Source organism: Micromonospora sp. NPDC050686 (assembly GCF_040654475.1).
Classification (GTDB): Bacteria; Actinomycetota; Actinomycetes; order Mycobacteriales; family Micromonosporaceae; genus Micromonospora.
Map to the genome: position 1 here is coordinate 223174 of NZ_JBFAID010000003.1, position 55727 is coordinate 278900.

Sequence of the window (55727 nt, forward strand, 5' to 3'; positions counted from 1 at the left end):
CCCCGCCGACGTCGGCGACCACCTCCAGGCCGTGGCCGAGGGGGATCGCCTCGTCACCCACTACTTCGAGTGCCGGCTGGCCGGCTACCGGGGGTGGCGCTGGGCGGTCACCGTGACCCGGGTGCCCCGCAGCCGCACCGTCACCATCTGCGAGACGGTGCTGCTGCCCGGCGCCGACGCGATGCTCGCCCCCGGCTGGGTGCCCTGGCAGGAGCGCCTCAAGCCGGGCGACCTGGGGCCGGGCGACCTGCTGGTCACCCCCGCCGACGACGACCGGCTCGCCCCCGGCTACCTGCTCTCCGACGACCCGGCGGTCGAGGAGACCGCCTGGGAGCTGGGCCTGGGCCGGCCCCGGGTGATGTCCCGGGAGGGGCGGGCGGAGGCGGCCCAGCGCTGGTACGACGGTGACCACGGCCCCGCCGCGCCGATCTCGACCGCGGCGCCCGCCGCCGCCCGCTGCGGCACCTGCGGCTTCTACCTGCCGCTGGCCGGTCAGCTGCGGCAGACCTTCGGGGCCTGCGGCAACTTCTACGCCCCGGACGACGGCCGGGTGGTCAGCGCCGACCACGGGTGCGGCGCCCACTCGGAGACGCTGACCGAGACCCCGGAGACGCCGGTCGACGAGCTGCCGACCATCTACGACGACAGCGCGGTCGAGGCGGTCACGGTGAGCCGCGCTCCCGGGTCGGTCGAGTCGGCCGAGCCGGCGGAGCCGTACGGTCACCCGTGAGGTCGGTGGCCCCGGCCGCGCGGACCGGGCGGAGCTGATTCAGCTCTGGCCGGCGGTGGCCCGGCGGCGACGCCGGTGGGCGTCGTGGCGCATCATCACCGCGAGACCGGGGAAGCCCCACAGAAACCCGGCCAGGCACGTCCAGAGCCAGTTCTGGTGGCCGTGTGCGGTGAGCCAGTCGCGGAAGAAGATCAGCAGGACCAGCCCGGCCACCGCCCAGGCGACCAGACCGGCGACGGCGAAGGGAACCATCGGCGGGTCCAGCGGCTCCGGCCGCGGCTGCTGCTGCTGAGGCACGGGCAAATCGTACGCGATCAACTTTCCCTGCCCACCACTGATCTGGGACGATGCGCCCGTCCAACCGAAGATCACCTGCGAGGGACCAGATGGCCATAGCGCCGCCGGACAACGGCACTGCACCCGATCCCGCTCGACCCCCCTCCGGTTTCGATCGCTTCTTCGAGATCACCTCCCGCGGCTCGACGATGAGCCGGGAGGTCCGGGGTGGCCTCGCGACCTTCTTCACGATGGCGTACATCGTGGTGCTCAATCCCCTGATCCTGGGCGGTGCCGTCGACGGTGACGGCAAGCAGCTCGCGATCCCCGCGCTGGCCGCCGCCACCGCCCTGGTGGCGGGCCTGATGACGATCCTGATGGGCGTCGTCGGCCGGTTCCCGATGGCGCTCGCCGCCGGCCTCGGCGTCAACGCGCTGGTGGCCTACGAGATCGCCCCCGAGATGACCTGGGCCGACGCCATGGGCCTGGTGGTGATCGAGGGTGTGCTCATCGCCATCCTGGTGCTGACCGGGCTGCGTACCGCGGTGTTCCGCTCGGTGCCGACGCAGCTGAAGACCGCGATCGGCGTCGGCATCGGCCTCTTCCTGACCATCATCGGCCTGGTGGACGCCGGCTTCGTCCGCCGGATGCCGGACGCGGCGAACACCACCGTGCCGGTCGGCCTGGGCATCAACGGCAAGATCATCAGCTGGCCGATGCTGGTCTTCGTGGTCGGCCTGCTGGTCACCATCGTGCTGGTGGTACGCCGGGTGCGGGGCGCGATCCTGATCGGCATCCTCGCCTCGACCGTGCTGGCGATCATCGTGGAGGCAATCACCAAGGTCGGCCCGTCCTTCGTCAACGGCCAGCCGAACCCGAAGGGCTGGTCGCTGAACGTGCCGGCGCTGCCGGAGAAGGTGGTCGACATCCCCGACCTCTCCCTGCTCGGCAACTTCAACGTGCTGGGCTCGTGGGGCCGGGTCGGCTGGCTGGTCCCGCTGATGTTCGTCTTCACCCTGCTGATCACGGACTTCTTCGACACCATGGGCACGATGGTCGCGATCGGCCAGGAGGGGAGCATGCTCGACGAGCAGGGCACTCCGCCGCGGGCGAAGGAGATCCTGCTGGTCGACTCGATCGCCGCCGCCGCGGGTGGCACGGCCTCCGTGTCGAGCAACACGTCGTACATCGAGAGTGCCGCGGGTGTCGCGGAGGGTGCCCGGACCGGCGTGGCCAACCTGGTCACCGGCGCCCTGTTCCTGCTGGCGATGTTCCTGGCGCCGCTGGCGGTGGTGGTGCCGTTCGAGGCGGCGTCCACCGCGCTGGTGGTGGTCGGCTTCCTGATGATGACCGCGGTCCGGACCATCGACTGGACCGACTACGAGATCGCCATCCCGGCGTTCCTCACCATCGTGCTGATGCCGTTCACCTACTCGATCTCCAACGGCATCGGCGCGGGCATCATCACGTTCGTGCTGGTGAAGATCGCCCGGGGCAAGGCCCGCGAGGTCCACCCGCTGCTGTACTTCGTGGCCCTGCTGTTCGTGCTGTACTTCCTGCGCGGGCCGATCGAGTCCGCGGTGCTCTGACGATCCTGTCCCGGGCCGGGGGGCCGCGCCGGCTACCCGGCCCGGAGCAGGACAAACTTCTCGTGAGCGTGGTCATATCGCATGTCGTTAGCCATGCTCATTAGGTAGGCTAACGACTGTGACGGAGCGGACGGTGACGGCGGAACGCGTGCCACCGGCGCAGCTGGCCCCCCAGTTGCGAGATGCGATCACCCGGCTCAACCGGCGGGTCCGGCAGGCCCGCCCGGTGGGCGACCTGACGGTCACCCAGCTCTCCGCGCTCACCAGCCTCCGGCTGGCGGGCGCGCTGACACCCAGGGAGCTGGCCGACGTCGAACGGGTGCAGCCGCCCACGATGACCAGGATCGTCGCGAAGTTGGAGGAGCGCGGCCTCGTGCGGCGCACCCCCCATCCGACCGACGGTCGCCAGGTCATCCTGGCGGCGACCGAGGGGGGACGGGCCGTGCTCGACCAGTTCGAGCGGGCCCGCAACGAGTGGCTGGCCAGCCGACTGGCCGCCCTCGGTGAGGAGGACCGGGACACGCTACGGCGAGCCGCCGAGATCCTCCAGCAGATCGCCCGCGACTGACCGCGCCACCGGGTCCGCGCCGTCCACTGTCGATGACGCGTACCTGAGGAGGCGCACCAAGAGTGCAGGCGACGCTGAGCACGATGTTCCAGTCCCTACGAGTCCGCAACTACCGGCTCTTCGCCACCGGACAGCTGATCAAACTGATCGGCGTCTGGATGATGTTCATCGCCCAGGACTGGCTCGTCCTCGACCTCTCCGGCAACTCGGCTACCGCGCTCGGCGTGGTCACCGCCCTCCAGTTCACCCCGGTGCTGCTGCTCACCCTGATCTCCGGCCGCCTCGCCGACCGGTACGACAAGCGCCTGCTGCTCTTCGTCGCCAACGCCTTCTGGACCGTGCTGTCGCTCGCCATGGCCGCCCTGGTGATCACCGGGCTGGTGCAGCTCTGGCACGTGTTCGCCTTCGCCGCCCTGCTCGGCACCGCCAACGCGGTGGAGACCCCGGTCCGGCAGGCGTTCGTCAGCGAACTGGTCGGCACGCCGCTGCTGCCCAACGCGCTCTCCCTCAACGCGGCCACCTTCAACTCCGCGCGGATCATCGGACCGGCGCTGGCCGGCCTGGCCATCGCCGCCTTCGACGTGGGCCCGGTCTTCCTGGTCACCGCGCTCAGCTCGCTGGCGCCGCTGGTCAACGTGATCCGGCTGCGCCCCGCAGAGCTGCACCGCAAGGAGCTGCCGCCGGTCGCCGAGCGCGACCAGGCCAAGGTGATCGACGGCCTGCGGTACGTCTGGCGCCGCCCCGACCTGCTGCTGCCGATGGTGATGATCTCCATCATCGCCACCTCGCTGTTCAACTTCCAGCTCACCCTGGCCGCGCTGGCCAAGACCGTCTTCCACACCGGCGCCGCCTCGTTCGGCCTGTTCAGCAGTGCGCTGGCGGTCGGCGCGCTGGCCGGCGCGCTGGCCGGCACCGGACGGCGCAGCCGGCCCACCGTCTGGGTGGTGCTCGGCGCCGCGGTCGCCTGCTCGGCGTTCGGCACCCTGGTCGGGCTGGCCTCGGCGTACTGGCTGGTGGTGGCGCTGCTGCTGCCCACCGGGTTCTTCATGGTCTTCTTCGCCCAGGCGGCCAACCAGCGGATCCAGCTCGGCGTCGACGCGGCCTTCCGGGGCCGGGTGATGGCGCTCTGGGTGCTGGTCTTCCTCGGCACCAACCCGATCGGCGCACCGGTCATCGGCTGGCTCGCCGAAACCTTCGGCGCCGGCGCCAGCATCTGGATCGGCGGCCTGATCTCGCTGGCCACCGCCCTGCTCGCGCTCACCTGGCAGCTGCGCCGCTCCGGCGCCCGGCTCCGGTTCCGGGTGCTCCCGATGCCCCGCTTCTACGTGGTCTCCGCCCCGGAGTGCTGATCGATCCCGGTCCGCCGCCGCCCGCCGGCGGCGGGCCGGTCCCCGGTGCGCCATCCGGATACCGGCAATCCGGTGGCGGGCCGCCGCCCGGGGCCTTAGCGTCGATACGTGGATGGCGCTAGCGCTCTGACGCTGACCCTGGCCTTCGTGGCCGTCGCGTGCGTGCCCGCGCTCATCGCCGCGCTGTTCTGCGCCGACGAGATCATCGATCGGGTCGTCTGCGGCTGGACGGACTGGCGGGACCGACGGCGGGAACAGCGCACCATCGCCCGCCTCGACCGGGCCATCGAGGCGGACGCGCTGACCCGGGACATCGACCTCACCGAGTTCGACCGGGACGGCCGCCGGCCGCTGCAACAGGTCGCCGCCGACCTGCGCCGCCTCGGCGGGCACCGGATGGCCGCCACCGGCCGCTCCGTGGTCTGGCACGGCGCGGTGATCGAGGCGTACGACGAGCGGCTGCGGGACGCCTGCCGCGCCCTCGGCCGCACCGAACACCTCGGCGAGCTGACCGGGGTCGACCGGGAGATCGAACGGCTCCGGGTCGAGGGCGAGCTGCACGCCGCCGGGCTGACCCTGCCCGCCGCCCGCCCCGAGCAGCGCCTGCGGCACCGCTGACCGGTGCGGCTCTTCGTCGCCGTCTATCCGCCGCCCGAGGCGGTCGACGAGGTCACCGACCGGGTGGCCCGGCTCCGGGTGGGTGCGGCCGCCGCCGCCGGGATCAACGTACGGCTGGCCGACCCGGCCCACGCCCACCTCACCCTGGCCTTCCTCGGCGAGGTCGAGGAGAGCCGGCTGATCGAGGTGGAGAGCGCCCTCGGGCTCGCGGTGCAGACCTTCCGGGCCGGCCGGGGTAGCTCGCCACGGCTGCGGCTCGGCGGCGGCGGCCGGTTCGGGCGGGGCCGGTTCACCATCCTCTGGGTCGACCTGCGCGGCGACGTGCCGGCACTGTCCACCCTGGCCCGGCTGATCCGGTCCGGGCTGCGCCGGGCCCGCCTGCCGCACGACGAGAAGCCGTTCCGGCCGCACCTGACCATCGCCCGCCCCGGCGACCGGCTCGACGCCGCCGACGTCGACGCCGACCGGGTGGCGCTCGACGAATACCTCGGCCCGGAATGGCCGGCCAGCGAGCTGGTGCTGGTCCGCAGCCACCCCGGCCCCCGCCCCACGTACGACCGGCTGGCCGCCTGGCCGCTCTGACTTGGTCCCGCGCCGGTCCCGACCTGCGGCAAGTCGCGGCATCCGGGGCGCCGGATACCGCGACATGCCGTGAAGCGCTAACGGCGGCGGGCTACCAGGCCCAGGCCTCCGGGCCGGGGCCACCGTTGCCGACCGGCGGGAACAGCTCGTCCAGCCGGCCCAGGGTCCCCTCGTCCAGCGAGACGTCGAGGGCGCCCAGGTTGCGGTCCAGCTGGTCGAGGGTGCGCGGGCCGACGATCGGGGCGGTCACCCCGGGCCGGGAGAGCAGCCAGGCCAGCGCCACGTCGGCCGGGTCGTGGCCGAGGTCGGCGCAGAGCTTCTCGTACGCCTCGATGGTCGGCCGGTGCTCGGCCAGCGCGTCGGCCGACCGCCCGGACGCCCCGCGCGCCGCGCCGCCCTCGGCCATCTTGCGGATCACCCCGGAGAGCAGCCCGCCGTGCAGCGGCGACCAGGGGATGATGCCCAACCCGTAGTGCTGCGCGGCGGGGATCACCTCCAGCTCGACGTGCCGGGTCATCAGGTTGTAGATGCTCTGCTCGGAGACCAGCCCGAGGAAGTTGCGCTTCGCCGCGGCGGCCTGCGCCTGGGCGAGGTGCCAGCCGGCGAAGTTGGACGAGCCGACGTAGAGCACCTTGCCCTGCGCGACCAGCGTCTCCATCGCCTGCCAGATCTCCTCCCACGGGGTGGTCCGGGAGACGTGGTGCATCTGGTAGAGGTCGATGCTGTCCGTGCGCAGCCGGCGCAGCGACTCCTCACAGGCCCGGATGATGTGCCGGGCGGAGAGCCCCTGGTCGTTGGGCCAGTCGCTCATCTTGCCGTACACCTTGGTGGCCAGCACGACCTTGTCGCGCCGGCCGCCGCCCTGGTCGAGCCAGCGGCCGATGATCTGCTCGGTGACGCCCTCGCCGAGCTGCCAGCCGTAGACGTTGGCGGTGTCGAAGAAGTTGATGCCGTGTTCCAGCGCCCGGTCCATGATGGCGAAGCTGTCCGCCTCGTTCGTCTGCGGCCCGAAGTTCATCGTGCCCAGGCAGAGCCGGCTGACCGACAGGCCGGTACGCCCCAGATTCGTGTACTCCATGCCACCACCCTGGCACGTGGGAACTTCGAGTGGCTAAGAACTCCGGCCGGCGTCGGAGACGCCGGCCGGAGATGTCGCGCTTACCTGGGTCAGGAGGACTCGCGGGCGGCCGGGCCGCTGCCGAAGAGCACATCGTCCCAGCTCGGCAGCCGCTTGCGCGGCTTTCCGGCGGCGTCGGTCGACTCGCCGCCGGCGCCACCGGCGGCGGCCGCCCCGGGGCCCGTCCGGCGAGGCCGGAGCACGGCCAGCGAGGGGACGGCGGGGATCTCCTTCGGCGCGTCCGAGTCGTCGTCGAACGCCGACCCGGGACCGCCGCCGAGCAGCGCCGCGGCGCCGCCGCCGACGGCCCGCTGCCGGGGCGCGTCCGGGTTGGCGAGCGCGGCCGGGTTACGGGTGTCGAGGCCCCGACCGGACGAGCCGCCGAGCGGCCTGTCCAGCGAGGCGAGCAGGGCGTCCCGCCCGGCCCGGATCGGATCCCGACCGGGGCGCGGCTCGCCGCTCGCCGCGGGCAGCCCGTGCCCACCCCGGCTCGGCTCGCCCCGGGACGGGCCGGGCAGCGCGTGACCGCCCCGCTCCGGCGCCGGCTCCTGGCCGAGGATCGGCGTGGGCCGCTCGGCGCAGAGGTATTGCGCCATGTCGTCGTGCGGGGTGACGTGCTGGCGGGTCTTGTCCAGGTCCCAGACCGCCTGCGCGGTGGCCTTGCCGGACGGCCAGGTGGCGATGATCCGCCAGGTGCCGTCGTCCCGCCGGTACGCGTCCCAGGAGATCTTCTCGGTGTCGATGCCGTGCTGGGCCAGCCGGCCGTTGACCACCTCGGACAGCGGCGTCGGCTTCTCCGCGCCCTTGAGCCGGGAGCGGCGGGCGTGCTGGGCGAGCATGGCCCGCTCCTGGAGCACCGGGCCGGCGTAGCGGAGCACCCGGTCGACCGGCACGCCGGCGATCCGGGCCACGTCCTCGGCGGACTCGCCGGAGCGGATCTTGGCCTGGATGTCCCGGGGTGACAGCGACGGCGCCGGGTCGCTCGCGGTCGGCACCACTGCCAGCGGCGGCGCGCCGGGCTCGGCGTGCATCGCCGAGGCGATCCGTTCGTCGATCGGGAGGGCCAGCAGGCGGCCGACCTCGTCGGCGAGCACCAGAGCCTGGCCGTCCTCGGAGAGGGCGACGAAGCGTACTGGGCGCATAACGTTGCCTCCGTCCCGCTTCGCTGGCCGTCACGCCACGAGCCGGCCACCCGGGCGTCTCGCACCACCGTACGCTCATCTTCCCGAAGGTGGGGGATGTGACACCCCGGCATGTCGGGACTGAGCTGCGGCGATGATCACGGTGGGTGGCCGCCGAGGCTCCGGTGACCACCCACCGTCACGAGGTGATCAGAGTCGCTCGACCACGTGATCGATGGCGGCGGTCAGCGCCTCCACGTCGGCCGGCTCGACCGCCGGGAAGAGCGCCACCCGCAGCTGGTTGCGGCCCAGCTTCCGGTACGGCTCGGTGTCGACGATGCCGTTGGCGCGCAGCACCTTGGCCACCGCCGCGGCGTCCACCCCCTCGGCGAAGTCGATCGTGGCGACCACGTTGGAGCGCAGCGTCGGATCGGTCACGTACGGGGTGGCGAACGACGAGCGCTCCGCCCAGCCGTACACGATGCCGGCGCTCTCCGCGGTGCGCTTGGCCGCCCAGGCCAGGCCACCCTGGGAGTTCATCCAGTCGGTCTGCTCGGCGGCCAGGAAGATGGTGGCCAGCGCCGGGGTGTTGTACGTCTGCTCCAGCCGCGAGTTGTCGATCGCGGTGACCAGGTCGAGGAAGGCCGGGATGTAGCGGCCCGAGCCCTTGATCTCGGTGGCCCGCCCCAGCGCGGCCGGCGACATCAGGGCCAGCCAGAGGCCGCCGTCGGAGCCGAAGCACTTCTGCGGGGCGAAGTAGTAGACGTCGGTCTCGCCGACGTTGACGTCCAGCCCGCCGGCGCCCGAGGTGGCATCGACCAGCAGCAACGCGCCCTCGTCGGCGCCCGCCACCCGGTTGATCGGCACGGCCACGCCGGTGGAGGTCTCGTTGTGCGGGGTGGCGTAGACGTCCACGCCCGCCTCGGCGACCAGGGTCGGCGCGCTGCCCGGCTCGGACTTGCGTACCGTCGGCTCGCCCAGGAACGGGGCGTCCTTCACCGACTTGGCGAACTTCGCGCCGAACTCGCCGAAGCTGGCGAACTGGGCCCGGTCGCGGACCAGCCCGAAGGTGGCCACCTCCCAGAAGGCGGTGGTGCCGCCGTTGCCGATGACCACCTCGTAGCCCTCGGGCAGGGCGAAGAACTCGGCGAGGCCCCGCCGGAGCCGGGCGACCTGGTCGCGGACCGTCTGCTGCCGGTGCGAGGTGCCCAGGTAGCTGGTGGCGACGTCGGCGAGCGCGGAGACCGCCGCCGGACGGACCTTGGACGGCCCGCAGCCGAAGCGCCCGTCGGCGGGCTTGATGTCGTCGGGAATCCGGATGGTCGGTGCGTCAGCCACGGTTGTCTCGATCCTCTCCGCAGGGGCGGGGACGGGCCCTGTTGCGGGCACGGATCGACGGCGGGACGTGCGCACCGGGCGCACGGAGGCCGGGATCCCTGCCCGGTCCGGCGGCACTGCCGAGCCCTCATCCTCGCACCCGCCGGGACCCCACCGCCCCCAGGTCCCACCTTCACCACTGAGGGATGCGCCACAGGTGTAAGGAGGGGCCCCGGTTAACGGAGGCGTTGACCGGGGGCCCCTCCTTGCACCTCAGACGCCGTGGGGGATGGCGCCCCAGCCTTCGACGTCATGGGGGCGGCGGGGGCCGGGGCCGACGTACCGGGCCGACGGGCGGACCAGCCTGTTCAGCTTCTTCTGCTCCAGGATGTGCGCCGACCAGCCGCCCATCCGGGCGCAGGTGAACATCGAGGTGAACATGTGCGCCGGCACCTCGGCGAAGTCCAGCACCACGGCCGACCAGAACTCGACGTTGGTGGCGAGCACCCGGTCGGGGCGGCGGGCCTGCAACTCGGCGAGGGCGGCCTTCTCCAGCGCCTCAGCGACCTCGAAGCGCGGCGCGCCCAGCTCCTTGGCGGTGCGCCGGAGCACCCGGGCGCGCGGATCCTCGGCCCGGTAGACCCGGTGGCCGAAGCCCATCAGCCGCTCGCCCCGGTCCAGCACGCTCCGGACGTACCCCTCGGCGTCGCCGCTGCGCTCGACGGCCTCCAGCATGGTCAGCACCCGGGAGGGGGCGCCGCCGTGCAGCGGGCCGGAGAGCGCGCCGATGCCGGAGGAGATGCAGGCCGCGGCGTCCGCGCCGGTGGAGGCGACGATCCGGGCGGTGAAGGTGGACGCGTTCAGGCCGTGCTCGGCGGCCGAGATGAAGTACGCGTCGACGGCCTTGACGTGCCGCGGGTCCGGCTCGCCCCGCCAGCGCTTCATGAACCGCTCGACGATGGTGGACGCCTTGTCGATCTCCTTCTGCGGTACGGCCGGCAGGCCGAGGCCGCGGGCCGACTGGGCGACGAAGGAGAGCGCGGTGACCGACACCCGGGCCAGGTCCTCGCGGGCCTGCTCGTCGGAGATGTCGAGCAGCTGGTTCAGCCCCCAGTACGGGGCGAGCATGGCGACCGCCGACTGCACGTCGACCCGGATGTCGCCGGAGTGCACCGGCACCGGGAACGGCTCGGCCGGCGGCAGGCCCGGGCCGAACCGGCCGTCGACCAGCAGCGCCCAGACGTTGCCGAAGGAGACCTGGCCGATCAGATCCTCGATGTTCACGCCCCGGTAGCGCAGCGAACCGCCCTCGCGATCCGGTTCGGCGATCTCGGTCTCGAAGGCGACCACGCCCTCAAGCCCCGGTTTGAAGTCGGCCATCTCGCTTCTCCTGGCTTCTGGCTCGGTGGGCCCGCCGTGCGCTCGTCCCCACCCGGCACCTTAAGCGACCCTCAGGGATGTGTTCGTGCCATCTTGCCTGCTGGGTAACTGAGTACGCGACCCAGCGCGACTGTGCCGCACGCGACATCCCTGGGACTGGACGGCCGGCCCTGGTGGGTGAGACTGGTCGGTGCGGCCTGGCCAGCGACGGAAACACGGCCGGTCGACGAGAGGGAGCGAGCTGTGACGGGCGACACACCAGGGCCGGCGGGTATGCGTAACGAGTACGCGGCGGACCAGGGCCTTTCCGAGGCGGACCTGGCCCCGGACTGGCCCACCCAGTTCGGCCGCTGGTTCACCGACGCGGTGGCCGCCGGGCTGCCCGAGCCGAACGCGATGGTGCTCGGCACCGCCGACGCCGCCGGCCGGCCGAGCGGCCGCACCGTGCTGCTCAAGGGGTACGACGCGGAGGGCTTCGTGCTCTACACCAACCACGGCTCGCGCAAGGGGGCCGAGGCGCTGGCCAACCCCTGGGCCAGCCTGGTCTTCCCGTGGTTCGCGATGCAGCGGCAGGTGGTGGTGGCCGGCCGGATCGAGCCGGTCGACCGGGCCGAGACCGAGGCGTACTTCGCCAGCCGGCCGCGCGGCTCCCAGCTCGGCGCGTGGGCCAGCGCCCAGTCCTCGGTCCTGGCGGACCGGGCCGCGCTGGACGAGGCGTACCGGGCGGTGGCGGAGCGGTTCGCCGGCGTCGAGCCGCTGCCGGCGCCGCCGCACTGGGGCGGGTTCCGGGTCCGGCCGGAGACGGTGGAGTTCTGGCAGGGGCGGGCCAGCCGGCTGCACGACCGGCTGCGGTTCCGGCGTACCGGGGGCGGCTGGGCCGTCGAGCGGCTGGCCCCGTGACGGCCGTCGAGAAGGCCCGGCCGCGCGGGGCGGGCCGCTGGGCGATCGACGTACGCCCGCTGCGGGTGCCCGCGTTCCGCCGGCTGTGGCTCGGCAACACGCTGGCCATGTTCGGTTTCCAGTTCACCACCGTGGCCGTGCCGGTGGAGATGTACGAGCTGACCCGCGACTCGCTCTGGGTCGGCATGCTGGGCGTCGCCGCCTTCGTACCGTTGCTGGTCTTCGGGCTCTGGGGCGGCGCGGTGGCCGACGCCCGGGACCGGCGCCGGGTGCTGCTGGGCGGCTCGGCGCTGCTCTGGGTCTCGGTGCTCGCCCTGCTCGGCCAGGCGCTGTTCAAGGTGGGCAGCCCGGTGCTGCTGCTGGCGCTGGTCGCGGTGCACTCGGTGGCGTTCGCGGTCAGTTCGCCGGCCCGGGTGGCGATCCTGCCCCGGCTGCTCCCGGCCGAGCTGGTGCCGGCCGCCACCACGCTGAACTACACCACCTTCACCGCCGCGGCCGTCTTCGGCCCGCTCGCCGCCGGCCTGGTCTTCGCCGTCGTCGGCACCGGGACGGGCCTGCCGCTGGCGTACGCGATGGACGCGGTGCTCTTCACCGGGCTGGTGGTGGCGACCGTGCGGCTGCCGGCGATGCCGCCCGCGCCGCCCGCCGAGGGCGAGCTGAGCCGGGGCGGGCTGGCCGGCATCGTGGACGGGTTCCGCTACCTGGTCACCACGCCGATCCTGATGCTCTCCTTCGTGCTCGACCTGATCGCGATGATCCTGGCCATGCCCCGCGCGCTCTTCCCGGAGATCGCCGAGGAGCGGTTCGGCGGCGGGGCGGCGGTCGGCTGGCTGTTCAGCGCGATCGCCATCGGCGCGATGCTCGGCGGGCTCACCAGCGGCTGGATCGGCCGGATGCGCCGGCAGGGACTGGCCCTGGTGGTGGCCGTACTCGCCTGGAGTGCGGCGATCGCGGTGGCCGGGCTGGCGCACCGGCTCTGGCTGATGGTGGTGCTGCTCGCGGTGGCCGGCGCCGCCGACCTGGTCAGCGCGGTGCTGCGGCAGTCGATCCTGCTGGTGCACAACCCGGACCGGATGCGCGGCCGGCTCCAGGGGGTGAACACCGTGGTGGTGGCGGGCGGGCCGCGCCTGGGCGACCTGCGGGCCGGCACGGCGGCGGCGTTCGGCGGGGCCGGGTTCGCCTGGGTCAGCGGCGGGCTGCTGGCCGGGGCGTTGGCGCTGCTGCTCGCGGCGGTCTTCCCGACCCTGCGCCGCTACCGCTCCGCCACGACCACCGACCGAGACTGAGGGGCCGGCCCCCTCCTTACACTGGCGGCATGGACAATTCGCCACGCCCGCCGTCCGGGACACAGTGGACCATCTCCGCAGCCGGGCACGAGGCGGTCATCGTCGAGGTGGGCGGCGGGGTACGCACGTACCGGTACGACGGCGTGGACCGCCTCGACGGGTACGACGTGGACGAGCTCTCCCCCGGCTCGGCCGGCCACGTGCTGGCGCCCTGGCCGAACCGGATCCGCGACGGGGCGTACAGCTTCGGCGAGCGCTCGTTGCAGCTGGACCTCACCGAGCCGCCCCGGCACAACGCCCTCCACGGGCTGGTCAGCTGGGTGCCCTGGCGGGCCGTCGAGGAGGCCGCCGACGCGGTGACCGTGGAGTACGACCTGCCGCCGAGCCCCGGCTACCCGTGGGCGCTGCGGCTGCGCAGCCGGTGGAGCGTGGGCGCGGACGGGCTGCGCGCCGAGCACGAGGCGACGAACCTGTCCGCCGAGCCGGCGCCGTTCGGCTTCTCGGTGCACCCGTACCTGCGGGTGCCCGAGGTGCCGGTGGAGGAGATCGCCATGCGGGTGCCGGGGCGTACCCGCCTGCTGCTGGACTCCCGCCTGCTGCCGATCGGGGCCACCGAGGTGGCCGGCACCGAGTACGACTTCACCGAGCCGCGCCGGATCGGCGACGCGGTGCTGGACATGGCCTTCGGCCAGGTGGAGCGGGACGACGACGGCGGCTCGGCGGTGCTGCTGGCCGGGCCGGACGGCGCCGGCGCGGTGCAGATCTGGGCCGACCGGGAGTTCGGCTGGTGGCAGGTCTTCACCGGGGACACGCTGACCGGCGCGCGGTACCGCCGGTCGGTGGCAGTGGAGCCGATGACCTGCCCGCCGGACGCGTTCCGCTCCGGCAAGGACCTGATCGTCCTGGCCCCCGAGCAGACCTGGCGGGGAAGCTGGGGCGTCCGGCCGGTGGCGGGCTGAGGCGTGGAGTTCGCCGAGGTGGTCCGGCGGCGCCGGATGGTGCGCAACTACGACCCGGACCGCCCGGTCCCGCCGGAGGTGGTGGACCGGTTGCTGGCGCACGCGGTCCGGGCGCCGTCGGCCGGCTTCGCGCAGGGCTGGGGCTTCCTGGTGCTGGAGGAGCCGGCGGACCGGGAACGGTTCTGGGCCGTCGCGACGCCGGACGGCGGGGGCCGGGAACGCTGGCTGGCCGGGATGCGCCGGGCCCCGCTGATCGTGGTGCCGCACGCCAACCGCTCCGCCTACCTGGAGCGGTACGCCGAGCCGGACAAGGGCTGGGCGGACCGCTCGACCGAGCACTGGCCGGTGCCCTACTGGTACGTGGACACCGGCTTCGCCGCCCTGCTGATGCTGCTCACCGCGGTGGACGAGGGGCTGGGGGCGTGCTTCTTCGGCATCCCCCCGCAGCGGATCGGGGCGTACCGGGAGGCGTTCGGCGTGCCGGCGGAATATCAGCCGATCGGCGCGGTCACCGTCGGCTACCGTGCACCGGACCACCGGTCACCGTCGCTGCGGCGGGGGCGCCGCCCGGCGGACGAGGTGGTCCGGCGGGGGCGGTGGAGCTGACCCGTCCCGCCCGGTGGGTTCGGGGGGCGCCGGGTGGGGTATCGGCGGTGGCGAAAGCGACATGAGGGAGCAAAACACGGTGTGGCGGGGGCGGTTACGCTGGCACGGTCATCGGTGCCGCGCCCTGCGGCACCACGGCGCGACCCGGCTCGGCGCCGTCGGTCGGTCCGTACGCGGGGAGGGGAGCGTGCCGTGATTTTCCGAGCGGTCCGGGACGGGCGTCCCTACCCGGACCACAACTACACGCTCAAGCAGTGGGCGGAGATCCCGCCGCGCCCGCTGCGGCTGGATCAGCTGATCACCACCAAGCGGGAGTTGGCGCTGGACAAGCTGCTCGCCGAGGACTCGACCTTCTACGGCGACCTCTTCCCGCACGTGGTGCAGTGGAACGGCGGCCTCTATCTGGAGGACGGTCTGCACCGGGCGCTGCGGGCGGCGTTGCAGCAGCGCAACCAGATCCACGCCCGAGTGCTGGTGCTTGGCGCGGCGGCGGAGTGACCCCGCGCTGAGGCTTCGTTAAGGTGAGCCGCATGAGTCCTCTCGACCTGCTGGACATCGACGCGTCGCTGGGCGAGGAGGAGCGGCAGATCCGGTCCGTCGTGCGCCGGCTGGTCGACGACCGGGTACGCCCGCACGTCGCCGGCTGGTACGAGGCCGGCCAGGTCCCGGCGCGCGAGCTGGCCGTGGAGTTCGGCAAGCTCGGCCTGCTCGGTATGCACCTGACCGGGTACGGCTGCGCCGGCGCGTCCGCCGTCGCGTACGGGCTGGCCTGCCTGGAGCTGGAGGCCGGCGACTCCGGCGTCCGCTCGCTGGTCTCGGTGCAGGGCTCGCTGGCCATGTACGCGATCTGGCGGTACGGCAGCGAGGAGCAGAAGCAGCGCTGGCTGCCCGCGATGGCGGCCGGCGAGGCGATCGGCTGCTTCGGGCTGACCGAGCCGGACCACGGCTCCGACCCGGCCTCGATGGCCACCCGGGCCCGCCGGGACGGCGACGACTGGATCCTCACCGGCGGCAAGATGTGGATCACCAACGCGCCGATCGCCGACGTCGCGGTGATCTGGGCGCGCACCGACGAGGGGGTACGCGGCTTCGCCGTACCGATGGACACGCCGGGGGTGACGGCGCGCGAGATCCGGCACAAGATGTCACTGCGCGCGTCGGTGACCGGCGAGATCGCCCTCGACGACGTGCGGCTGCCGGCGGACGCCCGGCTGCCCGGCGCGGTCGGCCTGAAGGCGCCGCTGGGCTGCCTCACCGAGGCCCGGCACGGCATCGTCTGGGGCGCGCTCGGCGCGGCCCGCGACTGCCTGGAGACCGCCCTGTCGTACGCGACCACCCGCACCCAGTTCGGCCGGCCGCTGGCCGGCTTCCAGCTCACCCAGGCCAAGCTCGCCGACATGGCGGTGGAGTGGAACAAGGGCCTGCTGCTGGCGCTGCACCTGGGCCGGCTCGCCGACGCCGGGAAGCTGCGCCCGGCGCAGGTCAGCGTGGGCAAGCTGAACAACGTCCGGGAGGCCCTGGAGATCGCCCGGCAGTGCCGGACCATCCTCGGCGCGAACGGCGTCTCCGCCGAGTACCCGATCATGCGGCACGCCAACAACCTGGAGAGCGTGCTCACCTACGAGGGCACCTCGGAGATCCACCAGCTGGTCATCGGGCAGACCCTCACCGGGCTTTCCGCCTTCGCCTAAACCGAGGCGGGACGCGCCTGCGGGGGCGCGACCTGCGGGTTCGCTCGTTCGGGTCGCTCGCCGCGCGGGTGTCGCACGATGGCCTTACCGTCATCTTCAGTCGATGTGTCGGACGAGGACGGTGAGGGCGATGGCCCGCGACGGTGAGATCAACGAGCCGACCAGGGAGTTCCCGGAATACCCGACGGGCAACGCCCTGACCGGCCGGCTGGACGGCCCGGGCGAGCCCCCGGCCGGTGGGTTCGCCGGCCCGGACGCGCCGCCGCCCGGCCCGCGCGGCCCGGGGGCGCCGACCCGGGGGCTGCTCTGGGTCCTCGGCGCGGCGGCGCTGGTGCTGGTGGCGCTGATCGCCACCCAGGCGACCGGCATCTTCCCGAACTTCCGCAACCCGTTCGCCGAGCAGCAGACCGACCGCAGCCAGCCGCCGCTGCTGAAGTCGATCCAGGACCTCAGCCGGTACGTCGCGGCGGAGGGCAACTTCCAAGTGGTGGTGGACACCCAGAAGGACCGGGCCAACGTGCCCGACTTCCTGCTCAACGAGCGCACCCTCTTCGTCGGGGCCGGCAGCGTCGAGGCGTACGTCGACTTCGCCCGGATCTCCGAGGGAGCGATCACCGAGTCCGCCGACAAGAAGTCGGTGGAGATCAAACTGCCCGCGCCGCAGCTCGGCGAGACCAACCTCGACCTGGAGAAGAGCTACGTCTTCGCCGAGCAGCGCGGCCTGCTCAACCGCCTCGGCGACCTGGTCGGCAACGACCCGAACCGGCAGCAGCAGGTGTACAAGCTCGCCGAGGACCGGATCTCCGCGGCGGCGCGGGACAGCGGGCTGGCCCAGCGCGCCGAGGTGAACACCCGCAAGATGCTCGAGGGCCTGCTGCGCTCCCTCGGCTACGAGAAGGTCACCGTCACCTACACCGCTCCCTGACGCCGGCCGGAACGACGCCGCCCGTCCCATGGCCCGAGGGGACCTCCGGGGCGGGCGGCGCGGCACGCGGGTCAGTAGCGGGCGGCGTAGCGCTCCTCGTTGGGCATCAGCACCCACAGCACCAGGTAGACGATGACCTGCGTGCCGGGGAGCAGCAGGGACAGCACGAACAGCAGCCGGATCAGGTTGGCCGACATGCCGAAGCGGAGGGCCAGGCCGGCGCAGACCCCGGCGAGCACGCGCCCCTGGCGGGGCCGGAACAGTTTGCGACTCATCGTCGTACTCCCACTCTGCGGCGATCCGCCGCGCTGAGATCAACGGTAGGCAGCGGGCGCCACCTCGCCCTCCGTCTCCAGGCGGATCCCGGTGGCCCCGTACCCGTAGGGAAGTACCCGGGCTGCCCCGGTCCGACGCCTGCGCGCCCGGCCGCCGGTCGCCGCCGGCGCGGGGCGTGGCGGGCGGCCCGGGCGGGTAAGGGGAGCGGGAGGGTAGGCTCGCCGGTCGGGCCGGCCACACCCCGGACGGCCCCGACAGCCGCTCCGACCAGGGCGGTCGTGACCCGGGGCCGGTACCCGCACGACGGGGACGGCGGCGAGGAAAGTGCACCCATGATCAGTGTTTTCGACCTCTTCAGCGTCGGCATCGGGCCGTCGAGCTCACACACCGTGGGCCCGATGCGGGCCGCCCGTACCTTCGTGGCCGGGCTCAAGGCCGACGGGCTGCTCAGCGGCACCGCGCGGATTCGCGCCGAGCTGTACGGCTCGCTGGGCGCCACCGGGCACGGCCACGGCAGCGACCGGGCGGTGCTGCTCGGGCTGGAGGGCGAGGCGCCGGAGACCGTCGACACCGACTCGGTCGGCCCGCGGGTGGCCCGGATCCGCGCCGAGCGGCGGTTGACCCTGCTCGGTGCGGAGGAGATCGACTTCGACCCGGACCGGGACCTGGTGCTGCACCGCCGTCGCTCGCTGCCGTACCACCCGAACGGGATGACGTTCGCGGCGTACGACGAAGCCGGCGTTGAGCTGCGCGCCCGGACCTACTACTCGGTGGGTGGCGGTTTCGTGGTCGACGAGGCGGCGGCCGGCGCGGACCGGATCAAGCCGGACACCACCGCGGTCCGGCACCCGTTCTACACGGGCGCTCAGCTGCTCGACGTGACCGCCGCGACCGGGCTGTCGATCAGCGAGGTGATGCTGGCCAACGAGCGGTCCTGGCGGACCGAGGGGGAGATCCGGGCCGACCTGCTGGAGATCTGGCGGGTGATGCGGGAGTGCGTCGACCGGGGCTGCGAGCGCGACGGGGTGCTCCCCGGCGGGCTGAAGGTCCGCCGGCGCGCCGCCGAGCTGCACCGGAGCCTGACGGCGGAGGTCGACTCGACCGACCCGCTGCGCGCGATGGACTGGGTGACGCTGTTCGCCCTGGCGGTCAACGAGGAGAACGCGGCCGGCGGGCGGGTGGTCACCGCGCCGACCAACGGCGCGGCCGGGATCATCCCGGCGGTGCTGCATTACTACACCCGGTTCGTCCCGGGCGCCTCCGACGACGGGGTGGTGCGCTTCCTGCTCGCCGCCGGCGCGATCGGCGTGCTGTTCAAGGAGAACGCCTCGATTTCCGGCGCCGAGGTCGGTTGCCAGGGCGAGGTCGGCTCGGCCTGCTCGATGGCCGCCGCCGGACTGGCCGAGGCGCTGGGCGGCACGCCGGCCCAGGTGGAGAACGCCGCCGAGATCGGCATGGAGCACAACCTCGGGCTGACCTGTGACCCGGTCGGTGGGCTGGTGCAGATCCCGTGCATCGAGCGCAACGCCGTGGCGAGCATCAAGGCGATCACCGCGGCCCGGCTGGCGCTGCGCGGCGACGGGGTGCACGCCGTCTCGCTGGACAAGGTCATCAAGACCATGCGGGAGACCGGCGCCGACATGAAGGTCAAGTACAAGGAGACGGCGCGGGGCGGCCTCGCGGTCAACGTGATCGAGTGCTGACCCTCGGTGGCCAGGACCTCCTCGGCGGTCCACTTGCCGTACGCTCACGCCGCGTGCTCGGGTAACAACTCCGTCACCAGTGGAACATGGCACGTTTACCCGATGTCCCTATCGAATGATCCTCGTCACAGTCAATCGCGGGTTCGGTCGACGAGGTGCGGGGAGGGGCAGCGGCGTGACCACCGTGGCGCTCAAGGATGTCACCAAGGTGTTCCAGGACGGGACGCTGGCGGTTGACACCGTCAATCTCGACGTCAACGACGGCGAGTTCATGGTCCTGCTCGGCCCGTCGGGCTGCGGCAAGTCGACGGTGCTGCGGATGGTCGCCGGGTTGGAGGATCCGACCACCGGCGCGGTCATGCTCAACGGCGAGGTCGCCAACGACCTGCCGCCGCGAGACCGCGGCATCGCCATGGTCTTCCAGGACTTCGCCCTCTATCCACACATGTCGGTCGGGGACAACATCGGCTTCCCGCTGCGGCTGGCCGGGATCGAGCCGAGCCCGCGCGGCGAGCGGATCCAGGACGTGGCCGCCGCGCTCGGCATCGGCGACGTGCTCGGCCGCAAGCCCAGCCAGCTCTCCGGCGGGCAGCGCCAGCGGGTCGCGATGGGCCGGGCGATCGTGCGCCGGCCCGGCCTGTTCCTGATGGACGAGCCGCTGTCCAACCTGGACAGCGGGCTCCGCGCCGAGCTGCGGGCGGAGATCTCCGGCCTGACCCGCGAGCTGGGGGTGACCACCATCTACGTCACCCACGACCAGGCCGAGGCGCTGACCATGGCCGACCGGGTCGCCATCATGCGCAAGGGGGTGCTCCAGGACGTCGGCACCCCCACCCAGGTCTACGGCCGGCCGGCCACGCTCTACGTCGCGGCCTTCCTCGGCAGCCCCCGGATGAACCTGCTGGAGGCGTCCGTCTACGTACACCTCGACCGGTACGTCACGCTGACCCTCGGCGAACAGGCGCTCTATCTGCCCTGGGACGACATCCGCAGCCGTGCCGTGGCGCACTACCACGGCGAGCGGATCGTGGTCGGGATGCGGGCCGAGGCGCTCACCCCGGTCGCCCCGGACGCCCCCGGCGACGTGCTCCAGGGCCGGATCCGCTACCTGGAGCACCACGGGCACGAGTCGCTGGCCTTCCTCGACATCGGCGCCACCGCGGTGATGGTCGACGAGATGGGCGGCACGGCGGACGGTGGCCCGCCCGGAGAGCGTGGCCTGCGCCGCTTCGGGCAGGTGATGCAGCGACTGGCCGGCCGGCCGGTGGAACCCGGGACGGCGGCGGCGCCGGTGGCCGGCGGCCGGACCAGCGTCCTGCCCGACCCGGGGCGGCACCACCGCCGTCCGGCCGAACTGGCGGTCCGGCTGGCGCCGTATCCGGCGGTGTCGGCGGGGCACTCGCTGGCCATCCAGGTCCGGATGGACGCGCTGCACTTCTTCGACGAGCGCGGCGACCGCATCGACGTCGGCTGGCGCTGAGGTGTAAGGCGGGGCACCCTGTTAACGCTTCCGGTGGCGGCGGGGGCCCCGCTTAACGCCCGCCGGCCGGCGCGCCTGGCGGGCGGCGCCGGCATCGGGTGCTGGAGAAGCTCGGCTTCGCACGTGAAGGGACGCTGCGGGAAGACTGCGTCGTGAACGGCGAGGTCTCCGGCTCGTGGGTCTACGGGCTGCTCAGGCGGGAGTGGCGGCCGTCGTCCGAGCCGCTTCACACTCGCTGAGCCTCGCGACTCGGCCTTGCCCCGAAAGTTACTGCCGAGTAGCGTTCGGGCATGTCCATCGACTCTCGCCAGGTGGCGGCCGGTCTGCTGGAGGCCGTGCCGTTCGCCCGTACGCTCGGTATCGAATTCGTCGAGGTCGCGCCGGAGGCCGACAGCGGTGTACGCGCCGTCGTCCGCCTGCCCGACAACCCGGCGCAGCACAACCACGTCGGCGGGCCGCACGCCGGGGCGATGTTCACGCTCGGCGAGACCGCCTCCGGTGCGGTGGTGCTGGCCGCCTTCGGCCAGGTCCTCGACCGGGCGGTGCCGCTGGCGGTGACCGCCACCATCGCGTACCAGCAGGTGGCGATGGGCCCGGTGCTGGCCACGGCGCGGCTGGGCCGGCCGGTCGCCGACGTGCTCGCGGAACTGGACGGCGGCGTCCGGCCGGAGTTTCCCGTCGAGGTGGAGATCGGGACCGAGGACGGCAGCGTCACCTCCCGGCTGACCGTGGTCTGGACGCTGCGCCCGCACCGCTGAGCGCCGCCACTCGCCGCGCCACGCGGCACGGCGCGGGCCGAATCGGGTTTGCCGGGCGGGCCCGGTGGATAGATTCGCAATATGCTGGGCCTACCCGCTCATGTGACCGCGTGTCTCTTCGACCTGGACGGTGTCCTCACCCAGACCGCCCGGGTGCACAACGCCGCCTGGGCGCAGACCTTCGACGCCTTCCTCAGGCAGCGCGCGGAGGCCACCGGCGAGCCGTTCCGGCCGTACGATCCCGGCCCCGACTACAACCGGTACGTCGACGGCCGGCCCCGCGCCGACGGGGTACGCACCTTCCTGGCCTCCCGCGGTATCACGCTGCCCGAGGGCAGCCCGGACGACCCACCCGAGGCGGACACCGTCAACGGCCTCGGCAACCGCAAGAACGTCCTGCTGCACGAGCGGATCCGCACCGACGGGGTGGACGTCTTCCCCGGCTCGGTCCGCTACCTGGAGGCCGTGGCCGCGGCCGGGCTGCGCCGCGCGGTGGTCTCGGCCAGCGCCAACTGCCGGGACGTGGTGGCGGCCGCCGGGCTGGAACCGCTGCTGGAGGCCCGGGTGGACGGTCTGGTGGCCCGGGCCGAGGGGCTGCGCGGCAAGCCGCACCCGGACACCTTCCTGGCCGGGGCGAAGCTGCTCGGCGTCGATCCGGCGCACGCCGCCGTCTTCGAGGACGCCCTGGCCGGAGTGGAGGCCGGCCGTGCCGGTAACTTCGGGTACGTGATCGGGGTGGATCGGGTCGGCCAGGCGGACGCGCTGCGGGAGCACGGCGCCGACGTGGTGGTCACCGACCTCGCCGAGCTGCTGGACACGAGCCGACCGCTGGACACGAGCCGACCGCTGGACACGAGCCGACCGCTGGACGCGAGCCGACCGCTGGACGCGAGCACGAGCCGACCGTTGGACCCGAGCCGACCGGCCGACGCGAGCCGGCCCGCCGCCCAGGGTCGGCCCGCGTGATCCGGGAACGCGCGTACCCGGTCGAGCCGTGGCACGTCCGGGAGACCCGGCTCGACATGGACGTGCTGGCCCAGTCCGAGTCGGTCTTCGCGCTCTCCAACGGGCACGTCGGGCTGCGCGGCAACCTCGACGAGGGCGAGCCGCACGGCCTTCCCGGCACGTACCTGAACTCCTTCTACGAGCTGCGCCCGCTGCCGTACGCCGAGGCGGGTTTCGGTTTCCCCGAGTCCGGCCAGACCATCGTCAACGTCACCAACGGCAAGCTGATCCGGCTGCTGGTCGACGACGAGCCGCTCGACGTCCGGTACGGCGAGCTCGTCTCCCACGAGCGGATCCTCGACCTGCGCGCCGGCACCCTGCACCGGGAGCTGCACTGGCGCTCCCCGGCGGGCCGGGACGTGAAGGTGCGCAGCACCCGGCTGGTGTCGTTCACCCAACGGTCGGTGGCCGCCATCCACTACGAGGTGGAGGCGGTCGACGGCCCGCTGCGGCTGATCCTCCAGTCCGAGCTGGTGGCCAACGAGACCCTGCCGGCGCAGAGCCGGGACCCGCGGGTGGCGGCGGTGCTGGAGTCGCCGTTGCAGGCCGAGGAGGAGCTGACCACCGACGACGGTGGGCTGCTGATCCACCACACCAAGGTCAGTGGACTGCGGGTGGCCACCGCGATGGCGCACGACGTGCAGGGACCGGAGCGCACCACCATCGAGTCCGAGGGGTACGAGGACTGGGTACGGACCACCGTCGGCTGCGTGCTCAAGTCCGGCGAGAAGCTGCGGGTGGTCAAGTACCTGACGTACGGCTGGTCCAGCCGGCGGTCGCTGCCCGCGCTGCGCGACCAGGTCGGCGCGGCGCTGGCCGCGGCCCGGCTGGACGGCTGGGACGGGCTGCGCCGGGCCCAACGGGAATACCTGGACACCTTCTGGGACGCCGCAGACGTGCGGGTCGAGGGTGACCCGGAGGTGCAGCAGGCGGTCCGGTTCGGGCTGTTCCACGTGCTCCAGGCCGGCGCCCGGGCCGAGCGCCGGCCGATCGCCGCGAAGGGTCTCACCGGGCCCGGGTACGACGGGCACGCTTTCTGGGACACCGAGATGTTCGTGCTGCCGGTGCTCACCTACACCCAGCCCTCGGCGGCCCGGGACGCGCTGTACTGGCGGCACTCGATCCTCGACCAGGCGCAGGAGCGGGCCCGGACGTTGAACCTGACGGGCGCGGCGTTCCCGTGGCGCACCATCGAGGGGCCGGAGTCCTCGGCGTACTGGCCGGCCGGCACCGCCGCGTTCCACGTCGCGGCCGACGTCGCCGACGCCCTGCGCCGGTACCTGCTGGTCACCGGCGACGAGGGGCTGGAACGGGAGATCGGCCTGCAACTGCTGGTGGAGACCGCCCGGCTGTGGCGGTCACTGGGCCACCACGACCGGTGGGGCCGGTTCCACATCGACGGGGTGACCGGGCCGGACGAGTACACCGCGGTCAAGAACGACAACATCTACACCAACCTGATGGCCCAGCGGAACCTGCTCACCGCCGCCGACCTCTCGATGCGCCACCGGGACCACGCGCTCGACCTGGGGGTGAGCGAGGAGGAGGCGGCCGCCTGGCGGGACGCGGCGCACTCCATGCACATCCCGTACGACGAGGGCCTCGACGTGCACCAGCAGGTGGAAGGCTTCACCCGGTTGCAGGAGTGGGACTTCGAGGGCACGCCGGCGGAGAAGTACCCGCTGTTGCTGCACTACCCGTACTTCGACCTCTACCGCAAGCAGGTGGTCAAGCAGGCCGACCTGGTGCTGGCCATGCACTGGCGGGGGGACGCCTTCACCCCCGAGCAGAAGGTCCGCAACTTCAACTACTACGAGCGCCGGACGGTACGCGACTCGTCGCTGTCCGCCTGCACCCAGGCGGTGATGGCGGCCGAGGTGGGGCACCCCGAGCTGGCCCACCGCTACCTGCGCGAGGCCGCGCTGATGGACCTGCACGACCTCAACGAGAACACCCGGGACGGGGTGCACATGGCGTCCCTGGCCGGGGCGTGGATCGCCCTGGTGGCAGGCTTCGGCGGGCTGCGCGACCACGACGGCACGCTGTCGTTCTCACCCCGGCTCTCCAGCCGGCTGAGCCGGCTGGAGTTCTCGTTGCAGTGGCGGTCCATGCGGCTGCGGGTCGACGTGCGGCCGCACCAGACGACGTACGCGCTGCGCAACGGCGGGCCGGACACGGTGCTCGAACTGCGCCACCACGGCGAGACGATCCGGGTCACCAGCGCCCAGCCGGTCACCGTACCCGTGCCGCCGGCCGCCCCGTCCCGCCCGGCGCCGGAGCAGCCACCCGGCCGGGAACCGCTGCTGCGGCTCCCGGAGAACCGGGTCTGACGGTACGGGCCGGCCGCGCGGCCGGTCAGAACTGGCGGCCGTTGGACGGGCGGCCCGCGGCGTCGCGCGGGGCCGTCGTGCGCGGGTCGTCGGCGGTACGCGCCTGCGCCGCGTCGTCCGCCCAGTCGCGGTTGCGCTCGGCGTCCTGTTCGCGGGCTTCCCGCTCGGCGGTCTGGCGCCGGGACCTGTCCTGCTGCTGAGCCATGGCGATCCTCGCGATCGGTCGGGGCGCGGCTGCGCCGTTCGGTCACCCGTCGCCTTCCCGATCGGGTCCCGGGCAAACGACCGGGGTCAGCCGGTGAGGTGCCGGCGCAGCACCTCCCGGAGCTGGTGTTTCGGGCGGGCGCCGACGACCCGGTCGACCACCTCGCCGGCCCGGAACACCAGCAGCGTCGGTGCCGCCAGCACCGCGTACGCCCGGCTGGTGTCGGGGTTCTCGTCCGTGTTGAGGGCGGTGAAGCGCATCGCGCCGTCGAACTCCACCGCCAGCTCGGCCAGCGTCCGGGAGATCGCGCGGCAGGGCGGGCACCATTCCGCCCAGAAGTCGACCAGCACCGGCCGGTCGGCGGCCAGTACGGTGGCCGCGAAGGTGTCGTCGGTGACCTTGGTCAGTCCGGCCGTCGCCGAGTCCTGAGGCATTGTTCCTCCCGATACGCGATCGCGTGGGTGAGCTGTTCCTGCAACTGCTGCCGGACGCCGCCGAGGCGGTCGAGGTAGGCGTCCACCTCGGCGAGCTTGCGCCGCAGCACGGCCACCGAGTCCGGGCAGACGTCCCCGGAGCTGTGCCCGGCCCGCAGGCAGGCCACGAACGGGCGGATGTCGGCCAGGTCGAAACCGACCGCGAGCAGGGCCCGGATCTCGTGCACCACCCGCAGCTCGGCCTCGTCGTACACCCGGTAGCCGTTGGCGGAGCGGTGCGGCCGGACCAGCCCGTGCGTCTCGTAGTAGCGCAGCGTTCGGGTGCTGGTGCCGGCCCGCGCCGCCAGTTCGCCGATCAGCATCGGACCTCCCTCGTGGCGTCCCGGAGCTGACGGTAGACCTTGCCGCCGGTGTCAAGGCAACAGGTGAGCCGGGCGGTCCGTGGGGTATGCGGTGCCGGTCGGGGCGTACGCCCGGAGGTTGCGGAGGTCGGAGATGGAGACGCGTGAGGCGCTGATCCCGGTGGCCGGGGACGGGCTCCCCGCGGACCTGGTGATCCCGGACGACCCGGTGGGTGTGGTGCTCTTCGCGCACGGCAGCGGCAGCTCCCGGCACAGCCCGCGCAACACCGCGGTGGCCCGGACGCTGCACGAGCGGTCCCTGGCGACCGTGCTGGTGGACCTGCTGACCGAGGAGGAGGACCGGGTGGACGCCCGGACCGCCGAGCTGCGGTTCGACATCCCGATGCTCGGCGACCGGCTCTCCGCCATCGTCGACTGGATGTGCGGCGCGTCGGAGGTCGCCCCGCTGCCGGTGGGTCTCTTCGGCGCCAGCACCGGGGCCGCCGCCGCGCTGGTCGCCGCGGCCGCCCGCCCGGACCGGGTGGGCGCGGTGGTCTCCCGGGGTGGCCGGCCAGACCTCGCCGGTGCCGCGCTGTCCCGGGTACGGGCGCCGACGCTGCTCCTGGTCGGCGGCCTGGACGAGCAGGTGATCACGCTCAACGAGCAGGCCATGACCCAGCTGGGCGACCCCGCGGAGCTGCGGATCATCCCGGGCGCGACGCACCTCTTCGAGGAGCCGGGCACCCTGGAGCGGGTGGCCGCCGACGCGGCCGCCTGGTTCGCCCTGCACCTGCCGCGCTGACCGCCGCCGGGCCGCTCCGCGCGCTCGCCGCAGGTGTTAACCGGGGGCCCCTGCCATGCATAATGCGTTAAGCGGGGCCCCCTCCTTCGCGGTGGCGTTGGACGGTCTCGACGATGCGGTAGGCGACGGCGGCGATGGGGACCGAGACGAAGGCGCCGGCGATGCCGGCGATCAGCGTGCCGGCGGTGACCACCACGAGGACGACCGCCGGGTGCAGTTGCACCTGGCGCTTCATGATCAGCGGCTCCAGCAGGTTGCCCTCGATCTGCTGCACGGCGATCACCGCGGCCAGCACCAGCAGCGCGGTGGTGGGGCCCTTGGCGGCGAGGGCGACCAGCACCGCCACCGCGCCGGCCACTGTCGCGCCGATGATCGGCACGAAGCCGCCGAGGAAGGTGATCAGCGCCAGCGGCAGTGCCAGCGGCACGCCGAGCAACACCAGGGCCAGGCCGATCCCGAGCGCGTCGATCGCCGCGATGATCATCGTGCCCCGGCTGTACGAGCCGAGCGTCCGCCAGCCCACCCGGCCCGCCTCGGCCACCGTGGACCGGTTCGGACCGGTCATCCGGCCCAGCACCCAGTGCCACATCGAGCGGCCGTCCTTGAGCATGAAGAAGAGCAGCACCAGGGCGAGCAGCACGGAACCGACCACCTCGGCGGCGGTCCGTGCCCCGCCGACCGGGTCCGGGGCGCTGCCGCTCACCCCGTCCCGGACCTGCTTCACCAGCTTGTCCAACTGGGCGTCGGTGACCGGAAGCGTCGAGGTGACGAACTCCCGGCTGCGCTGCAGGCCCTGGTCGAGCTGCTGGGTCAGCTCGCCGAACTGGCTGGCGGTCAGGTTCCACACCAGTACGCCCACCCCGACCAGGATGCCGAGCAGCAGCAGGACGGTGAGCAGCGCGGCGAGGGCCGCCGGCACCCGCAGCCGGCGCAACCGGACCAGGACCGGGTCGAGCAGGGCGGCGAGGAAGAGCGTCACCGCCACCGCCACCGCCAGCGGCGCCAGCAGTACGGCGACCCGGCCCAGCGCCCACAGGGCGAACACCACCACCAGGACGCAGGCACTCCACGTCACCGCCGCCCGGACCAGCCAGGGCAGTCCCGCCCAGGCCTGTCGGGGGCCGGCCGGACGACCAGCGCCCGCCGCCGTCGCGGGCGATCGCCCGTCACCGTCATCGACCACGTCGACCCTCCTAGGTTTCGGCGGGGTCCCTACCCTCTGCCGGCTCCCCCGACACCCGGCCGGGGCGTTTGCCGGGTGGGGGTGGGGGAACGCAGCAAACAGGACCGAATGAGGGAGATGTGGCATGAGCGACTTCATGGATCGGGCCAAGGACTTCACCGACCAGCACGACAAGCAGGTCGACCAGGGCCTGGAGAAGACCGGCGAACAGGCCGACCGGCGCACCGGCGGCAAGTACGACCAGCAGATCGACAAGGGCGTGGACATGGCCCAGCGGCGCACCGGCGAGGGCGACACCGCAAACCGGTGATCCGTACGCGGACGGTCCCGGGTCGTTGCCACGGCCCGGGACCGTCCAGCTGCGCCCGACCGCCCTCCCTGGCCGCGCCCGGCGGCTTTCCTCAGCGGGGTAGCGCGCTCCGTTGACGTTGACCCGCAGCGAGTAGAGCGAGCTGGAGGCGCAGATGTAGAGGTGGTTGCGCTTCGGCCCGCCGAAGGTGAAGTTGGCGACCACCTCCGGCAGGTGCAGTTCTTCGAGCGGCCCCCGCACCCGTACCCGGCGGGTGAGCCGGCCGCCGGGTGACCCGACGTCGATCACTCGCCGGGCAGGCTGCCCAGCAGGCGGGTCACCGCGATCTCGACGACCACGCGGTGCGGGTTGGGGCGCGGCTGCCGGTACCGTTCGGCGTACCGGCGCTCGGCCTCGGCCACCGCCGCCGGATCCGTGCGCAGCACCGCTCGCCCCTCCACGGTCAACCACCACCGCCCGTCGACCTGGCAGACCGCGACCGGTGCGCCGCCGCCGCCGGCCGCCGCCACGTGCCGCGCCTTGGCCGAGCCGGCGGAGGTGATCACCCGAGCCAGCCCGGCGGCCGGGTCGAAGGTGACCCCCACCGGCACCACGTGCGGGCTGCCGTCCGCCCGCAGCGTGGTCAGCGTGCCGAGATGCCGCGCTCGGAACAACGCGGTGACCCGGCGATCGTCTGCCGCCAACCGGTGATCGCCCGCCATGTCCCGTCCCCCGTCCCGCAGCGTCGCCCGGATCGCCGGACCGGCCCGATCATGGCACGGGCCGCCGGAGCCGACCCGACTCCGGCGGGGGGCGCTCGGGCAGCCCCCGCTCGGCGCGGCGCCGGTGGGCCAGCCGGGTCAGGTAGATCAGGGCGGCGGCGAGCACGCCCAGGTCGTCCAGGTAGATCGGATCCGGCAGCACGTCCACCGGGAAGATGGCGTAGATCAGCGCGCCGTAGAAGGCGACCTTGCCGCCGGCCCCGAGGGCACCGAGCATCCGCCGGGTGCGGACCACCCGGATCGCCAGCAGCACCGCGCCCACCAGCGCCGCGACCAGCACGATCCCGGCGAGTACGACCAGCGGCCACGTCTGGCGGTCCATGTCCGCCACGGTAGCCGAGCCGGGGCTCGCCCGCCGGTCACCGGGTCACCGTCGGTCGCAAGGGCGGCTCAGAAGGCCGGGACGGCCGCCCGGCCGGTGGCCGCCGGGGTCAGCTCCCGGGTGTTCTCGATGCCGGCCCGGCGGGCCGCCGGCGCGGCGTCACCGCTGGTCTCGGCCGCGGGCCGGGCGTCGGCGAGGAGCGACACCGGCTCTACCTCCGGGGTACGCTCGGCCGCCCGCAGTGCCTCCTCGCGGAGGCTGCGCGCCGCGGCCGCGGCCAGCTCGGCCGTGCGCCAGGCCCGCTGCTCCCGCTGGTGCGCCACCCGGTGCCGGTCGAGCAGGTTGTCCCGGACGGCCCGCTGCAGCACCAGTTCCTGCTCCACCGGGTGCAGTCGCGGGTCCCAGCCGTTGCGGTGCGCCAGGGCGTCCTCGAGCTGCGCCGCCGAGAGCTGCCCGCGCTCGAACGTCGCCCGGGCGGCGCGGTGCAGGAACCGCTCGCGGTCGGCGTACTCGGCGGGTGTGCGGACGGTACGCGGCAGCGGCATGGCCGCCGCGGCGTCGAGCCGGCGCACGACCGCCTCCGCCGCCTGGTACGCCTGCCAGGCCGACTCGACCTCGTCCTGGGCGGTCACCCACTCGGCCCGCCGGCGCTCGGCGGTGCTGGTCGCCCCCTCCGCCGCCACCGCGATCTCCTCGGCGTAGCGGTCCCGTTCCCGCTGCTCCTCGGCGAACTCCAGGCTGCTCGGCAGCACGGCCTGCCGGATCCGGCCACCCACGGCCGAGCGGAAGCGGGACGGCCGGACGACCAACCCGGCCACGGCGACCGTGGGGACCACGAGCAGGGCCAGCCAGATGACGGCGGCCTGGGGGACGTCGAGCAGGACGGAGGAGAGCACGGTTTGCATCACCAACACCTCACGGTGAAGAAGTTCTGAACGGACGGTCGATACCCGGTGGGCGGGCGCGGAACACGCGGCGGCGGCGCGGCGGCGTCCGGCCCGGGTCGATCGGCCCGATGCGTCGGGGCGAATCCCGGGTGGCCGGCCGCCGCTCAGCGGTGGGGCGGGCCCCGCCGGCCGAAGGTGCTCCGCCCCGGGTCGACCGGTGACACCACCGGCGCCGACGGGTGCGGACCCCGAGCGTGCACGCCGGCCGCCGGGAGGGCGGGCGGCACCACGACGAGGTGCCAGGACGCGGCCGGGCCGCCGGTGGTCGGCCCACGGCGCGCGTCGGCCGGGCCGGGCGCGGTGGTCGGCACGAGGCGTGCGCCCATCGGGTCGCCGGTGGCCGTCGCGACGGCGGCGGCCGGGGCGAACGCCGGCCGGAGAAGCGCCGCGTCCGGCGTCCCGGCCCCGGCGTCGGCCCGGTCACCGGGCCGCGGCGTGGCGGCGGGACCGTGGACGGCGGCCGGAACAGGGGGGACCACCGGCGTGACGAGCGCATCGGCCCGGACGGGGGCGACGATCGGCGTGGCGAGGGCGTCGGCCGGGGCGGCGGCGCTCGCCGGGGTTCCGAGGCCGGCGGCGAGGATCAGCGCGGCGACCGCCAGCCGGGTCAGGCTGCGCAACGAGCGGAGCGTCGCCGGCCAACTGGGGCGGGCGATCGCTACGGGCAGCACGGTTCCAACCTAGCGCCCGCACCGGCTGGCCGCAGCGCCACGCGGTCGACGGATACCGTGACCGGCCTCACTGAGTGCGATGTGGACGGCCCGCCCCCGGGGCCGGGGGCGGGCCGTCGATCGTCGTTTCGCGTCGGGTCAGCGCTCCGTACCGAGCACCGGCGGGGGCGTGGCGTTGTCGCCGTCCTGCCAGACCATTTCGTCCTCGGTCAGCCAGGTGAGCCGCTCGTCGGACTCGTTCTCGTCGTGCTGGCCGCGACCACCGAGCACGCCCGGCCGGGTCGAACCGGACCGGCTGCCGCCGGCCATGCCGGAGCGGTTCCCGCCGGCCGCGCCCGAGCGGTTGGCCTCGCCGGGGCCGCCGCCCGCCCGGCCGGACGCGAGCCGCCCGGTGCCGGCGGCGGAACGGCTCTCGGCGCCGACGCCACCGGGCCGGATGGGCGCCGTCGCCGCGGCGCGGCCCGAGCTGGCCAGCGCGCCGGTGCCGAGCGCGCCCCCGACCGCGGTGGCACCGGCCCCGAGCAGCAGGCCGCTGCCGCCGCTGCCCCCGCCCGAGCCGGCTCCGGCGGGCGTGCCGCCACCGGCCAGCAGACCGGAACCGTTGGTGGGCTGGGCGCCGGCGAGCGAGGTGCCGAGCGGGGCGCCGCCGACCGTGCCGGCCGGATCGAGCGGGTCGACGCGCGAGCCGATCACGCCGGGCGTGGCCGTGCCGCCGGAGCCGGCCCCGGCGCCATCGCCGCCACCGTCGGTGGCGGACAGCTTGGAGACCGAGCCGCTCGGTGAGGTGCCGGCGCTGCGCTTCGCGCTGGAGCCGCTGCCGAGGCGCGGCCCGCCGGAGACCGAGCCGACGCCACCGACGCCGGTCGAGCCGGCGTCGGACCGGACGAGGTTGCCCGGCATCTCCGGGTGCGGCGGCGGGGGCGGGAGCATCCGGCCGAAGGCGGAGGTGTCGTAGCTGGCGGCCAGGTTCGCCACCACCTGCACCATCCGCTGCCGGGCCCGCTCCTGCTCCTCCTTGTCCTGCTGATGGCCCATCAGGCCGCCGATCGCGGCGCCGGCGACGCCGAAGACCAGGCCGCCCTTGACCGCGCCGGAGATCGTCTTGTCGTGGTCGTCGGTCGCCTCCGGGCTCTCCGCGACCTGCTGCGCCTTGGTGAGGCTGTCGGCCATCAACGACAGGGCGCGCTGCACGTCGGCCATGCCGTCGGAGAGGGCCCGCGAGTAGTCCGCCACCAGCCCGACCCGGGCCTGGAACTCGGCGGACGCCGTGCCGGTCCAGCTGTTGGCCAGCTTGTTGAGGTCGGCGCCCAGCTCCCGGGCGAGCCCGTCGACGATGTCCTTGGTGGCGGTCCACTGGGCGGCCAGGCCGTCGACCTGCGCGGGCTGGCCGGCGTGCACGCCGTCGTAGAGCGCCTCGTGGCTGGCGTGCTGGTAGCGGCTGGTGTACTCAGACACGCGGATCCTCCCCGGCCCGGCCCAGTGCCTCGTCGATGCCGCTGAGCGCACTGGCGATCTGCGCGGCGTTCGCCGCGTTGCGCTCCTCGGTCGTCCGGTAGTTCTCCATGATGGTGGCGGTCGCTGACCGCACGGCGGAGACCGCCAGCCGGAGCCGGTCGAGCTGCGCCCGGTAGTCGGCCAGGACGGCCGCGTACCGCTGCGCGTTGTCCGTCGCGTCGGCGAACCGGCCGAGGGCCGGCGACCGACCCGCACCGGCGCCGAGCTTCCGGACGGCGGCCTCGGCTTCGGCCAGCCGGCCCGCCAATCGTTGGTGAAAGTCCTCAAGGGACAGTACGTCGACTGTCGTCCGCCCGCTCATGACAGCATCCCCGTAGTGATCGTCGATAACCGTTGGCCACGCTCAGGTTAGTCGACAGCGGCCAACCCGTGCGACCCGCCGACCGTCGCAAGATGACGGTCGGCGGGTGCGGACCCGGCTACTGCCCGTCGCCCGACGGGGCGGCCGACGGCGACGGGCCGGGCGAGGCGCCGCCGTCGGCCGGGTCGCGACGGCCGGCCGGCTCGAAGTACGTCTGCGCGCTCTGCCGGCTCAGGGTCGGCCCGGTCGGCACCAGGGCCAGCAGCGACGCGGGCACGACCAGCGGTTCGACCCCGGCGTACCCCAGCGCCTCCACCGCCCCGGCGCCCAGCGGGTGGCGTACCCCCTGGGAGCCGATCAGGTAGACGGTCGCGTCGGCCTGGTCGCCGCCCTGCCCGGAGCCGGCCCCGCCGCGCGCCAGCACGCCCTTGCCGCCCGGCAGCGTCACCTGGTCCGCGGTGCGCACCGCGTCCCGCCAGCTCTGCCGGACCGCCCGGGAGTCCGAGGTGACGGTGGTCAGCTCGGCGGGCGGGCGGTCGAACGCGGTGACCTTCGTGGTGGGCGGACCGCCCGCGGGGCCCGGCCCGTAGCTCGCGCAGATCACCGTCTCGCCCGCCCGGGCGGGTTGCGTGGTGGGCATCTGCTGCGGCATCCCGTCCGCCTCCAGCGGCTTGCGGACCAGCAGCTGGCCGACCCGGTCCGGCGGAATGTCGGTGATCCGACCGCCGTCACCGAGCAGGAGCAGCGCGGTGACCTCGCCGATCGAGACCAGGCCCTCCCGGGTCAGCACGTAGTGCTTGCCGGCGGCGCGGAACACCTGACCGATCTCGGCCCGCCCGTCGCCGACCGCGAGCCCGCTGCGCTCGCCGTCCCCCTCGATCCGGGGCGCCCGCAGCGCCGGGCCGGCCGGCACCGCGTTGAGCAGTTGCTCCCCCACCTCCAGGGTGGTCGAGCCGGTCATCCCGAGGGCCGCGATCGAGGCCTCCCCGTCGGTCACCCGCAGCCGGGTGTTGCCGGTCAGCAGGTACCGCTCACCGCGGACGGTGACCAGCATCGACCGGTCGGTCAGCGGAGTCCCGCCGGGCAGCGCCCGATCGATCACCAGCTGGGTGATGGTTCGGCGCGGGTCGTTCGGATCCGGCACGTCGCAGACCGACCAGGGCAGGCCGACCAGCGCCTTCCGGTCGGGCAGGTCGTCCGGGGCGCCCACGATGCCGACCGCCCGACCGCGCGGCCGGTCCTCGATGGAGGCCCGGGACATGGTGCGCACCTCGGGGTCGGGCTCGTTGAGGATCAGCCGCGCCGAGGCGTAGTTGAGGGTGGGGTGCAGCTTGCCCTCGACGAAGACGTACGTCGCGCCGGTCTCGCGCTCGATCACCAGGGTGTCCGGCTCCAGCGGGGCGGCGTTGCTGGTCAGCTGCCCGTACGCGCCGACGCCGCCGAGCACGACGGCGGCCGCGATCACGCTGCCGAACACCGCCATGCCGAGCCGGCGCATCGGCAGGTTGTTGGTCTCCGGATCGCCGGAGAGCAGTGCCGAGACGATCCGGCGGGTGACGAACCGGTACGCCTGCACCTGATCGCGGCGGGTCCGCATGAGTAACCTCCGGCGGGGACGGGTCCGCGACGCTCAGGTCTCATCCTCGCCGCGGGCTTCCCTACGATAAGGGGCCGTCGGTGGGTCATCGGGACCCCCGCCCTTCCCGCCTCCGGCGGATCGCCCGCCCGTCCAGAAAGGACGCCACCGATGACGCAGGTCCAGGCGCCGCCCGGTCGTACGGCCACGGCCACCGCCACCACCGCAGTCGGCGACCTCCCGGCGCCGGCCGCGGACCGGCGGGCCCGCGGCCGGCTCGGCTCGGTCGCGGTCGGTCAGCTGGTGGTGGTCGAGCTGTGCGCCCTCGCCACCTGGCTGGCGTTCGGCGGCCCGACCTGGCTGGCGGCGGTGGTCGGCGCGGTGGCCGCGCTGGTCGTGATCGCCACCTTCGCCCGCCGCGGCGGCCGCTGGTGGTACGAGGACCTCCTGCTGCGCCGGGCGCTGCGGCGGCGCCGGGGCAGCGCCCGGGCCGCGGTGGCCGGCGGCACCGACGACCCCCGGGTGGCCGCGCTGGCCCCCGAGCTGAGCGTCGTCGAGCTGACCGACCGGGGCACCCGGCTGGGCATCGGCCAGGACGGGCAGGGTTTCTTCGCCGCGGTGGCCCTCGCCGGCGGGCCGGACCCGGGCTCCGGCTCGGTCGAGGCGTCGGCGGTGGACCGGGTGTTGCAGGTCCTCGCCGAGTTCCGCGGGCCGGTCTCGCTGACCCAGGTCGTCTCGCACACCCTGGTGTGGTACCCGGCACCCGGCGCCCCGCCGGCCGCGCACCGGACCGTCTGGGTGGCGCTGCGGCTCTCCGTCGCCGACGCCCGGGCCGAAGCGGTCAGCCGCGGCGGTGGGATGCGTGGCGTGCACCGTACCGTCGCGGCGGGCATCGGGCGGCTGGGCAAGGCGCTCAACGCGGCCGGCCTGCCGCACCGGGTGCTCGGCCGGGACGAGCTGCGGACGGCGGTGATCTCCGCGGCCGGCCTGGATCTCGCGCCGCAGCCGCCGGCGGAAACCTGGGAGGGCCTGCGCGGCGGCGGTTGGACACAGCGGTGCCTGGCCCTGCGGACCCGGCCCGCCGCCCCGCTCGGCGTGGTGGTGGATGCGGTCACCGCGACCTCCGCGCCGTCGCACACCGTCGCCGCCACGGTGCTCCCGGGGGCCCGTCGGGTCCACCCGTTGCTGCGGGTGGCGGCCACCGACAACCACGTGGAGGCGCTGGTCAAGGCGGTACGGGACGTGGTGCGCCGGGCCGGCGCGCCGACCCGGCCGCTGGACGGGCAGCACGCGCCGGGCGTCTACGCCACCGCGCCGGTGGCCGCCCCCTCGCCGGCGGCGCGGTCCGTCGGCTGACCCGGCGCGGGCGCGGGCGGACCGGTCAGGGGCGCAGGTTGACGATCCAGCCGTACAGGCCGCACACCCAGACCGTGAGCGGCACCAGCGAGATGATCACGAGGATCTCGACGATGTCGAGCGTCCGGCCCCAGAGCGGGGAGATCCGCTTGCCGGCCACGGTGAGGCCGTAGATCAGGCTGATCACCGCGACGAGCAGCAGCCCGCCGAGCACCACGCCGAGCCGCAGCGCCAGCCCGCCGGCGATGAAGGTGGCCGCCCCGGCCAGCACCAGCCCGGCGCTGCCGGCGAGCAGCACCGGGGTGCGCTGGGCGCGGCCGAGGAAGGGCCGGGCGCGCAGCAGCGACAGCACCCCCAGCACCAGGCAGAGCAGCACCGCGGGCAGCCGGCCGTCCACCGCGAGGAACAGCTCGCCACCGAGCACCAGCAGGAACACCGTCCACAGCAGGCCGGTGAGGAAACCGTCGGCGCGGTCACTGAGCCGCAGCACCTGCCGGCCGTCGACGCTCTCCGCGTCGGACTTCAGGTCGTCCGGGCCGGTGGGGATGGACGGCACGGGCAGCCGGGCCAGCCGGTAGGCGGCCATCGGCAGCATCGGCAGGGTGCCGAAGGCCACGGTGGCTACGATCGCCCCCGCGGCCGCCGGCGTCGCGCCGAACGCCAGGCAGATCACCGCGCCGAGCGCCACCGCCGCGCCGATCGAGGTGGCGCCGACGAAGAGTGGCAGCCGGTCGCCGACCGCCAGCGCGGCCAGTGCGCCGAAGACCGCCACCGCGGTCCCGGCGAGCAGTACGTGCGGGCTCGCCAGCTCGCCCAGCCCCCGGTCGCCGGCCAGCACCAGCAGGCCGGCGATGGCGGCGTACCCGGTGCCGGCCAGGCCGAGCACGGCACCGGTGCGGCTGTCCCCGGCGGCCCGGGACAGCACCGCGGAGCTGACCAGCAGGGCGACCGCGACGAGCAGGGCGGCCAGCGCGCCGGGCAGCTGGGGGGGCCCGGCGAGCAGCGCCGCGACGGCGCCGGCCGCCAGCGTCACCCCGGCGAGCAGCACCGAGAACGCCCGGGTGGTGGCGACCTGCCAGGCGCCGGGACGCTGGTTGGTGCCGGTGGCCACCGCGTCCACCACGTCGTCGAAGACGATCTCGGGCGCGGCCGAGGTGCGCGGGTTGAAATAGAGCACCTCACCATCGCGGACGCCGAGCTGGGTGGCCGTACGACCGCCGTCGAGCGGTGGACCGCCCAGCCGGGACAGGCGCCACCCGCCGTGCCGGACGCCCTCGTCGGCCAGGTCCTCACCCGCGTAGCGGAGCAGGGTCGGCAGCAGGTCGGCCAGCGGCACGTCCGACGGCAGGGCGAGGTCCATCCTGGTCCGCGGCGCCACGATGGTGATCCGGCTCAGCCCGCCGGTCGCGGTCTTCGTCGCCACTGTGGCCTCCTCGTGCTCGCCTACGATCCACCCCGGCCGGCGGCGTCACCCCACACGGGTCCACGACGCCCACGGGAGATTACCTACGATGGCGGGCGCACAGGTTGCCCACCCGACGACTCGGGCGAGTTGGCAGACCACGAGCAGGGCCGCTTCTGGGGAGGAGACAGCCGTGAGCACGGTGGTGTTCCGTCGGCTTCCGCGTCAACCGGGACCCGCGCTGCCCCGCGGCGAGCTGCTGCTGGAGTCGCCACCCGAGCTGCCCGAGCCGCAACCGCGCAGCATGGGCCAGCTGCTGATGGTCCTGCCCATGCTCTGCGGGGTGGGCGCGATGGCGTTCCTCTACGCCGGCCGGGGCGGCGGCATGATGACGTACGTCGCGGGTGGCCTGTTCGGTGTCTCGATGCTCGGCATGGCGCTCGGCACCATGGTCGGCAGCGGCGGCAACGACAAGGCCGAGCTGAACGCCGAGCGGCGCGACTACATGCGGTACCTGGCCCAGATGCGCAAGCGCACCCGGCGCGCGGCCGAGCAGCAGCGCGCCGCGATGGCCTGGCGGCACCCGGAACCCGACGCGCTCTGGTCGATCGCCGCGTCCCGCCGGCTCTGGGAGCGGCGGATCACCGAGGACGACTTCGGCGAGGCCCGGATCGCGCTCGGCCCGCAGCGCCTCGCGGTGGAGATCGTCACGCCGGAGACCAAGCCGGTGGAGGACCTGGAGCCGATGAGCGCGATCGCGCTGCGGCGGTTCGTCCGGGCCCACTCCACCGTGCCGGACCTGCCCACCGCCCTGTCGCTGCGGGCGTTCAGCCGGATCGTGCTGCGCGGCGACCGGGAGCCGGTGCTCGACCTCACCCGGGCCGCCCTCGGCCAGCTGGCCACCTTCCACGCCCCCGACGACCTGGTCCTGGTCGTCGTCGCCGCGCCGGACCGGCAGGCGGCCTGGGACTGGGTGAAGTGGCTGCCGCACGCCCACCACCCCGGACGCACCGACGCCGCGGGCGCCCGGCGGCTGGTCTTCGCCAGCCTCGCCGAGGCCGAGGGGGCGCTCGCCGACGAGCTGGCCGGCCGCCCCCGGTTCGCCCCGGAGGCGAAGCCGCTCACCACCGCGCCCCACCTGGTCGTGGTGGTGGACGGCGGGGAGATCGCGCCGACCTGCCAGCTGATGGGCCAGGGGCTGCTGGGCGCCACGGTGGTCGACCTCTCCGGCACCGTGCCGCGGGACGCGGGTCGCTGGCTGCTCTGCCTCGACGCCGGCGACGGCAGCTCGCTGGAGCTGGTGCGGGGCACCTCCACCAGCCGGCTGGGCCGGCCGGACCGGCTGGACGCGGCGGCCGCCGAGGGGCTGGCCCGGCAGATCGCGCCGTACCGGCTGTCGCAGCAGCAGACCATCAGCGAGGAGCCGCTCGCGCGCAGCATGGAGCTGCCCGACCTGCTCGGCGCCGGGGACGCCGCCACGGTCGACGTACGCCAGACCTGGCAGCCGCGCAGCCAGCGGGACCGGCTGCGCATCCCGCTCGGCGTCGGGCCGGACGGCAACGTGGTCGAGCTGGACTTCAAGGAGTCCGCGCACGAGGGCATGGGCCCGCACGGCCTGGTCATCGGCGCGACCGGCTCCGGCAAGAGCGAGCTGCTGCGTACGGTGGTCGCCGCGCTGGCGGTGACCCACTCGTCGGAGGAGCTGAACTTCGTCCTGGTCGACTTCAAGGGCGGCGCCACCTTCGCCTCGCTGGACGCGCTGCCGCACACCAGCGCGGTGATCACCAACCTCTCCGACGAGCTGCCGCTGGTCGACCGGATGCGCGACGCCCTGGCCGGCGAGATGAACCGCCGCCAGGAGGTGCTGCGGGCGGCCGGCAACTACGTCTCCCGGTACGACTACGAGAAGGCTCGGGCGGCCGGCGAGCCGCTCGAACCGATGCCAAGCCTGCTCATCATCTGTGACGAGTTCAGCGAGCTGCTCGCGGCGAAGCCCGACTTCATCGACCTGTTCGTCATGATCGGCCGGCTGGGCCGGTCGCTCGGCGTGCACCTGCTGCTCGCCTCGCAGCGGCTGGAGGAGGGCAAGCTGCGCGGCCTGGACACCCACCTGTCGTACCGGATCGGTCTGCGGACCTTCTCGGCAGTGGAGAGCCGGATCGTGCTCGGCGTGCCGGACGCGTACGAGCTGCCCAGCGCCCCCGGTCACGGTTACCTGAAGTCGGACACCAGCACCATGCTCCGGTTCCGGGCGGCGTACGTGTCCGGCCCGTACCGGCCGCCGGGGCAGACCGCCGCGGTGACCCGGGCCGCCGTGCAGCGCCGGATCGTCCCGTACGGCCTGGACTTCGTGCCGGTGCAGGCGACCGAGGCGCCGGTGGAGGCGACGCCGGAGCCCGAGCAGCCGACCGACGGCAAGGCGGTCGCGATGCTCGACGTGCTGATCGACCGGATCAAGGGCCAGGGGCGCCCCGCGCACCAGGTCTGGCTGCCGCCGCTGGCCGAGCCGCCGGGCCTGGCGGAGCTGCTGCCGCCGCTGGCCGTGCACCCGCAGTTCGGGCTCTGCACCGCAAGCTGGCCGGGCCGGGGCCGGCTCACCGTGCCGGTCGGCGTGGTGGACCGCCCGTACGAGCAGCGCCGCGACCCGATGATGGTGGAGCTGGCCGGGGCGGGCGGCAACGTGGTCATCGTCGGCGCGGCGCTCAGCGGCAAGAGCACCATGCTCCGGTCGTTGATCGCCTCAGTGGCGCTCACCCACACCCCGCGCGAGGCCCAGTTCTTCTGCCTCGACTTCGGCGGTGGCGCGCTGCGCAGCCTGGAGGGGCTGCCGCACGTGTCCGGGGTGGCCGGACGGCGGGACTCGGAGGCGGTGCGCCGGACCGTGGCCGAGGTGGTGGCGATCCTGGACGACCGGGAGGCCCGCTTCGCCCAGCACGGCATCGACTCGGTGGCCAGCTACCGCCGGCGGCGGGCCGCGGGTGAGTTCGCGGACGACCCGTTCGGCGACGTCTTCCTGGTGGTGGACGGCTGGAACACCCTGCGCCAGGAGTACGAGGAGCTGGAGCAGACCATCACCACGGTCGCCAACCGGGGGCTCGGTTTCGGTGTGCACGTGGTGCTGACGGCGTCCCGCTGGGCGGAGATCCGGATCAACATGCGCGACCTGCTGGGCACCAAGCTGGAGCTGCGGCTCGGCGACCCGGCCGAGTCGGAGATCGACCGCCGGGCGGCGTCGAACGTGCCGGAGAAGTCCCCGGGTCGCGGTCTGACCCGCGACAAGCTGCACTTCCTGACCGCGGTGTCGCGGATCGACGGGAAGCGGGACATCGACGACCTCACCGAGGCCTCGGTGGCGCTGGCCCGGCACGTGGCGGAGAACTGGCCGGGCCGTCCGGCGCCGAAGGTCCGGCTGCTGCCGCGCCGGCTGCCGGTCACCGAGCTGGCCCGGATCGTCGACCGGTCCGTGCCGGGGCTGCCGATCGGCGTGAACGAGGCGGCGCTGGCACCGGTCTACCTCGACCTGGCCAACGAGCCGCACCTCACGGTCTTCGGCGACGCCGAGTGCGGCAAGACCAACGTGCTGCGGCTGATCGCCCGGCAGATCGTGGACCGGTACACCCCGGCGCAGGCCCGGCTGGTCATCGCCGACTATCGGCGCGGCCTGCTCGGCGCGGTGGAGGGCGATCACCTGCTCGACTACGCGCCCTCGAACCAGGTGTTCAGCAAGGGCCTCGGCTCCATCCGCAGCGCCCTGCAGAACCGGCTGCCCGGGCCGGATGTCACCACCGCCCAGCTGCGCGACCGTAGCTGGTGGAAGGGCCCCGAGCTGTACATCCTGGTCGACGACTACGACCTGGTCGCCTCCGGCGGCAACAACCCGCTCAGCGTCCTGCACGAGCTGCTGCCGCAGGCCCGGGACATCGGCCTGCACCTGATCATCACGCGGCGGGTCGGTGGCGTGGCCCGGGCTCTGTACGAGCCGGTGCTGCAACGCCTGCGGGAGCTGGACTCGCCGGGCCTGCTGATGTCCGGCAACCGGGAGGAGGGGGCCATCTTCGGCACCCTGCGGCCCAGCCCGCAGCCGCCGGGCCGGGGCGTACTGGTCCGCCGGCGCGACGGTCAGCAGCTGATCCAGACGGCGTGGGTCGACCCGGCCTGATCGGGGTCGGTGACGGCGGGTGGCGGGGTGGCTGGGCCGCCCCTTGACGCGGCGGTGTCCACTGTGTCGACCGGCAGGCGGGCGGTGCCGCGCAGGGCTCGGGACGGGGCTGCGAGCGTTGGACGCGGTGGGCTACCGTCTCTTACGGAGTGTCCGTCGGTGGGGTGTTGGCCTTGCCGCGGGGGAGGGCGCGGCAGTTCCGCCGCCACAACGATGACGGAAGGGTGTGAAGCATGGCGTTCGAGGTCGAAGCAGGGACTCTGCATCAAGCCGCGAGTGACGTGCGCTCCACGCGCAGCGAGGTCGACGGCGAGCTGAAGAAGCTGTGGAACGTGGTCGACGACCTGGCGATGGCCTGGAAGGGCCAGGCGAGCACTGGCTTCCAGTCGCTCATGACGCGCTGGAACGAGGACACGGTCAAGCTGCTGACGGCGATGGACAACATCGCCGAACTGCTCGACAAGTCGGGTACGACGCACCAGGTCAACGACGAAGAGCAGCAGCAGATGCTGGACAAGTTCCACTCTGCTCTCAACCCGTGATCGACAAGCAGGAGCAGAGGAGGGAACCGGCATGATCAAGGTTGACTACGCGGTCCTCGAGGCCAGCAACCAGCAGATGCAGGCAATCTCGCGGACCATCGACGAGAAGCTGGACACGCTGCGGTCGATGCTCAGCAAGCTCCAGTGGGACGGCCAGGACCGGGCCGCCTACGAGCAGCACCAGGCGCAGTGGGACGCCGCCGTCCGGGACATCAACCGGATCCTGAACGAGATCGGTGGCGCCGTCGGCATCGCCCGCGAAAACTACGTCAGCACCGAGATGAGCAACGCCAAGGTGTGGGGCTGAGATAATCGCCCGCGCGGCTCCGGTCCGGTCTGACCGGGCCGGAGCCGCGTCGCGTTGTCAGCCAGCCGAGGTGGGGGTGTCATGGTCACGGGGAAGCGTGTGCGGAGGGTGCTGCGGTCGGCCGCCGCGCTGGTGACGGTGGCCGTGGCGGGCGGGGCCGCGCTGCTGGTGGCACCCGCACCCGCCCAGGCCTATCCCGTACGCGACCAGCAGTGGTATCTGGACAGCCTGCGGATTCCCGAGGCGCACAAGCTGACCCGCGGGCGCGGCGTGACGGTGGCGGTGGTCGACAGCGGCGTGCACGGCGCGCACCCCGATCTGAAGGGGCAACTGCTGCCGGGTCGCAGCTTCTATCCCGGCGGTGCGGCGGACGGGTGGTCCGACCCCGACCGGGAGAAGGGCCACGGGACCGCGATGGCCGGGATCATCGGCGGGCGCGGTGGTGGCGGTGGGACCCGGGAGCTGGGCATCGCCCCGGAGGTCCGGATCCTGCCGGTCGCGTTGGGCCCGAACAGCGCCCAGTGGGATGTGCTCGCCGGCGTCCGTTGGGCGGTGGACCAGGGCGCCGATGTGGTCAACCTGTCGCTGTCCGGCTTCGGCTCGAACGTCGATTCGAACCGGGCCGTCGAGTACGCCTTGAGCAAGGACGTCGTGGTGGTGGCCGGCGCCGGCAACCGGGTCCAGGGCTTCGACGAGGTGGGCACTCCGGCCAACGTGCCGGGGGTGATCGCGGTGAGCGGCACGGACCGTTCCGGTAAGGCCTGGTCGGGGTCGGCGACCGGGCCCGAGGTGGTCGTGGCGGCGCCCGCGGTCAGCATCATCGCCCCGGTGCCGCCCGGCGTGAACGGCAGCGCCTACGGCATGAGCGAGGGCACGAGTTCCGCCACCGCGATCGTCTCCGGCGCCGTCGCGCTGATCCGGGCCCGCTATCCGAAGCTGGACGCGGCCAACGTGGTCAACCGGCTGATCAGCACCGCCCGGGACGAGGGCGCCTCGGGCCGCGATCCGGAGTTCGGCTTCGGCTCGCTCGACGTGCTCCGGGCGCTGACCGCGTCGGTGCCCGCGGTGGAGGCCAACCCGCTGCTCGGCCCGGCGGCCGGTGGCGCGAAGCCGCCGGCCGGTGCGGCGACCCGCAGCGCCGACCCGCGCGACGACGAGCCGTCCGTGTCGTTCGGGGTGGTCGACGGTTGGGGTGCCGCCGTCCAGGTGGGACTCTGCCTGCTGGCGGTGCTGCTGGCGGTCGCCGTGGTGGTGGTGCTGGTGGTGGTGAACCGCCGCGCGAAGCGCCGGAAGGCGGCGGCCGGTCCGCCCCCGGCCGGCCCGCCCGGCTACCCGGGCCGGCCCGGGGCACCGGGCCACCCCGGCGGCTACGGACCGCCCGGGGCACCGGGCCACCCCGGCGGCTACGGACCGCCCGGGGCACCGGGTCAGCCCGCCGGCTACGGACCGCCCGGGGCACCGGGCCATGTCGGCGGTTACGGGCCGCCCGGCGGGCAGCACCCGTACCAGCCCCGGCCGGTCGGCCAGCCCGTGCCGCCGTACCCGCCGGGTGCCGGGCCGGGTGGCCCGGTGCCACCCGGGCCGCCTCGGGCCGACCAGCAGCAGCGTTGAGATGCATTTCTGAGCACCGGGTCCGGGGAGGACACCAATGAGCGACCAGAACAGCGGCGACCCCGACCGGGTCGACGTGCGGATGCCGATCCCGATGCCGATCCACCCGATGATGCCCGGGGCGCAGGTCCGCGGCATCAGCTTCGACCGGATCAGCGCAGACCAGGCGCAGGTGTCGGGCGAACTGGCCGGCGGCGGCGTCCGGACGGAGTGGGACGCGGACAGCTTCGACTCGGCGGCGGAGTGGCTGGAGGAGCACGGCAGGTACGTGCGTGGTCTCTGCACCAAGATGCACGTGATCGTGGAGCGGCTGGGTCAGGGCGGCGGGAAGGGGCCGCTCGGCGGCTATCCGGCCGCCGGGGAGCTGCTCGGTCAGCACCGGGCTGTCTACGACAGCACGAAGCGGGGGCTGAGCAAGCTGGCGGACGACCTCTATGCGGCGGCTGAGGCGTTGCGCGCGGTCAAGCGCAACTACGAGACCGCCGAGGAAGCCAACGCCATGTCGGCCCAGCGGATGAACGAGATCCTCTCCAACAGCGCGCGCGGCGCGGAGAGCTAGGGCGGGGGAGCCGGAAGATGAGTGGCAAGAGCTGGGAGGACATGGCCCGCGAGGTCCTGGTCGAGGGCAATCCGGCCGAGGTCCGCGGCGCCGCGCTGGACTGGGAGGAGGTGCTCCGCAACGTCGGGGAGGTCCAGACCAGCCTGAAGACGAACATCGGCGACCTCGGCAAGACCTGGAAGGGCCCGGCGTACGACGCCTTCAAGGGCCACATCGACCGGCTGGGCAAGGACATCGAGGGCATCGTCGACGCGGTCAGCGATCCGGGTTCGGGGCGGGTCGGGATCGTACCCACCCTGGAGACCGCCGCCGCCAAGATCGAGAAGGCGCAGGCCGAGATGCCCATCCCGGCCGCCTGCGTCGGCGACGTGCTGGCCGCCCGCAACGGCGAGATCACCCTCGGGGTCGGGCTCTTCGAGACCAGGGTCAAAGCGGACCTGCTGGGCAGTTGGCCCGCCGAGCAGCTCGGCAAACTGGGCGACTGGGTGACCGGCTGGTTCTCCGACCAGGAGGGGGACGCCCGCAAGGTCTACAACACCCTGGAGGGCGGCATCCGGGAGACGGCGGAGCAGGGACCCAAGGGCGGGTGGTCCGGTGTCGGCACGACGCCGCCCCCGCCCCCGCCACCGGAACTCGGGCGTGGCGGTGGCGGTGGTGGCGGCGCCGGGTCGGTGCCGGGCCTCGGTAACACGCCCGGCACGGGCGGCATCTCCGGCAGCAAGGTGCCGAGCGGCGTCGGCGGTGGGCCGGGCATCGGCTCGGGTGGCGGCTACGGGTCCGGCTCCGGGGTGCCCGGTATCGGCACGGGCGCACACCCCGATCTGAGCGGCGGCGGCTACTCCCCGGGGACCGGCACGGGCACCGGCTACGTTCCGGGCGGGCCCGGCGCCGGCGGCATCGGCGCGGGCGGTGGCGGTTACAGCACCGGCCTGGCGGGCGCCGCACCGGCGACCACGGGCCTGGGCGGTGGCCCGGGTGCTGGCGGCCTGAGCGCGGGGCTCGGCGGCGGCGGTGCTGGCTCCGGGCTCTCCGGCGGTGGCGCCGGCGCGCTCGGCAAGCCGGTCAACCCCGGCCTGCCGCCGATGATGGGTGGCGGCGCCGCCGGGGCGGGCGGCCGGAACGCGGGCGGCCGGGGCGCCGGCGGACGGCTCGGCGCCGGCCGCACCGGCGCAGGCGGGGGCATGGGGCCTGCGATGGGTGGCATGGCCGGTGGCGGCGGTGGCCGGGGCGCGGGACGCGGGGCGGCCGGCGCGGGCGGCGGGGGTGCCCGTGGTGCCGGTGCCCGCGGCGGGATGGCCGGCGTGGGCGCCGGCAGCGGTGCCGGCTACGGCGAGGAGGAGTTGCCGCGCAACTCCTGGCTGGAGGAGGACGAGGACGTGTGGGGCGGGGACGGCGGGGCAGCCCCCGGCGTGCTGCGCTGAGCCACGACGGCGACGAGGGCCACCGGTCGGACCCGACCGGTGGCCCCAGGCCGTTCTTACTAAGTAAGGACTGGCCGTTGTCTGGACTCCGCCTCGGCTCGACCGCCCAGACGAAACACGGCCTCGCGTCGAAACCGCCCGTCAGCCGGCCGGGCCGGTCTCCGGCGGGCTCGGCCGGCGCCCGGGTCGCCAGCCGCGCCGACGGCCGTGCGCCAGGACCGGCCGGGAGACGAGCAGGAGCACCGCGAAGAGCAGCCCGGCCAGCCCGATCCAGAGGGCCAACGTGCGCTGCCGGTCCAGCGGGTCGTCCCCGCCGGGCGGGGCCGGCATCGCCCCGAGCGGCGGGTCGTTCCGGGTGCCCAGCAGGTTCGTCACCGCGCGGTACGGGTTCACCACGCCGTACCCGAGCTCGGGGCTCTTGCCCTCCGGCGGGCTGTCGGCCGTCCGGACCAGCCGGGTGGCGACCTGCTCGGGGGTGAGGTCGGGGCGGGCGGCCCGGAGCAGCGCGACGACGCCGGAGACGTATGCGGCGGCGAAGCTGGTGCCGCCGGCGGCCTGGGGTAGGTAGCCGGTGCCCTGCGGGGCCGGGCCGATGAGGTTCAGCCCGGGCGCGGCCACGTCCACGTGTTCGCCGCTGACGGAGGTCTCCACGTGGGCGCCCTCCTCGTCGACCCCGGCGACCGCGATGACCCCCGGGTAGCTCGCCGGAAACACCGGCCCGTTCTGCTGTTGCTGCTCGTTGGTGTTCCCGGCGGCCGCGACGACGACCACGTTCTTCTTCAGCGCGTACCCGACGGCCTGTTCCAGCTCGGGCGCGGGTTCGGTGACCAGCGACAGGTTGATCACGTCGGCGTCGTGGTCGGCGGCCCAGCGGATCGCCTGGGCGATCTGGCCGGGCAGCGCCGGGTCCCGGGTCTCCTGCTTGTTGGGCAGCACCCGCAGCGGGAGGATCCGGGCGTCCGGTGCGATCCCGCTGAACGGCGAGTCGGTGTCGTCGCGGCCGGCGATGATGCCCGCCACGGTGGTGCCGTGCCCCTCCTCGTCGCACCGTCCCTGCCGGGCCGGGAGGCCGCTGAAGTCGCGGCCGTCCTTGACGCGTCCTTGCAGCACCGGGTGGCTGGCCGAGACGCCGGAGTCGATCACCGCGACGGTGACCCGCTCGCCCCGGCTGATCGGCCACACCGACTCCGGCTTCAGCCGCCGCAACGCCCATGGCCGCTCGGTGGGGCCGGGCCCGCCGGCCGGACCGCACGGCGGCGGTGCGGCGGCGGCCGGTGCGGGCGCGACCACGATCGTGCCGAGCAGGGCCACCACCAGTCCACAACGGACGACGCGGCCCCGGGGCGTACGGGATCCGGCCCCGGCACCTCGGACCGACGGCCGTCCACCCGATCGGAAGCTCTCGCGCACGGGGTGAGATTACCGCCGGCGGGCCGAGGGCGTGGTCACGGGAGCGACGGTACGGTCGGTCCGATGTGGCCGGAGCCGGTCAGTGCCGCGCGGTGCCCTCGTCGGCGGGCCCGGGAGTGAAGAGCGCGAGCAGGTCGCCGACCTGGCGGTCGGCCTCGGCCGGATGCCGGAAATGGCCGGCCGGGTTGACGGTGTACTCGTTGCGCCGGCCGACCCGGGTGCGCTGGAGGTAGCCCTCGGCCTCCAGGTCCGCGACGATCGCCTGGGCGGCGCGTTCGGTCACTCCGACCTTGTCGGCGACGTCGCGTAGCCGGGCGGTGGGGTCCCGCGCGATGGCGAGCAGGACGTGCGCGTGGTTTGTCAGGAAGGTCCAGTTCCGGGTGCTCCCGTTCGCGCCAGCTGTGGTCGCCATACCGGCCATGGTATGGCTTCGGGCCCGCGCCGCAGGTCCTGGCCCGGGCCGCGGGCGCCGGCCCGGCCGGTGCAGGGGGCCAGGCGGTCGACGCCCGCGACACCTGAAATCCGTATCACGAAATCTTGACGGGCTTTCCGCCGCGTGTGACGGTGGTTGCGGCCGTATCGCCGGCCGACCCACCCGCGTACGTGAGGGACGAGGTGAGCCGAATGCCGTGGAGCAGCCCGCAGCGCGCGCTCGACGAGCTGCGCGCCGGCAACCGACGGTTCGTCGCCGGGTCGCCGCGCCATCCCAACCAGGACGCCGACCGCCGCACCGCGGTCGCTGGCGGCCAGGATCCGTTCGCGGTGATCGTGGGCTGCTCCGACTCCCGCCTGGCCGCCGAGATCATCTTCGATCGGGGCCTGGGTGACCTCTTCGTGGTCCGCACCGCCGGGCACACCGCCGGGCCCGAGGTGCTGGGCAGCGTCGAGTACGCCGTGACCATCCTCGGCACGCCGCTGGTGGTGGTGCTCGGCCACGACTCCTGCGGCGCGGTCCAGGCGGCCCGCGAGGCGGTCCGCACCGGTACGCCGCCTCCCGGGCACCTGGGCGCGGTGGTGGACGCCGTGCTGCCCAGCCTGCGGCAGGCGGCCGACCGGGGCGTCGAGGACATCGACGGGATCGTGGACATCCACATCGCCCAGACCGTCGAGGCCCTGGTGTCGAACTCCGCCGCCCTGGCGGCCGCGGTGGCGGCCGGCCGGTGCGCGGTGGTCGGCATGTCGTACCGGCTGAGCGCCGGCGCGGTGCGGACGGTGGCCGAGGTGCCGGCCGCCGCGGCGGCGAAAGCGCCCGCCCAGGCCCGGCCGGTGGACCCGGTCGCGCCCTCGGCCGGCTGAGGCCCGAGCCGACGGCCCGGAGCGCGTCGTCCGGCCGGCCCCGGCTGCGCGCCGAGGCCCGGCACGACGCGGGCCGCCCCGCACGCGGCGGGACGGCCCGGGTTACGCGGGGCGCGCTAAAGCAGGGAGACGTGCACGTGGTCGGTGTGGTCCGACGGGCCGCTGTACGAACGCCAGCCCGTCGCCGGGAACCAGATCTGCCGGTTCCAGATCACGTAGTAGATGCCGAGCCGGTCGGCGTTGCGCAGCAGGAAGGCGGCCAGGTTGTTGCCGTACGTCCGGGTGTCCTTGTTGTGCCACGGGCTGAAGCCGCGGTTCTGCAACGACCAGTCGCACGCCCGTCCCTTCGGGTGCTCCCACGGCCCGCCGGAGCGGTAGCAGCCGACGAACCGGTCGAAGCCGGCCCGCTTGACCTCCTTGTACATGTGCAGCGTGCGCGGCGTGACGCAGCCCGAGGTGGTGGGGTCGGACTCGCTGCACGACTCGCGACGCCACTCCCCGTCGGAGGTCCGTCCGGGGCCGACCCGGGCGACCGGTGAGGTCGCCGAGACCAGGCCCCCGGTGAAGCCCTTGCCGCCGACCAGTTCCAGCGACTTCTCCGCCTCGGCCTTGCGCTTGGCGATGATGGCCGTCTGCCGCTGCTGCTCGCGCACCTCGGCGTCGAGGGCCAGCTTGGCCGCCTCGGCCTTCCGCTTGGCCTCGGTCACCTCGGCCAGCTTCCGCTCGTTGACCATGTTGATCTCGTCGAGCACCGCGGCGCGCTTCACGAAGGAGGTCGGGCTGCTGCTGTCCAGCAGGACGGCCATCGCGCCCACCCGCCCGGTCCGGTACGACTGCGCGGCAATCTTGCCCACCTGCGGGGTCAGCCGGTCCAGCTCGCTCTGCGCGCGGCGGACCTCGAGGGCGAGCGCGAGCTGACGCTGCTTGGACTTCGCCAGCTTGGCCTTGGCCCGGAAGTAGCCCCGGTTGGTCTGCTCCAGCACGTCGTTGAGGAGCGGAGGATCGTTGTCCTCCTCGTGCCCGGACGGCTTGGGGGTGTTCGGGGCGGCCGTCGCCGGGAGGGGCCCGGTGACGATGGTGAGTGCGGTGAGCACGGCCACCACCGGTGTCAACCAGTGGCGCAGGGGTGCCGTCACAGTGTTCCCTTCCCTCGACCGCCGACCGGGTTAGCTGACGGATTCGGGACGGAAGTTGCCCCGGCCGCTGGCGCGGCTTCACCCCACGTACCTGGTTCCCCGGCTCGCCGAGCGGCGATTGGGCGGTGGCACCGCAGGCGCCGCTGCGCGCCTTCGGCGGTGACCGGCAGCGAGGTTACCCGAGAGCCGGGCCGGTGAGCTACGTCCGGAACCCGACCAAAGCCGTATTTTCGGAATCGAGGGCGGTAACCAGTGACACGTTTGACATGGGTGGCGGCGTGGTCCGTCACGCTCTGCGGTGTCACCATGCGTCGTCCGTGCTCCTTCCGGGATCGGGCCACCGGCCCGGGGGCGTGGTGGTGGTCGATGTTCGCGGGGCGCCGAGCGCCTCCAGCGCGACGTCGGGGTCGGTCGGCGGGCGGCGGGTCGGGGGCGCGGCCGGTGTCGACCCGCCGGCCCGCCGGCCGGCGGTGGTGACGAGCGCGGCCAGGCCGGTGGTGAGCGGAACGGCGGCGACCAGCCCCAGCGTCGCCACCGTGCTGCGGACGATCTCCTGGGCCAGGAACTCGCTGGTGAGGAGCTGGCCCACCGGCCGGGAGTCGGCCACCAGCAGGAGCAGCAACGGCAGCGAGGCGCCCGCGTACGCCAGCACGATGGTGTTGACCACGGAGGCGATGTGCGCCCGGCCGACCCGGGTGGCTGCCCGGTACAGCTGCCGGCGGGACAGCTCCGGGTTGGCGTGCGCCAGCTCGGTGACGGTCGCCGCCTGGGTGATGGTCACGTCGTCGAGCACGCCGAGCGAGCCGATGACGATCCCGGCGAGCAGCAGGCCGTGCAGGTCCACGTCCTGCTGGAACATGGAGAGCGTGGTGGCGTCCTCGCTGCCGTACCCGGTCAGGTGGGTGGCCCCGGTGGCCAGTGCGCCGAGGACACCGGTCAGCACCAGGCTGCCGAGGGTGCCGAGCACGGCGACCGACGTCTGCGCGGTGATCCCGTGGGTGAGGTACAGCACCACGAACATGATCAGTGCCGAGCCGACGACCGCGACCAGCAGCGGCGACTGGCCGGCGCCGATCCCGGGCAGCACGAAGGTCAGCAGGATGGCGAAGCTCGCGGCGAGGCCACCCAGCGCGGCCAGCCCGCGCCACCGCCCGAACGCGACGATGGCGGCGGCGAAGACCACCACCAGCCAGACCAGCGGCGTACCGCGCTGGTGTTCGGCGATGTCGTAGCGGCTCGCCTGCGGATCGGCCGGGTCGGTCAGCTGAACCAGGATGATCTCGTCGCCCGCGGTCACGGTCGGCGCGCCGGGGCCGTCCGGCACCGGGGTCTGGACCTCCCGGCCGGCGTCCGGCCCCTGCGCCACCCGCACGGTGACCGTGCCGCAGCGGCGCTGCCCACCGTCCGGCCCGCCCTCTGGCGTGTCCGGGGCCGGCGGGCAGGACTCGCTGACGACCCGGGTGACCGTGCCCTGGTAGCGGGGCACCTCGGCGGCGGGCTCGCCGCTTGGCGCGTCGCGGGGCCAGAGCACCACCGCGGCGATCACGGTGAGCAGGAACAGCGGGACCACGGTCGCCACGAGGATCCGCCGCACGCCCGGTGGGGCGGGCGGGGCGGTACGCGGGTGGTCGGCGCCCATGCTGAGTCTCCTGACGATCCGGTGCTGGGTACGGCCCGATGGCCCGGACGGTTCAACCGTCGCGGATGAACGCCCCGGATGGTAACCAAGGCGCCGGGTCCGACTGCAGTTCGCGGGCGGTCCGGCCTCCGGTTGAACCGGCGGGGCCATCGGAGCAGGCCGATGGGGTGAACCCGGACGCCAAGGCGCTGGCCGGCCGGATCGTGGCCACCCGGCAGGCCGAGACCGGCACCATGCGGAAGATCCTCGACCGGTTGTGAGGCGGGCGGGTGCCGCCCGGGTCGACTCCGGCCCGGGCGGCACCCGACGCGCGGCGGTCAGCCCCGCTTCATCAGCCGGCCGACCGCCGCCATCATCTCGGTGGCCATCTCGTCGGCCCGCCCCTCGACCGCGCCCTCGTGCATGCAGTGCCGGGCGTGCCCGTCGAGCAGCCCCAGGCCGACCTTGTCCAGCGCGGCCTGGATGGCGGAGATCTGGGTGAGCACGTCGATGCAGTAGCGGTCGTCCTCGACCATCTTCTCGATGCCGCGGACCTGGCCCTCGATGCGGCGGAGCCGCGCGAGCAGCTGGTCCTTGCTGGCGGTGTAGCCCCGGGTCGGGGTGGTCGGTGCGGTCATGGCTGCCAGGATAGCGTACCCCTTGGGGGTATGGTACGGTCCGTCGTGCCGCAATACCCCCACCGGGTAGGCGTACCGGAGGCGTGACGGGCATCTCCCGGCCTGCTACCCCTAGGGGGTATATGGTGGGAGCGACGGAAGGGAACGGCGATGATCACCAACACGTACCAGGTGCAGGGCATGACCTGCGGGCACTGCGTCAACTCGGTGAGCACCGAGCTGCGCGCGATCGCGGGCGTCGACGACGTCCAGGTGGACCTGGCCGCCGGCCAGGTCACCGTCACCAGCGAGCACCCGTTGGACCCGGACACCGTCCGCGCCGCGGTCGACGAGGCCGGGTACGACCTCGTCGGGGCGTGACGGTTCCGGCAACCCGAAGGAACCGAGGTCCACGATGAACACGGCGACCAAGCTGAGCGGCTTCGCCCTCGGCCTCGCGGCGGTGTTCGGCGCGGCGTACGGGGTCGGTCAGCTGACCGACCCCGTCACCCCCGCCGCCGAGACCCGCCACGACCCGACGGAACCGGGCGCCGGCCACGAATCCGGTGGCGACCAGGGCACCGCCGGCACCCCCACCGACAACCACCTCCCGGGCGGACTGCTCGTCTCCGACCAGGGCTACACGATGCAACCGGTGAGCGCCCCGACCGGGGAGTTCGCCTTCCGGATCACCGGCCCGGACGGCCGGCCGGTCACCCGCTACGACGTGGCGCACGACAAGCGGATGCACCTGATCGTCGCCCGCCGCGACCTGTCCGGCTTCCGCCACGTGCACCCCGAGCTGGCCGACGACGGCAGCTGGCGGGTCGCCTCGCCACTGGCCGGCCCCGGCGTCTGGCGGGCCTTCGCCGACTTCACGCCCACCGGCGCCGAACCGCTGACGCTCGGCGTCGACGTCACCGTCCCCGGCGCCCTGGAGTCCCGGCCGCTGCCGGCCCCGGCGACCACCGCCACCGTCGACGGCTACACGGTCACCCTGACCGGTACGCCGCGCCCAGGCCGCACCAGCGAGTTGACCGTGAGCGTCAGCCGGGACGGGAAGCCGGTCACCGACCTGCAGCCCTACCTCGGCGCGTACGGTCACCTCGTCGCGCTGCGGCAGGGCGACCTGGCGTACCTGCACGTGCACCCGCACGGCGCGCCCGGCGACGGCCGGACCCCGGCCGGACCGGCGGTCACCTTCTCCGCCGAGGTGCCCTCGGCCGGCACCTACCGGCTCTACCTGGATTTCCGGCACGGCGACGCGGTGCACACCGCGGAGTTCACGGTCGTGGCCGGGGACCCGGGCGTCCCGGCGACCGGCGCGCCGGCTGCCCCCACCACCGAGCCGACCCCGGAAGCCGGCCACGGCACCCCGGGCCACGGGCACAACTGACGCCGAGGAGGTCCGCGATGAACACGACCGCGAAGTCCCTGCCGGTCGCCCCGAACGTGATCGAGCTGGCGATCGGCGGGATGACCTGTGCGTCCTGCGCCGCCCGGATCGAGAAGAAGCTCAACCGGATGGACGGCGTGCAGGCGTCGGTCAACTACGCCACCGAGAAGGCCACCGTCCGGTACGCCGACGAGGTCACCCCGGACGCGCTGATCGCCACGGTGGAGAAGACCGGCTACACGGCGGTGCTGCCGCCGCCGCCCACCCGGGCCGGAGCGGGCGAGCCGACCGCCGAACCGGTGGACGAGCTGCGCGGCCTGCGTACCCGGTTGTGGGTGTCGGTGGCGCTGACCGTGCCGGTGGTCCTGCTGGCGATGGTGCCGGCCTGGCAGTTCACCTACTGGCAGTGGCTGTCGCTGACGCTGGCCGCCCCGGTGGTGGTCTACGGCGGCCTGCCGTTCCACCGCGCCGCGTGGGTCAACCTCCGGCACGGCGCGGCCACCATGGACACCCTGGTCTCGCTCGGCACCGTGGCCGCGTTCGGCTGGTCGGTCTGGGCGCTCTTCCTCGGCGACGCCGGGATGCCGGGGATGACCCACCCGTTCAGCTTCGACGTGGTCCGGGGCGGCGGCGCGGGCAACATCTACCTGGAGGCCGCCGCCGGGGTGACCACGTTCATCCTGGCCGGGCGCTATTTTGAGGCCCGGTCCAAGCGGACCGCCGGGGCCGCCCTGCGCGCCCTGCTGGAGTTGGGCGCCAAGGACGTCGCGGTGCTGCGGGGCGGCGTGGAGACCCGGATCCCGGTCGACCAGCTCGCGGTGGGGGACCGGTTCGTGGTGCGCCCCGGCGAGAAGGTCGCCACCGACGGCGTGGTCGACGAGGGCACCTCGGCAGTCGACGCCAGCATGCTCACCGGCGAGTCGGTGCCGGTCGAGGTGGGCCCGGGGGACACCGTGGTCGGCGCCACCGTCAACGCCGGCGGGCGGCTGGTGGTCACCGCCACCCGGGTCGGCGCGGACACCCAGCTCGCCCAGATGGCGAAGCTGGTGGAGGAGGCGCAGACCGGCAAGGCCGCCGTGCAGCGCCTCGCCGACCGGATCTCCGGCGTCTTCGTGCCGATCGTCATCGCGCTGGCCGCCGGCACCCTCGGCTGGTGGCTGGGCATCGGGTCCGGCCCGACCGCCGCGTTCACCGCGGCCGTCGCCGTGCTGATCATCGCCTGCCCGTGCGCCCTGGGCCTGGCCACGCCGACCGCGCTGCTGGTCGGCACCGGCCGGGGCGCCCAGCTCGGCATCCTGATCAAGGGCCCGGAGGTGCTGGAGTCGACCCGCCAGGTCGACACCGTGGTGCTGGACAAGACCGGCACCGTCACCACCGGGAGGATGACCCTGGTCGACGTGCTGCCGGCGGCCGGCGAGGAGCGGGCCGACCTGCTCCGGCTGGCCGGGGCGGCGGAGGCCGGCTCCGAGCACCCGATCGCCCGGGCCGTCGCGGCGGGCGCCGCCGAGGCGGGCGAGCTGCCGGCCGTCACCGGCTTCGCCAATGCCGAAGGGCTCGGCGTCACCGGCCGGGTGGACGGCCGGGAGGTGGCCGTCGGCCGGCTCCGGCTGCTGCGCGAGCGGGGTCTGGACGTACCCGAGGAGGTCGCGCGGGCGGTGACCGACGCGCAGGCCGCCGGCCGGACGGCCGTGGTGGCCGGCTGGGACGGCCGGGCCCGGGGCGTCCTCGCGGTGGCCGACGTGGTCAAGCCGACCAGCCGGGCGGCGGTCGACGGGCTGCGCCGGCTGGGCCTGACCCCGGTGCTGCTCACCGGCGACAACGCCACCGTGGCGGAGGCGGTCGGCGCCGAGCTGGGCATCGACCGGGTGATCGCCGAGGTACTGCCGGCGGAGAAGGTGGACCTGGTCAAGCGGCTCCAGGCCGAGGGGCGGACGGTCGCCATGGTCGGCGACGGGGTCAACGACGCCGCCGCGCTGGCCCAGGCCGACCTGGGCCTGGCCATGGGCACCGGCACCGACGTGGCGATCGAGGCGTCCGACCTGACCCTGGTCCGGGGCGACCTGACCGCGGCGGTGGACGCCATCCGGCTATCCCGGCGCACCCTGGCGGTCATCAAGGGCAACCTGTTCTGGGCGTTCGCCTACAACGTGGCCGCCCTGCCGCTGGCCGCCGCCGGGCTGCTCAACCCGATGATCGCCGGTGCGGCGATGGCGTTCTCCTCGGTATTCGTGGTGGCCAACAGCCTCCGGCTGCGCCGCTTCCGGCCGGTCGGTGATGACGCTGTGTGAGGAATTGGGCGAGGTTGGGGTTTTCCGGCTCGGCCCGTGGGGTACCTCAGACGGGTAGCAGGAAGTGCCGAAGAGGAGGCTCGACATGGGGTTCGACGACAAGATCGACAACACCGCCGAGAACACCACGGGCAAGGTCAAGGAGGGCGTCGGCCGGGCGACCGACAACGAGCGCCTGGCGGCCGAGGGCCGCAACGACCAGGCCAGCGCCAACCTCAAGCAGGCCGGCGAGAAGATCAAGGACGTCTTCAAGAGCTGACCGTACGCCTCGTCGACACCGGACCGGCCGCTGGCCGGTCCGGTGTCGCGCGTCCGGCGCCCCACCGCACCCGTCCGGTCGGACGTGCATCGATCACGATCGACTGATGAGCGGGCCGCTGTGGGTGCGGAGCGTGACCGGGTTACCGTCGCCAACGGACGTGTCCCACCCGGCGGCCGACTCGTTGCCAGGACGACGCCCCACGGACCGTTGACCGTGGCGCGGGTTCGGGAGAGCCCGGCCGCACTCCACGCCGACCCGTGCCGTCCCCCCGACGGCCGACGACCGAACGGGGAAGTCGATGACCCGCACCTCGACCAGCGCCCTCGCCCTGGCGGCGGTCGCCGCCCTCGTCGCCGGCTGCCAGGGCACCGCCGACACCCCGGCGAGCGCGCCGACCGACGCCACGACCAGCG

The 55727-nt window shown here is 74.0% G+C and carries 55 protein-coding genes, 2 pseudogenes and 1 riboswitch (2 of these 58 only partly in view); of the genes and pseudogenes, 33 read left to right on the plus strand and 24 right to left on the minus strand.

Translation table 11 applies throughout. The annotated features are described in order from the left end of the window. Positions 1 to 730, plus strand: the 3' portion of a protein-coding gene (locus AB0H57_RS04860) for a DUF3027 domain-containing protein (protein ID WP_357502700.1). It extends 107 nt beyond the left edge of the window; only the last 730 of its 837 coding nucleotides appear in the window; its start codon lies off the left edge, out of view; the stop codon is at positions 728 to 730. A gap of 39 nt (positions 731 to 769) precedes the next feature. On the opposite strand, the gene AB0H57_RS04865 is transcribed toward AB0H57_RS04860, so the two are convergent. Then, positions 770 to 1027: a DUF2530 domain-containing protein gene (locus AB0H57_RS04865; RefSeq protein WP_357502702.1), complete on the minus strand. Its 258-nt coding sequence runs from the start codon at positions 1025 to 1027 to the stop codon at positions 770 to 772. 89 nt (positions 1028 to 1116) lie between these two features. Here AB0H57_RS04865 and AB0H57_RS04870 point away from each other — a divergent pair, with 89 nt between their 5' ends. From AB0H57_RS04870 to thpR, 5 genes are all read left to right on the plus strand, one after another. Next, entirely contained in the window at positions 1117 to 2595 is a 1479-nt protein-coding gene (locus tag AB0H57_RS04870) for an NCS2 family permease (protein WP_357502704.1), read from the plus strand. Between the two features lie 118 nt (positions 2596 to 2713). Further along, a complete protein-coding gene (locus tag AB0H57_RS04875; RefSeq protein ID WP_357502706.1) occupies positions 2714 to 3163 on the plus strand; it encodes a MarR family transcriptional regulator in 450 nt (149 codons plus the stop codon). Positions 3164 to 3225: 62 nt separating this feature from the next. Beyond that, positions 3226 to 4512: an MFS transporter gene (locus AB0H57_RS04880; protein WP_357502707.1), complete on the plus strand. Its 1287-nt coding sequence runs from the start codon at positions 3226 to 3228 to the stop codon at positions 4510 to 4512. Between the two features lie 108 nt (positions 4513 to 4620). Then, the gene (locus tag AB0H57_RS04885) at positions 4621 to 5130 is read left to right on the plus strand and encodes a hypothetical protein (RefSeq protein WP_357502708.1); all 510 of its coding nucleotides are present in this window, start codon (positions 4621 to 4623) and stop codon (positions 5128 to 5130) included. Between the two features lie 3 nt (positions 5131 to 5133). Then, positions 5134 to 5712 carry an RNA 2',3'-cyclic phosphodiesterase gene (gene thpR, locus AB0H57_RS04890; protein ID WP_357502709.1) on the plus strand — a complete coding sequence of 193 codons (579 nt, stop codon included), beginning with the start codon at positions 5134 to 5136 and terminating at the stop codon, positions 5710 to 5712. Positions 5713 to 5803: 91 nt separating this feature from the next. Here thpR and AB0H57_RS04895 read toward each other — a convergent pair whose 3' ends face one another. From AB0H57_RS04895 to AB0H57_RS04910, 4 genes are all read right to left on the minus strand, one after another. Next, entirely contained in the window at positions 5804 to 6790 is a 987-nt protein-coding gene (locus AB0H57_RS04895) for an aldo/keto reductase (RefSeq protein ID WP_357502711.1), read from the minus strand. A gap of 89 nt (positions 6791 to 6879) precedes the next feature. Then, positions 6880 to 7971, minus strand: coding sequence for a septation protein SepH (gene sepH, locus AB0H57_RS04900; protein ID WP_357502713.1), 1092 nt, complete (start codon positions 7969 to 7971; stop codon positions 6880 to 6882). A gap of 189 nt (positions 7972 to 8160) precedes the next feature. Beyond that, positions 8161 to 9288 (minus strand): phosphoserine transaminase, encoded by a 1128-nt coding sequence (serC, locus tag AB0H57_RS04905; RefSeq protein WP_357502715.1) that lies wholly within the window; start codon positions 9286 to 9288, stop codon positions 8161 to 8163. Positions 9289 to 9540: 252 nt separating this feature from the next. Further along, positions 9541 to 10647 (minus strand): citrate synthase 2, encoded by a 1107-nt coding sequence (locus tag AB0H57_RS04910; protein ID WP_357502717.1) that lies wholly within the window; start codon positions 10645 to 10647, stop codon positions 9541 to 9543. A gap of 273 nt (positions 10648 to 10920) precedes the next feature. On the opposite strand from AB0H57_RS04910, the gene pdxH reads away from it, so the two are divergent. From pdxH to AB0H57_RS04945, 7 genes are all read left to right on the plus strand, one after another. Next, a complete protein-coding gene (gene pdxH, locus AB0H57_RS04915) occupies positions 10921 to 11547 on the plus strand; it encodes a pyridoxamine 5'-phosphate oxidase (protein WP_357502719.1) in 627 nt (208 codons plus the stop codon). Beyond that, positions 11544 to 12833: an MFS transporter gene (locus AB0H57_RS04920; RefSeq protein ID WP_357502721.1), complete on the plus strand. Its 1290-nt coding sequence runs from the start codon at positions 11544 to 11546 to the stop codon at positions 12831 to 12833. The genes pdxH and AB0H57_RS04920 overlap by 4 nt, the downstream gene beginning before the upstream one ends. 29 nt (positions 12834 to 12862) lie before the next feature. Beyond that, complete coding sequence (locus tag AB0H57_RS04925; RefSeq protein WP_357502723.1) at positions 12863 to 13792, plus strand: aldose 1-epimerase family protein; 930 nt, start codon at positions 12863 to 12865, stop codon at positions 13790 to 13792. Between the two features lie 3 nt (positions 13793 to 13795). Continuing rightward, the gene (locus AB0H57_RS04930) at positions 13796 to 14398 is read left to right on the plus strand and encodes a nitroreductase family protein (RefSeq protein WP_357502725.1); all 603 of its coding nucleotides are present in this window, start codon (positions 13796 to 13798) and stop codon (positions 14396 to 14398) included. 192 nt (positions 14399 to 14590) lie between these two features. Beyond that, complete coding sequence (locus AB0H57_RS04935) at positions 14591 to 14896, plus strand: type II toxin-antitoxin system VapB family antitoxin (RefSeq protein ID WP_357502727.1); 306 nt, start codon at positions 14591 to 14593, stop codon at positions 14894 to 14896. A 32-nt stretch (positions 14897 to 14928) separates the two neighbouring features. Next, positions 14929 to 16089 (plus strand): acyl-CoA dehydrogenase family protein, encoded by a 1161-nt coding sequence (locus AB0H57_RS04940; protein WP_357502729.1) that lies wholly within the window; start codon positions 14929 to 14931, stop codon positions 16087 to 16089. 130 nt (positions 16090 to 16219) lie between these two features. Beyond that, positions 16220 to 17014: a DUF4230 domain-containing protein gene (locus AB0H57_RS04945; RefSeq protein WP_357502731.1), complete on the plus strand. Its 795-nt coding sequence runs from the start codon at positions 16220 to 16222 to the stop codon at positions 17012 to 17014. 71 nt (positions 17015 to 17085) lie between these two features. Here the strand turns inward: AB0H57_RS04945 and AB0H57_RS04950 are convergent, their stop codons facing one another. Then, on the minus strand, positions 17086 to 17289 hold the full coding sequence (locus AB0H57_RS04950; protein ID WP_222954038.1) for a PspC domain-containing protein: 204 nt from the start codon (positions 17287 to 17289) through the stop codon (positions 17086 to 17088). 333 nt (positions 17290 to 17622) lie between these two features. On the opposite strand from AB0H57_RS04950, the gene AB0H57_RS04955 reads away from it, so the two are divergent. The 5 genes and pseudogenes from AB0H57_RS04955 to AB0H57_RS04975 all read left to right on the plus strand — a co-directional run bounded on the left by AB0H57_RS04955 (position 17623) and on the right by AB0H57_RS04975 (position 24566). Further along, complete coding sequence (locus tag AB0H57_RS04955; protein ID WP_357502734.1) at positions 17623 to 18993, plus strand: L-serine ammonia-lyase; 1371 nt, start codon at positions 17623 to 17625, stop codon at positions 18991 to 18993. A 175-nt stretch (positions 18994 to 19168) separates the two neighbouring features. Beyond that, on the plus strand, positions 19169 to 20473 hold the full coding sequence (locus tag AB0H57_RS04960) for an ABC transporter ATP-binding protein (protein ID WP_357502736.1): 1305 nt from the start codon (positions 19169 to 19171) through the stop codon (positions 20471 to 20473). A gap of 290 nt (positions 20474 to 20763) precedes the next feature. Further along, complete coding sequence (locus tag AB0H57_RS04965) at positions 20764 to 21231, plus strand: DUF4442 domain-containing protein (protein WP_357502738.1); 468 nt, start codon at positions 20764 to 20766, stop codon at positions 21229 to 21231. Positions 21232 to 21312: 81 nt separating this feature from the next. Then, a pseudogene (locus tag AB0H57_RS04970) lies at positions 21313 to 22047 on the plus strand (beta-phosphoglucomutase family hydrolase); the annotation flags it as partial. 146 nt (positions 22048 to 22193) lie between these two features. Next, the gene (locus AB0H57_RS04975) at positions 22194 to 24566 is read left to right on the plus strand and encodes a glycoside hydrolase family 65 protein (RefSeq protein ID WP_357502740.1); all 2373 of its coding nucleotides are present in this window, start codon (positions 22194 to 22196) and stop codon (positions 24564 to 24566) included. A gap of 25 nt (positions 24567 to 24591) precedes the next feature. Here the strand turns inward: AB0H57_RS04975 and AB0H57_RS04980 are convergent, their stop codons facing one another. The 3 genes from AB0H57_RS04980 to AB0H57_RS04990 form a co-directional block, all read right to left on the minus strand. Continuing rightward, a complete protein-coding gene (locus tag AB0H57_RS04980; RefSeq protein WP_357502742.1) occupies positions 24592 to 24771 on the minus strand; it encodes a hypothetical protein in 180 nt (59 codons plus the stop codon). An 86-nt stretch (positions 24772 to 24857) separates the two neighbouring features. Beyond that, complete coding sequence (gene trxA / locus AB0H57_RS04985; protein ID WP_357502744.1) at positions 24858 to 25205, minus strand: thioredoxin; 348 nt, start codon at positions 25203 to 25205, stop codon at positions 24858 to 24860. Beyond that, entirely contained in the window at positions 25175 to 25567 is a 393-nt protein-coding gene (locus AB0H57_RS04990) for a MerR family transcriptional regulator (protein ID WP_357502746.1), read from the minus strand. The genes trxA and AB0H57_RS04990 overlap by 31 nt, the downstream gene beginning before the upstream one ends. A 133-nt stretch (positions 25568 to 25700) precedes the next feature. On the opposite strand from AB0H57_RS04990, the gene AB0H57_RS04995 reads away from it, so the two are divergent. Beyond that, entirely contained in the window at positions 25701 to 26348 is a 648-nt protein-coding gene (locus AB0H57_RS04995) for an alpha/beta family hydrolase (RefSeq protein ID WP_357502747.1), read from the plus strand. Positions 26349 to 26415: 67 nt separating this feature from the next. Here the strand turns inward: AB0H57_RS04995 and AB0H57_RS05000 are convergent, their stop codons facing one another. Next, positions 26416 to 27531, minus strand: coding sequence for an AI-2E family transporter (locus AB0H57_RS05000; protein WP_357502749.1), 1116 nt, complete (start codon positions 27529 to 27531; stop codon positions 26416 to 26418). A gap of 124 nt (positions 27532 to 27655) precedes the next feature. Here AB0H57_RS05000 and AB0H57_RS05005 point away from each other — a divergent pair, with 124 nt between their 5' ends. Continuing rightward, positions 27656 to 27841 carry an antitoxin gene (locus AB0H57_RS05005; protein WP_357502751.1) on the plus strand — a complete coding sequence of 62 codons (186 nt, stop codon included), beginning with the start codon at positions 27656 to 27658 and terminating at the stop codon, positions 27839 to 27841. Positions 27842 to 27937: 96 nt separating this feature from the next. Here the strand turns inward: AB0H57_RS05005 and AB0H57_RS05010 are convergent. From AB0H57_RS05010 to eccB, 8 genes and pseudogenes are all read right to left on the minus strand, one after another. Then, positions 27938 to 28069, minus strand: a pseudogene (locus AB0H57_RS05010) (SMP-30/gluconolactonase/LRE family protein); the annotation flags it as partial. A gap of 56 nt (positions 28070 to 28125) precedes the next feature. After that, positions 28126 to 28542, minus strand: coding sequence for a TIGR03618 family F420-dependent PPOX class oxidoreductase (locus AB0H57_RS05015; protein WP_357502753.1), 417 nt, complete (start codon positions 28540 to 28542; stop codon positions 28126 to 28128). Between the two features lie 49 nt (positions 28543 to 28591). Next, complete coding sequence (locus tag AB0H57_RS05020) at positions 28592 to 28924, minus strand: YkvA family protein (RefSeq protein ID WP_357502755.1); 333 nt, start codon at positions 28922 to 28924, stop codon at positions 28592 to 28594. A gap of 68 nt (positions 28925 to 28992) precedes the next feature. Then, complete coding sequence (locus AB0H57_RS05025; protein ID WP_357502757.1) at positions 28993 to 29829, minus strand: hypothetical protein; 837 nt, start codon at positions 29827 to 29829, stop codon at positions 28993 to 28995. 146 nt (positions 29830 to 29975) lie between these two features. Further along, positions 29976 to 30542 (minus strand): hypothetical protein, encoded by a 567-nt coding sequence (locus AB0H57_RS05030; RefSeq protein WP_357502759.1) that lies wholly within the window; start codon positions 30540 to 30542, stop codon positions 29976 to 29978. Between the two features lie 138 nt (positions 30543 to 30680). After that, positions 30681 to 31997, minus strand: a complete 1317-nt coding sequence (locus AB0H57_RS05035; RefSeq protein ID WP_357502761.1) for a hypothetical protein — start codon at positions 31995 to 31997, stop codon at positions 30681 to 30683. After that, complete coding sequence (locus AB0H57_RS05040; RefSeq protein ID WP_357502763.1) at positions 31990 to 32358, minus strand: hypothetical protein; 369 nt, start codon at positions 32356 to 32358, stop codon at positions 31990 to 31992. The genes AB0H57_RS05035 and AB0H57_RS05040 overlap by 8 nt, the downstream gene beginning before the upstream one ends. Positions 32359 to 32476: 118 nt before the next feature. Continuing rightward, entirely contained in the window at positions 32477 to 33955 is a 1479-nt protein-coding gene (gene eccB / locus AB0H57_RS05045; RefSeq protein ID WP_357502765.1) for a type VII secretion protein EccB, read from the minus strand. Between the two features lie 150 nt (positions 33956 to 34105). On the opposite strand from eccB, the gene AB0H57_RS05050 reads away from it, so the two are divergent. Next, entirely contained in the window at positions 34106 to 35290 is a 1185-nt protein-coding gene (locus tag AB0H57_RS05050) for a type VII secretion protein EccE (protein ID WP_357502767.1), read from the plus strand. Between the two features lie 25 nt (positions 35291 to 35315). On the opposite strand, the gene eccD is transcribed toward AB0H57_RS05050, so the two are convergent. Next, on the minus strand, positions 35316 to 36713 hold the full coding sequence (gene eccD, locus AB0H57_RS05055) for a type VII secretion integral membrane protein EccD (RefSeq protein WP_357502769.1): 1398 nt from the start codon (positions 36711 to 36713) through the stop codon (positions 35316 to 35318). 172 nt (positions 36714 to 36885) lie between these two features. Between eccD and eccCa the strand changes: the two genes are divergently transcribed. The 6 genes from eccCa (at position 36886) to AB0H57_RS05085 (ending at position 45291) form a co-directional block, all read left to right on the plus strand. Next, on the plus strand, positions 36886 to 40851 hold the full coding sequence (eccCa, locus tag AB0H57_RS05060) for a type VII secretion protein EccCa (protein WP_357502771.1): 3966 nt from the start codon (positions 36886 to 36888) through the stop codon (positions 40849 to 40851). 233 nt (positions 40852 to 41084) lie between these two features. Then, complete coding sequence (locus AB0H57_RS05065) at positions 41085 to 41393, plus strand: WXG100 family type VII secretion target (protein WP_357502773.1); 309 nt, start codon at positions 41085 to 41087, stop codon at positions 41391 to 41393. 31 nt (positions 41394 to 41424) lie between these two features. Then, entirely contained in the window at positions 41425 to 41700 is a 276-nt protein-coding gene (locus AB0H57_RS05070; protein WP_357502775.1) for a WXG100 family type VII secretion target, read from the plus strand. An 81-nt stretch (positions 41701 to 41781) separates the two neighbouring features. Next, positions 41782 to 43311 carry a S8 family serine peptidase gene (locus AB0H57_RS05075; protein WP_357502777.1) on the plus strand — a complete coding sequence of 510 codons (1530 nt, stop codon included), beginning with the start codon at positions 41782 to 41784 and terminating at the stop codon, positions 43309 to 43311. A 37-nt stretch (positions 43312 to 43348) separates the two neighbouring features. Next, a complete protein-coding gene (locus AB0H57_RS05080) occupies positions 43349 to 43870 on the plus strand; it encodes a hypothetical protein (protein WP_357502779.1) in 522 nt (173 codons plus the stop codon). Between the two features lie 17 nt (positions 43871 to 43887). Further along, positions 43888 to 45291, plus strand: coding sequence for a hypothetical protein (locus AB0H57_RS05085; RefSeq protein WP_357502781.1), 1404 nt, complete (start codon positions 43888 to 43890; stop codon positions 45289 to 45291). 141 nt (positions 45292 to 45432) lie between these two features. Here the strand turns inward: AB0H57_RS05085 and mycP are convergent, their stop codons facing one another. Continuing rightward, positions 45433 to 46605 carry a type VII secretion-associated serine protease mycosin gene (gene mycP / locus AB0H57_RS05090; protein WP_357502783.1) on the minus strand — a complete coding sequence of 391 codons (1173 nt, stop codon included), beginning with the start codon at positions 46603 to 46605 and terminating at the stop codon, positions 45433 to 45435. 175 nt (positions 46606 to 46780) lie between these two features. After that, on the minus strand, positions 46781 to 47122 hold the full coding sequence (locus AB0H57_RS05095) for a MarR family winged helix-turn-helix transcriptional regulator (RefSeq protein WP_357502785.1): 342 nt from the start codon (positions 47120 to 47122) through the stop codon (positions 46781 to 46783). A gap of 203 nt (positions 47123 to 47325) precedes the next feature. Between AB0H57_RS05095 and AB0H57_RS05100 the strand changes: the two genes are divergently transcribed. Next, on the plus strand, positions 47326 to 47997 hold the full coding sequence (locus tag AB0H57_RS05100; protein ID WP_357502787.1) for a carbonic anhydrase: 672 nt from the start codon (positions 47326 to 47328) through the stop codon (positions 47995 to 47997). Positions 47998 to 48113: 116 nt separating this feature from the next. On the opposite strand, the gene AB0H57_RS05105 is transcribed toward AB0H57_RS05100, so the two are convergent. From AB0H57_RS05105 to AB0H57_RS05115, 3 genes are all read right to left on the minus strand, one after another. Beyond that, complete coding sequence (locus AB0H57_RS05105; protein ID WP_357502789.1) at positions 48114 to 49133, minus strand: hypothetical protein; 1020 nt, start codon at positions 49131 to 49133, stop codon at positions 48114 to 48116. Positions 49134 to 49137: 4 nt separating this feature from the next. Then, positions 49138 to 49268, minus strand: a riboswitch (cyclic di-AMP (ydaO/yuaA leader). A 166-nt stretch (positions 49269 to 49434) separates the two neighbouring features. Further along, a complete protein-coding gene (locus AB0H57_RS05110; protein WP_357502791.1) occupies positions 49435 to 50772 on the minus strand; it encodes a YibE/F family protein in 1338 nt (445 codons plus the stop codon). A 317-nt stretch (positions 50773 to 51089) separates the two neighbouring features. After that, positions 51090 to 51389: a metal-sensitive transcriptional regulator gene (locus AB0H57_RS05115; RefSeq protein ID WP_222954005.1), complete on the minus strand. Its 300-nt coding sequence runs from the start codon at positions 51387 to 51389 to the stop codon at positions 51090 to 51092. A 150-nt stretch (positions 51390 to 51539) separates the two neighbouring features. Between AB0H57_RS05115 and AB0H57_RS05120 the strand changes: the two genes are divergently transcribed. The 5 genes from AB0H57_RS05120 to AB0H57_RS05140 form a co-directional block, all read left to right on the plus strand. Further along, positions 51540 to 51749, plus strand: a complete 210-nt coding sequence (locus AB0H57_RS05120) for a cation transporter (protein ID WP_357502793.1) — start codon at positions 51540 to 51542, stop codon at positions 51747 to 51749. 34 nt (positions 51750 to 51783) lie between these two features. Next, a complete protein-coding gene (locus tag AB0H57_RS05125; RefSeq protein ID WP_357502795.1) occupies positions 51784 to 52764 on the plus strand; it encodes a hypothetical protein in 981 nt (326 codons plus the stop codon). Between the two features lie 17 nt (positions 52765 to 52781). Beyond that, positions 52782 to 55052, plus strand: coding sequence for a heavy metal translocating P-type ATPase (locus AB0H57_RS05130; RefSeq protein WP_357502797.1), 2271 nt, complete (start codon positions 52782 to 52784; stop codon positions 55050 to 55052). 85 nt (positions 55053 to 55137) lie between these two features. Continuing rightward, a complete protein-coding gene (locus AB0H57_RS05135) occupies positions 55138 to 55311 on the plus strand; it encodes a CsbD family protein (protein WP_357502799.1) in 174 nt (57 codons plus the stop codon). 301 nt (positions 55312 to 55612) lie between these two features. Continuing rightward, positions 55613 to 55727, plus strand: the 5' end (the start) of a protein-coding gene (locus AB0H57_RS05140; RefSeq protein ID WP_357502801.1) for a hypothetical protein. Its footprint extends 389 nt past the window's final position; only the first 115 of its 504 coding nucleotides appear in the window; its start codon is at positions 55613 to 55615; its stop codon lies beyond the right edge, outside the window.

Excerpts from the sequence above, each read along its gene's own strand:
- AB0H57_RS04870 (WP_357502704.1), top strand. The coding sequence starts at position 1,117 with ATGGCCATAGCGCCGCCGGACAACGGCACTGCACCCGATCCCGCTCGA.
- AB0H57_RS04895 (WP_357502711.1), bottom strand. The coding sequence starts at position 6,790 with ATGGAGTACACGAATCTGGGGCGTACCGGCCTGTCGGTCAGCCGGCTC.
- sepH (WP_357502713.1), bottom strand. The coding sequence starts at position 7,971 with ATGCGCCCAGTACGCTTCGTCGCCCTCTCCGAGGACGGCCAGGCTCTG.
- AB0H57_RS04910 (WP_357502717.1), bottom strand. The coding sequence starts at position 10,647 with ATGGCCGACTTCAAACCGGGGCTTGAGGGCGTGGTCGCCTTCGAGACC.
- pdxH (WP_357502719.1), top strand. The coding sequence starts at position 10,921 with ATGCGTAACGAGTACGCGGCGGACCAGGGCCTTTCCGAGGCGGACCTG.
- AB0H57_RS04925 (WP_357502723.1), top strand. The coding sequence starts at position 12,863 with ATGGACAATTCGCCACGCCCGCCGTCCGGGACACAGTGGACCATCTCC.
- AB0H57_RS04940 (WP_357502729.1), top strand. The coding sequence starts at position 14,929 with ATGAGTCCTCTCGACCTGCTGGACATCGACGCGTCGCTGGGCGAGGAG.
- AB0H57_RS04945 (WP_357502731.1), top strand. The coding sequence starts at position 16,220 with ATGGCCCGCGACGGTGAGATCAACGAGCCGACCAGGGAGTTCCCGGAA.
- AB0H57_RS04950 (WP_222954038.1), bottom strand. The coding sequence starts at position 17,289 with ATGAGTCGCAAACTGTTCCGGCCCCGCCAGGGGCGCGTGCTCGCCGGG.
- AB0H57_RS04955 (WP_357502734.1), top strand. The coding sequence starts at position 17,623 with ATGATCAGTGTTTTCGACCTCTTCAGCGTCGGCATCGGGCCGTCGAGC.
- AB0H57_RS04965 (WP_357502738.1), top strand. The coding sequence starts at position 20,764 with ATGTCCATCGACTCTCGCCAGGTGGCGGCCGGTCTGCTGGAGGCCGTG.
- AB0H57_RS04980 (WP_357502742.1), bottom strand. The coding sequence starts at position 24,771 with ATGGCTCAGCAGCAGGACAGGTCCCGGCGCCAGACCGCCGAGCGGGAA.
- trxA (WP_357502744.1), bottom strand. The coding sequence starts at position 25,205 with ATGCCTCAGGACTCGGCGACGGCCGGACTGACCAAGGTCACCGACGAC.
- AB0H57_RS04990 (WP_357502746.1), bottom strand. The coding sequence starts at position 25,567 with ATGCTGATCGGCGAACTGGCGGCGCGGGCCGGCACCAGCACCCGAACG.
- AB0H57_RS04995 (WP_357502747.1), top strand. The coding sequence starts at position 25,701 with ATGGAGACGCGTGAGGCGCTGATCCCGGTGGCCGGGGACGGGCTCCCC.
- AB0H57_RS05005 (WP_357502751.1), top strand. The coding sequence starts at position 27,656 with ATGAGCGACTTCATGGATCGGGCCAAGGACTTCACCGACCAGCACGAC.
- AB0H57_RS05015 (WP_357502753.1), bottom strand. The coding sequence starts at position 28,542 with ATGGCGGGCGATCACCGGTTGGCGGCAGACGATCGCCGGGTCACCGCG.
- AB0H57_RS05020 (WP_357502755.1), bottom strand. The coding sequence starts at position 28,924 with ATGGACCGCCAGACGTGGCCGCTGGTCGTACTCGCCGGGATCGTGCTG.
- AB0H57_RS05025 (WP_357502757.1), bottom strand. The coding sequence starts at position 29,829 with ATGCAAACCGTGCTCTCCTCCGTCCTGCTCGACGTCCCCCAGGCCGCC.
- AB0H57_RS05040 (WP_357502763.1), bottom strand. The coding sequence starts at position 32,358 with ATGAGCGGGCGGACGACAGTCGACGTACTGTCCCTTGAGGACTTTCAC.
- eccB (WP_357502765.1), bottom strand. The coding sequence starts at position 33,955 with ATGCGGACCCGCCGCGATCAGGTGCAGGCGTACCGGTTCGTCACCCGC.
- AB0H57_RS05050 (WP_357502767.1), top strand. The coding sequence starts at position 34,106 with ATGACGCAGGTCCAGGCGCCGCCCGGTCGTACGGCCACGGCCACCGCC.
- AB0H57_RS05065 (WP_357502773.1), top strand. The coding sequence starts at position 41,085 with ATGGCGTTCGAGGTCGAAGCAGGGACTCTGCATCAAGCCGCGAGTGAC.
- AB0H57_RS05070 (WP_357502775.1), top strand. The coding sequence starts at position 41,425 with ATGATCAAGGTTGACTACGCGGTCCTCGAGGCCAGCAACCAGCAGATG.
- AB0H57_RS05075 (WP_357502777.1), top strand. The coding sequence starts at position 41,782 with ATGGTCACGGGGAAGCGTGTGCGGAGGGTGCTGCGGTCGGCCGCCGCG.
- AB0H57_RS05080 (WP_357502779.1), top strand. The coding sequence starts at position 43,349 with ATGAGCGACCAGAACAGCGGCGACCCCGACCGGGTCGACGTGCGGATG.
- AB0H57_RS05085 (WP_357502781.1), top strand. The coding sequence starts at position 43,888 with ATGAGTGGCAAGAGCTGGGAGGACATGGCCCGCGAGGTCCTGGTCGAG.
- AB0H57_RS05095 (WP_357502785.1), bottom strand. The coding sequence starts at position 47,122 with ATGGCCGGTATGGCGACCACAGCTGGCGCGAACGGGAGCACCCGGAAC.
- AB0H57_RS05100 (WP_357502787.1), top strand. The coding sequence starts at position 47,326 with ATGCCGTGGAGCAGCCCGCAGCGCGCGCTCGACGAGCTGCGCGCCGGC.
- AB0H57_RS05110 (WP_357502791.1), bottom strand. The coding sequence starts at position 50,772 with ATGGGCGCCGACCACCCGCGTACCGCCCCGCCCGCCCCACCGGGCGTG.
- AB0H57_RS05115 (WP_222954005.1), bottom strand. The coding sequence starts at position 51,389 with ATGACCGCACCGACCACCCCGACCCGGGGCTACACCGCCAGCAAGGAC.
- AB0H57_RS05120 (WP_357502793.1), top strand. The coding sequence starts at position 51,540 with ATGATCACCAACACGTACCAGGTGCAGGGCATGACCTGCGGGCACTGC.
- AB0H57_RS05125 (WP_357502795.1), top strand. The coding sequence starts at position 51,784 with ATGAACACGGCGACCAAGCTGAGCGGCTTCGCCCTCGGCCTCGCGGCG.
- AB0H57_RS05130 (WP_357502797.1), top strand. The coding sequence starts at position 52,782 with ATGAACACGACCGCGAAGTCCCTGCCGGTCGCCCCGAACGTGATCGAG.
- AB0H57_RS05135 (WP_357502799.1), top strand. The coding sequence starts at position 55,138 with ATGGGGTTCGACGACAAGATCGACAACACCGCCGAGAACACCACGGGC.